General features: G+C 72.0%; 51 protein-coding genes (1 of these 51 cut by a window edge). 28 read left to right on the top strand and 23 right to left on the bottom strand.

What is annotated here, in order from left to right:
• Window positions 1–1,151 carry the 3' portion of an Ig-like domain-containing protein gene (locus GE115_RS07245; RefSeq protein WP_172979763.1) on the top strand. Its footprint begins 70 nt before the window's first position, so only the last 1,151 of its 1,221 coding nucleotides appear in the window; its start codon lies beyond the left edge, outside the window; its stop codon occupies window positions 1,149–1,151.
• Window positions 1,152–1,226: 75 nt separating this feature from the next.
• On the opposite strand, the gene GE115_RS07240 is transcribed toward GE115_RS07245, so the two are convergent.
• Window positions 1,227–2,009 (bottom strand): winged helix-turn-helix domain-containing protein, encoded by a 783-nt coding sequence (locus GE115_RS07240; protein WP_172979762.1) that lies wholly within the window; start codon window positions 2,007–2,009, stop codon window positions 1,227–1,229.
• Window positions 2,010–2,509: 500 nt separating this feature from the next.
• Complete coding sequence (gene upp, locus GE115_RS07235) at window positions 2,510–3,142, bottom strand: uracil phosphoribosyltransferase (RefSeq protein ID WP_153684114.1); 633 nt, start codon at window positions 3,140–3,142, stop codon at window positions 2,510–2,512.
• 42 nt (window positions 3,143–3,184) lie between these two features.
• Between upp and tadA the strand changes: the two genes are divergently transcribed.
• Entirely contained in the window at window positions 3,185–3,658 is a 474-nt protein-coding gene (gene tadA, locus GE115_RS07230) for a tRNA adenosine(34) deaminase TadA (RefSeq protein ID WP_216648782.1), read from the top strand.
• 15 nt (window positions 3,659–3,673) lie between these two features.
• On the opposite strand, the gene GE115_RS07225 is transcribed toward tadA, so the two are convergent.
• Window positions 3,674–4,636 (bottom strand): cation diffusion facilitator family transporter, encoded by a 963-nt coding sequence (locus GE115_RS07225; RefSeq protein WP_153684113.1) that lies wholly within the window; start codon window positions 4,634–4,636, stop codon window positions 3,674–3,676.
• Between the two features lie 23 nt (window positions 4,637–4,659).
• Between GE115_RS07225 and proC the strand changes: the two genes are divergently transcribed.
• The 4 genes from proC (at window position 4,660) to GE115_RS07205 (ending at window position 8,662) form a co-directional block, all read left to right on the top strand.
• Window positions 4,660–5,508: a pyrroline-5-carboxylate reductase gene (proC, locus tag GE115_RS07220; RefSeq protein ID WP_153684112.1), complete on the top strand. Its 849-nt coding sequence runs from the start codon at window positions 4,660–4,662 to the stop codon at window positions 5,506–5,508.
• Window positions 5,505–6,887 carry a beta-N-acetylhexosaminidase gene (locus tag GE115_RS07215; protein WP_153684111.1) on the top strand — a complete coding sequence of 461 codons (1,383 nt, stop codon included), beginning with the start codon at window positions 5,505–5,507 and terminating at the stop codon, window positions 6,885–6,887. Before proC ends, GE115_RS07215 begins: the two co-directional genes overlap by 4 nt.
• A gap of 108 nt (window positions 6,888–6,995) precedes the next feature.
• Window positions 6,996–7,382 (top strand): YciI family protein, encoded by a 387-nt coding sequence (locus tag GE115_RS07210; RefSeq protein WP_153684110.1) that lies wholly within the window; start codon window positions 6,996–6,998, stop codon window positions 7,380–7,382.
• Complete coding sequence (locus tag GE115_RS07205) at window positions 7,379–8,662, top strand: DUF6596 domain-containing protein (protein ID WP_312854989.1); 1,284 nt, start codon at window positions 7,379–7,381, stop codon at window positions 8,660–8,662. The genes GE115_RS07210 and GE115_RS07205 overlap by 4 nt, the downstream gene beginning before the upstream one ends.
• Window positions 8,663–8,672: 10 nt before the next feature.
• Here the strand turns inward: GE115_RS07205 and rlmC are convergent, their stop codons facing one another.
• Together rlmC and GE115_RS07195 are read right to left on the bottom strand one after the other, a co-directional pair.
• Window positions 8,673–9,836 (bottom strand): 23S rRNA (uracil(747)-C(5))-methyltransferase RlmC, encoded by a 1,164-nt coding sequence (rlmC, locus tag GE115_RS07200; protein WP_312854988.1) that lies wholly within the window; start codon window positions 9,834–9,836, stop codon window positions 8,673–8,675.
• A gap of 271 nt (window positions 9,837–10,107) precedes the next feature.
• Window positions 10,108–10,722 (bottom strand): TetR/AcrR family transcriptional regulator, encoded by a 615-nt coding sequence (locus tag GE115_RS07195; protein WP_172979760.1) that lies wholly within the window; start codon window positions 10,720–10,722, stop codon window positions 10,108–10,110.
• A gap of 70 nt (window positions 10,723–10,792) precedes the next feature.
• On the opposite strand from GE115_RS07195, the gene GE115_RS07190 reads away from it, so the two are divergent.
• On the top strand, window positions 10,793–11,764 hold the full coding sequence (locus tag GE115_RS07190) for a Rossmann-fold NAD(P)-binding domain-containing protein (RefSeq protein ID WP_153684108.1): 972 nt from the start codon (window positions 10,793–10,795) through the stop codon (window positions 11,762–11,764).
• A 60-nt stretch (window positions 11,765–11,824) separates the two neighbouring features.
• Here the strand turns inward: GE115_RS07190 and GE115_RS07185 are convergent, their stop codons facing one another.
• From GE115_RS07185 to GE115_RS07150, 8 genes are all read right to left on the bottom strand, one after another.
• Window positions 11,825–12,499: a flavin reductase family protein gene (locus GE115_RS07185; protein ID WP_153684359.1), complete on the bottom strand. Its 675-nt coding sequence runs from the start codon at window positions 12,497–12,499 to the stop codon at window positions 11,825–11,827.
• Window positions 12,500–12,617: 118 nt separating this feature from the next.
• Window positions 12,618–13,307 carry a response regulator transcription factor gene (locus tag GE115_RS07180; RefSeq protein ID WP_153684107.1) on the bottom strand — a complete coding sequence of 230 codons (690 nt, stop codon included), beginning with the start codon at window positions 13,305–13,307 and terminating at the stop codon, window positions 12,618–12,620.
• On the bottom strand, window positions 13,304–15,793 hold the full coding sequence (locus GE115_RS07175) for an ATP-binding protein (protein ID WP_153684106.1): 2,490 nt from the start codon (window positions 15,791–15,793) through the stop codon (window positions 13,304–13,306). Before GE115_RS07175 ends, GE115_RS07180 begins: the two co-directional genes overlap by 4 nt.
• 4 nt (window positions 15,794–15,797) lie before the next feature.
• Entirely contained in the window at window positions 15,798–16,424 is a 627-nt protein-coding gene (kdpC, locus tag GE115_RS07170) for a potassium-transporting ATPase subunit KdpC (protein ID WP_153684105.1), read from the bottom strand.
• Between the two features lie 23 nt (window positions 16,425–16,447).
• Window positions 16,448–18,718 (bottom strand): potassium-transporting ATPase subunit KdpB, encoded by a 2,271-nt coding sequence (kdpB, locus tag GE115_RS07165; protein ID WP_153684104.1) that lies wholly within the window; start codon window positions 18,716–18,718, stop codon window positions 16,448–16,450.
• 3 nt (window positions 18,719–18,721) lie between these two features.
• Window positions 18,722–20,395, bottom strand: coding sequence for a potassium-transporting ATPase subunit KdpA (gene kdpA / locus GE115_RS07160; RefSeq protein WP_153684103.1), 1,674 nt, complete (start codon window positions 20,393–20,395; stop codon window positions 18,722–18,724).
• Window positions 20,395–20,484, bottom strand: coding sequence for a K(+)-transporting ATPase subunit F (gene kdpF / locus GE115_RS07155; RefSeq protein ID WP_153684102.1), 90 nt, complete (start codon window positions 20,482–20,484; stop codon window positions 20,395–20,397). The genes kdpA and kdpF overlap by 1 nt, the downstream gene beginning before the upstream one ends.
• Window positions 20,481–20,621 carry a hypothetical protein gene (locus tag GE115_RS07150; RefSeq protein ID WP_153684101.1) on the bottom strand — a complete coding sequence of 47 codons (141 nt, stop codon included), beginning with the start codon at window positions 20,619–20,621 and terminating at the stop codon, window positions 20,481–20,483. The genes kdpF and GE115_RS07150 overlap by 4 nt, the downstream gene beginning before the upstream one ends.
• 204 nt (window positions 20,622–20,825) lie before the next feature.
• Between GE115_RS07150 and GE115_RS07145 the strand changes: the two genes are divergently transcribed.
• Window positions 20,826–21,215 (top strand): hypothetical protein, encoded by a 390-nt coding sequence (locus tag GE115_RS07145; protein ID WP_153684100.1) that lies wholly within the window; start codon window positions 20,826–20,828, stop codon window positions 21,213–21,215.
• Window positions 21,216–21,234: 19 nt separating this feature from the next.
• Here GE115_RS07145 and GE115_RS07140 read toward each other — a convergent pair whose 3' ends face one another.
• From GE115_RS07140 to GE115_RS07120, 5 genes are all read right to left on the bottom strand, one after another.
• A complete protein-coding gene (locus tag GE115_RS07140) occupies window positions 21,235–21,735 on the bottom strand; it encodes a GbsR/MarR family transcriptional regulator (RefSeq protein ID WP_153684099.1) in 501 nt (166 codons plus the stop codon).
• 12 nt (window positions 21,736–21,747) lie between these two features.
• The gene (locus GE115_RS07135; protein ID WP_153684098.1) at window positions 21,748–23,367 is read right to left on the bottom strand and encodes an ABC transporter permease; all 1,620 of its coding nucleotides are present in this window, start codon (window positions 23,365–23,367) and stop codon (window positions 21,748–21,750) included.
• Window positions 23,364–24,344: an ABC transporter ATP-binding protein gene (locus GE115_RS07130; RefSeq protein WP_153684097.1), complete on the bottom strand. Its 981-nt coding sequence runs from the start codon at window positions 24,342–24,344 to the stop codon at window positions 23,364–23,366. Before GE115_RS07130 ends, GE115_RS07135 begins: the two co-directional genes overlap by 4 nt.
• 65 nt (window positions 24,345–24,409) lie before the next feature.
• A complete protein-coding gene (locus tag GE115_RS07125; protein ID WP_153684096.1) occupies window positions 24,410–25,078 on the bottom strand; it encodes a potassium channel family protein in 669 nt (222 codons plus the stop codon).
• Window positions 25,071–26,516 (bottom strand): TrkH family potassium uptake protein, encoded by a 1,446-nt coding sequence (locus GE115_RS07120; protein ID WP_153684095.1) that lies wholly within the window; start codon window positions 26,514–26,516, stop codon window positions 25,071–25,073. Before GE115_RS07120 ends, GE115_RS07125 begins: the two co-directional genes overlap by 8 nt.
• 73 nt (window positions 26,517–26,589) lie before the next feature.
• On the opposite strand from GE115_RS07120, the gene GE115_RS07115 reads away from it, so the two are divergent.
• Entirely contained in the window at window positions 26,590–27,021 is a 432-nt protein-coding gene (locus tag GE115_RS07115) for an ArsR/SmtB family transcription factor (RefSeq protein WP_153684094.1), read from the top strand.
• Window positions 27,022–27,027: 6 nt separating this feature from the next.
• Here the strand turns inward: GE115_RS07115 and GE115_RS07110 are convergent, their stop codons facing one another.
• On the bottom strand, window positions 27,028–27,510 hold the full coding sequence (locus tag GE115_RS07110) for an anthrone oxygenase family protein (RefSeq protein WP_153684093.1): 483 nt from the start codon (window positions 27,508–27,510) through the stop codon (window positions 27,028–27,030).
• A gap of 27 nt (window positions 27,511–27,537) precedes the next feature.
• The gene (locus GE115_RS07105; protein WP_153684092.1) at window positions 27,538–28,047 is read right to left on the bottom strand and encodes a GNAT family N-acetyltransferase; all 510 of its coding nucleotides are present in this window, start codon (window positions 28,045–28,047) and stop codon (window positions 27,538–27,540) included.
• A 130-nt stretch (window positions 28,048–28,177) separates the two neighbouring features.
• Here GE115_RS07105 and GE115_RS07100 point away from each other — a divergent pair, with 130 nt between their 5' ends.
• From GE115_RS07100 to GE115_RS07080, 5 genes are all read left to right on the top strand, one after another.
• Window positions 28,178–28,276, top strand: coding sequence for a 30S ribosomal protein bS22 (locus GE115_RS07100; RefSeq protein WP_003792170.1), 99 nt, complete (start codon window positions 28,178–28,180; stop codon window positions 28,274–28,276).
• 129 nt (window positions 28,277–28,405) lie between these two features.
• Window positions 28,406–28,669, top strand: a complete 264-nt coding sequence (locus tag GE115_RS07095; RefSeq protein ID WP_312854987.1) for a glutaredoxin family protein — start codon at window positions 28,406–28,408, stop codon at window positions 28,667–28,669.
• An 85-nt stretch (window positions 28,670–28,754) separates the two neighbouring features.
• Window positions 28,755–31,091 (top strand): arylsulfatase, encoded by a 2,337-nt coding sequence (locus tag GE115_RS07090; protein WP_312854986.1) that lies wholly within the window; start codon window positions 28,755–28,757, stop codon window positions 31,089–31,091.
• Window positions 31,091–32,026: an HAD family hydrolase gene (locus GE115_RS07085; RefSeq protein WP_153684090.1), complete on the top strand. Its 936-nt coding sequence runs from the start codon at window positions 31,091–31,093 to the stop codon at window positions 32,024–32,026. The genes GE115_RS07090 and GE115_RS07085 overlap by 1 nt, the downstream gene beginning before the upstream one ends.
• Window positions 32,023–33,660, top strand: coding sequence for a SulP family inorganic anion transporter (locus GE115_RS07080; protein WP_153684089.1), 1,638 nt, complete (start codon window positions 32,023–32,025; stop codon window positions 33,658–33,660). The genes GE115_RS07085 and GE115_RS07080 overlap by 4 nt, the downstream gene beginning before the upstream one ends.
• Window positions 33,661–33,663: 3 nt before the next feature.
• Here GE115_RS07080 and aspS read toward each other — a convergent pair whose 3' ends face one another.
• Window positions 33,664–35,007: an aspartate--tRNA(Asn) ligase gene (gene aspS / locus GE115_RS07075; RefSeq protein ID WP_312854985.1), complete on the bottom strand. Its 1,344-nt coding sequence runs from the start codon at window positions 35,005–35,007 to the stop codon at window positions 33,664–33,666.
• A 96-nt stretch (window positions 35,008–35,103) separates the two neighbouring features.
• Between aspS and GE115_RS07070 the strand changes: the two genes are divergently transcribed.
• The 9 genes from GE115_RS07070 to GE115_RS07030 all read left to right on the top strand — a co-directional run bounded on the left by GE115_RS07070 (window position 35,104) and on the right by GE115_RS07030 (window position 49,722).
• Entirely contained in the window at window positions 35,104–35,766 is a 663-nt protein-coding gene (locus GE115_RS07070; RefSeq protein ID WP_312854984.1) for a histidine phosphatase family protein, read from the top strand.
• Window positions 35,767–35,774: 8 nt separating this feature from the next.
• Complete coding sequence (locus GE115_RS07065; RefSeq protein ID WP_246190618.1) at window positions 35,775–36,365, top strand: TlpA family protein disulfide reductase; 591 nt, start codon at window positions 35,775–35,777, stop codon at window positions 36,363–36,365.
• Between the two features lie 2 nt (window positions 36,366–36,367).
• Window positions 36,368–37,120 (top strand): cytochrome c biogenesis CcdA family protein, encoded by a 753-nt coding sequence (locus GE115_RS07060; RefSeq protein ID WP_312854983.1) that lies wholly within the window; start codon window positions 36,368–36,370, stop codon window positions 37,118–37,120.
• Between the two features lie 118 nt (window positions 37,121–37,238).
• The gene (resB, locus tag GE115_RS07055; RefSeq protein WP_312855033.1) at window positions 37,239–38,936 is read left to right on the top strand and encodes a cytochrome c biogenesis protein ResB; all 1,698 of its coding nucleotides are present in this window, start codon (window positions 37,239–37,241) and stop codon (window positions 38,934–38,936) included.
• A 9-nt stretch (window positions 38,937–38,945) separates the two neighbouring features.
• Window positions 38,946–40,040 carry a c-type cytochrome biogenesis protein CcsB gene (gene ccsB, locus GE115_RS07050; RefSeq protein ID WP_312854982.1) on the top strand — a complete coding sequence of 365 codons (1,095 nt, stop codon included), beginning with the start codon at window positions 38,946–38,948 and terminating at the stop codon, window positions 40,038–40,040.
• Window positions 40,041–40,097: 57 nt separating this feature from the next.
• On the top strand, window positions 40,098–42,734 hold the full coding sequence (locus GE115_RS19085; RefSeq protein WP_153684086.1) for an ATP-binding protein: 2,637 nt from the start codon (window positions 40,098–40,100) through the stop codon (window positions 42,732–42,734).
• Window positions 42,735–42,808: 74 nt separating this feature from the next.
• Window positions 42,809–43,039, top strand: coding sequence for a hypothetical protein (locus tag GE115_RS07040; RefSeq protein WP_153684085.1), 231 nt, complete (start codon window positions 42,809–42,811; stop codon window positions 43,037–43,039).
• Between the two features lie 195 nt (window positions 43,040–43,234).
• Window positions 43,235–49,294 (top strand): pullulanase-type alpha-1,6-glucosidase, encoded by a 6,060-nt coding sequence (pulA, locus tag GE115_RS07035; protein ID WP_153684084.1) that lies wholly within the window; start codon window positions 43,235–43,237, stop codon window positions 49,292–49,294.
• Between the two features lie 137 nt (window positions 49,295–49,431).
• Complete coding sequence (locus tag GE115_RS07030; RefSeq protein WP_153684083.1) at window positions 49,432–49,722, top strand: hypothetical protein; 291 nt, start codon at window positions 49,432–49,434, stop codon at window positions 49,720–49,722.
• Between the two features lie 142 nt (window positions 49,723–49,864).
• Here GE115_RS07030 and GE115_RS07025 read toward each other — a convergent pair whose 3' ends face one another.
• Window positions 49,865–50,878 carry an o-succinylbenzoate synthase gene (locus GE115_RS07025; RefSeq protein WP_172979756.1) on the bottom strand — a complete coding sequence of 338 codons (1,014 nt, stop codon included), beginning with the start codon at window positions 50,876–50,878 and terminating at the stop codon, window positions 49,865–49,867.
• Between the two features lie 150 nt (window positions 50,879–51,028).
• Here GE115_RS07025 and GE115_RS07020 point away from each other — a divergent pair, with 150 nt between their 5' ends.
• The 3 genes from GE115_RS07020 (at window position 51,029) to GE115_RS07010 (ending at window position 54,277) form a co-directional block, all read left to right on the top strand.
• Window positions 51,029–51,967, top strand: a complete 939-nt coding sequence (locus GE115_RS07020) for a 1,4-dihydroxy-2-naphthoyl-CoA synthase (protein WP_153684082.1) — start codon at window positions 51,029–51,031, stop codon at window positions 51,965–51,967.
• Between the two features lie 64 nt (window positions 51,968–52,031).
• The gene (locus GE115_RS07015) at window positions 52,032–53,222 is read left to right on the top strand and encodes an AMP-binding protein (RefSeq protein WP_312854981.1); all 1,191 of its coding nucleotides are present in this window, start codon (window positions 52,032–52,034) and stop codon (window positions 53,220–53,222) included.
• 77 nt (window positions 53,223–53,299) lie between these two features.
• Entirely contained in the window at window positions 53,300–54,277 is a 978-nt protein-coding gene (locus GE115_RS07010; RefSeq protein WP_153684354.1) for a 1,4-dihydroxy-2-naphthoate polyprenyltransferase, read from the top strand.
• Window positions 54,278–54,287: 10 nt separating this feature from the next.
• On the opposite strand, the gene GE115_RS07005 is transcribed toward GE115_RS07010, so the two are convergent.
• The gene (locus tag GE115_RS07005) at window positions 54,288–54,566 is read right to left on the bottom strand and encodes a DUF4229 domain-containing protein (RefSeq protein WP_312854979.1); all 279 of its coding nucleotides are present in this window, start codon (window positions 54,564–54,566) and stop codon (window positions 54,288–54,290) included.
• 75 nt (window positions 54,567–54,641) lie between these two features.
• On the opposite strand from GE115_RS07005, the gene GE115_RS07000 reads away from it, so the two are divergent.
• Window positions 54,642–55,082: a PLD nuclease N-terminal domain-containing protein gene (locus GE115_RS07000; protein ID WP_153684081.1), complete on the top strand. Its 441-nt coding sequence runs from the start codon at window positions 54,642–54,644 to the stop codon at window positions 55,080–55,082.
• Window positions 55,075–56,907, top strand: a complete 1,833-nt coding sequence (gene menD, locus GE115_RS06995; protein ID WP_153684080.1) for a 2-succinyl-5-enolpyruvyl-6-hydroxy-3-cyclohexene-1-carboxylic-acid synthase — start codon at window positions 55,075–55,077, stop codon at window positions 56,905–56,907. Before GE115_RS07000 ends, menD begins: the two co-directional genes overlap by 8 nt.
• Window positions 56,908–56,959 lie beyond the last annotated feature (52 nt).

Raw genomic sequence — 56,959 nt, 5'->3', positions numbered from 1 at the left:
CCCACGCCGACGATGCCGACACGACGAAGCCGGTCGTCGGCGACGCCGTGTTCGCGCCCGTGAAGGGCGTCGCCACGTTCGCGCTGTCGCAGGTCGAGGCGAGCCCGAAGAAGGCCTACGTCGAGATCCAGCAGAAGGACGACGCCGGCAAGTGGAAGAAGCAGGCCGGGCAGTGGTTCTTCGACACGAACGACTTCTCGTTCGTCGTAGACACCGACGCGCTCGCCGACGGACCGGCGACCCAGCTGAAGGTCTCGACGTGGGACCAGGCGGGCAACCAGTCGGGCAAGACGTTCCCCGTCGTGATCGACCGCACGAAGCCCGTCGCGACCCTCGTCGCGCCGATCTCGGGCGGGCCGGTGAGCGACGCGACCCTCGACCTCCAGGTGGATGCCACGGACGACGAGGGCCTGAACCGCATCACCGCGAACCTCTACCAGGCCGGCAAGCTCGTCAAGAGCACGTCATCGTCGGCCGGCAGCGCGCTCGCCGGGTCGCACGTCGCGTCGGTCGCGCTGCCCGACGGCGAGTACTCGATCAAGTTCAACGCATCCGACCTCGCCGGCAACATCGCCCAGACCGGCACGTTCGCGATCGAGATCGACACCACGGCGCCGACCGTGACCCTCAAGGACGCCGTGCCCGCGAAGGGCGTGTTCGCCACCGCCCCGAGCTTCAAGCTCAGCGACGCGGGCGTCGGGCAGGTTGACCACGTGCTGATCAACGGTGTCGAGCGCGACCTCACCGATGACAAGTGGTCGGACCTGAACACCGGCGCCTACACGCCCAAGCAGGGCGTGAACACGATCATCGCGGTCGACACGGCCGGCAACCAGAGCGCCCCGGTCGAGTTCGCGTTCGACAGCGTCGCACCCAAGGCCGTCGTGAAGTCGGGCGTCACGCCGGTCGACGGCGTCTACAACCAGACGCCGAGCTTCAAGCTGAGCGACTCGGGCGTCGGCAAGGTCGACTTCGTCGAGGTGAACGGCGTCGTTCGCGACCTCTCGGACAGCACCTGGTCCGACCTCAATGCCGGCGCGTACACCCCGAAGCAGGGCGTCAACACGATCGTCGTCGTCGACACCGCGGGCAACCGCTCGACGACGACCTTCACCTTCGCCGTCGTGGCCGAGGCGCCCGCCGCGCAGTAGTCCGCGCCGAACACGAAGGGGGTGGCGAGCCGATCGGCTCGCCACCCCCTTTCGTCGCAGGCCCGGAGGCCGACCTCAGAACACGTCGGGGCTCGGCGTCGACGCCTGCCGGATCGAGACGTCGGCGTGGCGGTCGAAACGGTAGCCCGAGCCGCGCACGGTACGCACGATGTCCTGGTAGTGGGCGAGCTTCGAGCGCAGGCGGCGAACGTGCACGTCGATGGTGCGCTCGCTCGGGATCTCATCGTCGGCGGCGGCCCAGAGGTTGTCGATGAGCTCGTGCCGGTCGATGGTGCGGCCCTCGCGGAGCACGAGGTACTGGAGCAGTTCGAACTCCTTGTACGTGAGGCCCGCGGGCTCGCCGTCGAGGAGCACGCGCTTGCGCGAGATGTCGATGATGACGCCGTTGGGGTGGCGGTCGGCGTCGTCGCCCGCGTGCTGCTGCTCGCGCTGCTTGGCGAGGGCCGCCGGGTCCTGGAGGGCCAGGCGCACCACGTCGACATCGCGGCCGCCGGCACCCTCGGGAGCGAGGGCCACGGCGGCGTAGGTCTCGGACGAGGGCGCGAGCTCGGCGGTCAGCCGGCGCAGGGCCTCGACGACGCGGTGCAGGCTCGTGCCGTCGGCGATGGCCTTGGCCTCGTCGATGCCGACGTAGAGCACGAAGCCGCGGGCCTCGGTGCCCTCGGGCACGGCGCGGACTCGCGGCGCGGTCGGCGCGGGAGCGGGAGCGGGAGCCGACGACATGACCTCGGACACGGGCCGCGAGGCGATGGGGTGCGAGGCGATCGACAGCGGCCGCGCCGGCTGGGCGACGGGGTGGGCGGCGGTCTGGCGGGTGGGAGCGAAGGCGAGAGACATGACGGAATCCTTGTGCGAGCGGTGCGTTGACGGACCCCGATGGCAGGGGTCGGCGACGAATGGCCGTTGGTGGCCGGGCGAACCCCCTGATGCGGCGGGTTCAGTGGAGCCGGGGCGACCGGGATCGGGTCGCGCACACGGGCTCGGCGGAGAGGGCGCGGGTCAGCGGCACATTCGACAACACATGGGCGCACGCACCGACATCATCATGTCGGCGGTCCTGAGAGCCTCGCGGGCGGTCAGGTTGCGAGCGGTGTCTGTCATGGGTGCGAGTAAAACGGATGCCTCGGCATGTGTCAATTCGTGACGCCCGTGTGACGGGTCGTGACGTCGCACCCGGTGCGCACGGGCTCGGGGCATCCGGAAGGATCGCGGCCCGGGGCATCCTTCACAGAATCTTCTGCGGAAAAATAGGTTCTCAAAAAATCTTCTGTGTTCACCAGCCGGAGCGGCCCGGCGAGCGCCGAAGATTCTTCGGAGCGAAGGTTGGGCCCGTGCGCTTATACCGTGCCGTACAGGCGGTCGCCCGCGTCGCCCAGGCCGGGGACGATGTATCCGTGCTCGTTCAGCCGCTCGTCGAGCGCGCCGAGCACGACGGTGACCTCGCGGCCGTGCAGCGCCTGTTCGACGGCCCGCAGGCCCTCGGGTGCGGCGAGGATGCAGATCGCCGTGACGTCGACCGCACCGCGTGCGAAGAGGAACTCGATGGCCGCGGTCAGCGACCCGCCGGTCGCGAGCATCGGGTCGAGCACGAAGCATTGCCGATCGGAGAGGTCCTCGGGCAGACGCTCGGCGTACGTCGTCGGTTGCAGCGTCTCCTCGTCGCGCGCCATGCCGAGGAAGCCGACCTCGGCGGTCGGCAGCAGCTTGACCATGCCGTCGAGCATGCCGAGTCCGGCGCGCAGGATCGGGACGATGAGCGGCTTCGGGTCGGCGATGCGCACGCCCCTGGCCGGTGAGACGGGGGTCACGATGTCGACCGGCTCGACGCGCACGCCGCGGGTGCCCTCATAGGCGAGCAGGGTCATCAGCTCTTCGACGAGCGCCCGGAACACGGGCGACGGCGTGTCCACATCGCGCAGGACCGTCAGCTTGTGGGTGATGAGCGGGTGGTCTGCCACATGGACTCGCATAGGCTCGAGTCTAGTTGCGGGGGGTATCGGAAAGAGGGCCGGATGCATCGGAGCGAGCATCTCGAATGGATGCGCCTCGCGCTCGCCGAGGCCGCCGCGGCCGCCGAGTCGGCCGACGTTCCCGTGGGCGCGATCGTGCTCGACGCCGACGGCACCGTGATCGGCCGCGGGCACAACGAGCGCGAGCTCCGTCACGACCCGACGGCCCACGCGGAGGTCCTCGCCATCCGGCAGGCCGCGGCCGCCCGGCGCGACTGGCAGCTCCCCGGATGCACCCTGGTCGTGACCCTCGAGCCGTGCGTGCTGTGCGCCGGGGCGATCCTCGCCGCCCGCATCCCCACGGTCGTGTTCGGCGCCTGGGACGAGAAGGCCGGCGCGGCCGGCAGCGTCTACGACGTGCTGCGCGACCGGCGGCTCAACCACCGGGCCGAGGTATTCGGGGGAGTCGAGGCCGAGGCATCCGCGGCCCTGCTGCTCGACTTCTTCCAGGCGCGCCGCGAGACGCCCGCCGAGTAGCCGGCGAGCGGCGCGCTACTCGAGGCCCTTGATGACGATCGCGTCGGTCGCGGGAGCCGTCGCCGACGGATCGACGTAGACGTCGGGCTCGATGTAGATGACGCGCGCCGCAGGCACCGCCTCGCGGATGCGCTGCTCGACGACGTTGGTGGCCGCCGAGATCTCGAGGAGCTTCAGGTCTTGGGCGAAGCCGAGCTTCGCGGCGACGAGCAGCTCGTCGGGGCCCAGGTAGAGCGTCTTCATGTGGATGATGCGCTCGACCTCGTCGCCCGCGACGATCGCCTGCTCGATCTTCTCGACGTCGGTGTCGTTGGCACCCTCGCCGACGAGCAGGCTCTTCGTCTCGATGCCGAGCACGACCGCGACCGCGATCAGCAGCGTGCCGATGAAGAGGGTGCCGATCGCGTCCCAGATGCCGTTGCCCGTGAGCACGGTGAGGCCGACGCCGATGAACGCGAACACGAGGCCGAGCAGCGCCGCGACGTCCTCCAGCAGGACGACGGGCAGCTCGGGCGCCTTCGCCCGGCGCACGAACTGGACCCAGCTCAGCTTGCCGCGGACGTGGTTGGACTCGTGCACCGCGGTGCGCAGCGAGAACGACTCGAGGACGATCGCGATGGTCAGCACGAGCATCGGCAGCCACCACACCTCGAGCGGGTGCGGGTGGGTGAGCTTCTCGATGCCCTCGTAGATCGAGAAGACGCCGCCGACCGAGAACAGGATGATCGAGACGACGAACGCGTACACGTACCGCTCGCGGCCGTAGCCGAACGGGTGCTCCTTGTCGGCGGCCCGCTTCGCGCGGCGGCCGCCGAGGATCAGGAGGAGCTGGTTGCCGGCGTCGGCGACCGAGTGGACCGATTCGGCGAGCATCGAGCTCGAGCCCGAGAACGCCCACGCGATGAACTTCGTGATCGCGATGCCGGTATTGGCGAGGAATGCCGCGATGATCGCTTTGGTTCCGCCCGATGCACTCATACCCGCAATCCTAGGATGGTCGCATGAGTGCCGACACCGCCGTGAAGCTCCCCGTGATCGCCTTCCTCGGGGCCGGTTCGATGTCGGGGGCGGTCCTCTCGGGCCTGCTGCGACCCGGCATCGAGGTCGAGGGCATCCGGGCCACGAACCGCTCCGTCGCGAAGGCCGAAGCGCTCGCGACGCTGCCGGGCGTCACCTCGTTCGCGACCGAGACGGATGCCTCCGCGAATCGCGCCGCGGTCGCCGGCGCGAAGGTCGTGGTCATCGGCGTGAAGCCCGCCATGGTGCCCGACCTGCTGCGCGAGATCGCCGACGCGCTCGAGCCCGGCACGCTCGTCGTCAGCGTCGCCGCAGGCGTCACCGTGCAGACGTTCGAGTCGCTGCTGCCCGGGCACGTGTCGGTGATCCGCACCATGCCGAACACGCCGGCGCTCGTCGGGCGCGCCGTGACCGGCGTGTCGGCGGGCACCCGGTCGAGCCAGGCCGACCTCGCGCTCGCGGTCGCCCTGTTCGAGACCGTCGGCCGCGTGCTCGTCGTGCCCGAGTCGCAGCTCGACGCGCTGTCGACGATCTCGGGTTCAGGGCCGGCCTATGTCTTCTACCTGGTCGAGCAGCTCACCGCGACCGCGGTCGACCTCGGCTTCACGCCCGAGGAGGCGGCCGCGATGGTGCAGGGCACGTTCCACGGGGCATCCGAGTTGCTGGCGCAGTCCGACGTCGGCCCGGCCGAGCTTCGCCGCCGCGTCACGAGCCCGAAGGGCACGACCGAGCGCGCGATCGCCGTGCTCGAGGAGGCCGGCCTCAAGCAGACGTTCGACTCCGCGACGCAGGCGGCGCTCGCCCGCGCGCGCGAGCTGGCCGCCGGCGCGTGAGCGCGCCCGGCCTCCGCCTCGACGGCGAGCCGCGGTTCGCGTGGCGCGGCGTCATGCTCGATGTCGCGCGCCGGTTCCGCCCGATGCCCGACCTGCTGCGGTTCGTCGACCTCCTCGCCGCGCACCGCCTCAACGTGCTGCAGCTGCACCTCACCGACGACCAGGGGTGGCGGTTCGAGGTGCGCGGGTATCCGCGCCTGACCGCGGTCGGCGGCCGGCGCAGCGGATCGCAGGTCGGCCACGGGCCGCGATCGTGGGTCGACGACGTGCCGCACGAGGGGCGGTACACCCAGGCCGAGCTGCGCGACCTCGTGCGGTACGCCGGCGAACGCGGCATCCGAATCGTGCCCGAGATCGACGTGCCGGGGCACGCGAGCGCGATCCTCGCCGCGTATCCCGAATACGGCGTCGGCGGCGCCGACGCGGTGCGCGAGCGCGTGCGCGAGCCGTGGACCCGATTCGGCATCTCCGACGAGGTGCTGAACGTCGAGGAGCCCACGCTGGCGTTCGTCTGCGACGTGCTCGACGAGGTGTGCGACGTGTTCGACGCCGACGTCGTCGGCATCGGCGGCGACGAGGCGCAGAAGCGCCGCTGGCGCGACGACCCCCGCACGCAGGAGCTCAGACGCGAGCGGGGCCTCGCCGACGAGGCGGAGCTGCAGGCCTGGTTCCTGGGACGCGTGGCCGCGCACCTCGCCGGGCGCGGACGGCGAGTCATCGGCTGGGACGAGATGCTCGAGGGCGGTGCGACGGGCGGTGCGCCGGCCGGTGCGACGGGCGGTGCGCCTGAGGGTGCGACGGGCGGTGCGCCCGGCATTCCGCGGGACGCGGTCGTCGCGTCGTGGCGCGGTCCCGTCGGCGCCGAGCTCGGCGCACGGCTCGGGCACGACGTCGTGCTGTGCCCCGACCTGTGGACCTACCTCGACTACCGCCAGTCGGATGACCCGGCCGAGCCGGTCCCCGTGGGCACGGTGCTCTCGCTCGAGGACGTCGCCTCCTTCGACCCCGTGCCGCAGGAAGCCCCCGGCTGGTTCGCCGAACGGGTCATCGGCGTGCAGGCCAACGTCTGGAGCGAGCACCTCGACACGCGCGAGCGGCTCGACTACGCCGTCTTCCCGCGGCTCGGCGCCTTCGCCGAGGTCGCGTGGAACGGCGGTCCGCTGGAGTGGAGCGACTTCCGCACGCGCCTGCCGGCCTACCTCGAGTGGCTCGGCGAGCAGGGTGTCGGCCACCGGCCGCTCGACGGCCCGCGCGCCGACCAGCAGCGCCCCGGCGTGCCCGGCGTGCCGCGCAGCCGCGAGGCGCGCCTCGCCGAACTCGCCCGGCTCACGGCCTCGCTGCGCGAGCGACGTGCCGGCGGGTACCCCTCCAGGGGATGAACGGCGAGCGAATCCGGCGGCGATGTCGATTTTCCGAGGCCGACATCGTCACCATGGTGTGACGAACGTCGTCACGGGCCCCGCGAGGGCCGAGTCACGGGAGACATCATGACCGATCAGTACGTCTATCTCATCCACGAGCCCGACTGGGACTCCGACGCCTTCCTTCCCGGGCGCGGCGTCCCGGATGGCGGAGCCGAGTCGAACTTCCCCGCGCACCAGGCGTTCCAAGAGGCGGTCGCGCGTCTCGGGGCCCGCCTCGTCGGCGGCTCGGCGCTGCAGAACGCGAGGTACGGCGGGCGCGTGCAGCCCGGGTCGGGCGACCGCGTCGAGCAGGACGCGGTCTACTCCGACGGGCCGTATCCCGACACGACCGAGGTGGTCTCGGGGTTCTACCTCGTCGAGACCGACGACGAGGAACTCGCCCGTCGTATCGCCGCGCTCGTACCGACTCGAGGACACGTCGAGTGGCGCAAGGTGTTCCCGACCGCGTGAACCAGGCCGTCACGGGCCTGGGCGACGATTTCGCCGACGCCTGGCCGCGGGTCGTGCGAGCGCTCGCCGGCTACACGGGCAGCATCGACGACGCGCAGGAGTACGCCGCCGAGGCGTTCGCCCGGGCCGTCGCCCACACCGGCGACGGCGGGGTGCTCGGCTCCCTGGCCGCGTGGTGCACCGCCGTCGGCAAGCGCGCCTGGATCGACGACCGCCGCCGGCTCGCCGCCGAGCAGCGGTACGCGCATCGGTTCGCGGCTGAGCTCGCGACCGTCGAGAGCGAGCCGGATGTCGCGGACGGGACATCCGGTCTCGACTCGCGGTACGGCGTGCTCGACGACCGCCTGGCGCTGCTGTTCGTCGCGTGCGACCCGGCGCTCACCGAGCAGGCGAGACTCGTCCTCGCCCTGCGGCTGGTCTGCGGGCTGGACATCGCCCGCATCGCGGCGCACCTCGGAATCCAGGCGACCGCTGCTGCGGCGCGGCTGACCCGCGCGAAGCGCGCGCTCGCGGAGGCGCGCGGACGGTTCCGGGTGCCCGACGCGCCTGAGCGGCTCGTGCGACTGCCGGTCGTGCTCGCGAGCGTGGCGGGCATGTTCACCGTCGCGCATCGCGACGTGCTAGATCCGCGCACGCCGCTGGACGATCTCGGCCGTCAGGCGTTGTCGATCGCCGACGCGCTCGTGGCCGAGTATCCCGACGACGCGGAGGTGCGGGGGTTGCGCGCCGTCATCCGGCTCGGCCTCGCCCGACGGCCGGGTCGGCTCGATGCGGGAGGTGCGGCAGTGCCGCTCGACGAGGTCGACCGCGGCCGATGGGACCGACCCCTGATCGAGGCCGGCCTGGCCGACGCGACCGCCGCTGCGGACCGCGGCGACGGACGGTTCGTCCTCGAGGCGGCGATCGCGGGCCTGCACAGCTCGGCGCCGACCTTCGCCGAAACGGACTGGGACCTGGTCGTCGCGTTCTACCGCGCCCTCGAACGCGCATGGGGCGCGCCGTCCGTGACGGTCGCACGACTCGTCGCCGAGACGCATCGGGCGCTGCAGGCTCCGCCGTCGGGTGAGCGGAGCGCATCACTGCGGTCGATCGAGCGGGAACTGCAGATGCTCGCCCACGAGTCCACTCCGTACGCCGCGCTCGATGCCCGGCTGGCGCTCGCCGACCTGGCCTGGAGGAACGGGCAGCGCGGCCGAGCGGCCGAGCAGTATGCGCGGCTCGCCGAGGACGTGCCGACCGAGCCGGTGCGCCGGTTCTGCCAGCAGCGCGCCGCGTGCTGACCGCGCAGGGCTATGCCGCGACGCGCTCCAGCAGCACCATGACCTCGAAGTGCGTCGTCTGCGGGAACATGTCGAACACGCGCGCCCGCACCGGGCGCAGCGACGGCATCGCGCGCAGGTCGCGCGCGAGCGAGGCGGCGTTGCAGCTCGAGTAGAGCACGTGTCCGATCCCGGATGCCTCGAGCCAGGCCGCGAGGTCGGCGCCGATGCCGCGGCGCGGCGGGTTCACGACGACGAGGTCGGGAGCCTCGGCCGGTGACGCGCCCAGGGCGAAGGCCGTTGCGTCGCCCGCGGCGAAGCGCACGCGTTCGAGCGCGGCATCCGTTCGACTGAGTTCGGCGCTCGCGACCGCCTCGAGGCTCGTCTCGATGCCGGTGACGAGCGGGCCGGTGACCTCGGTCGCGGCATCCGCACCCGACCCGGCGAGGTGCAGCGCGAAGCCGCCGACGCCGGAGTAGAGATCCCAGGCGGAATCCGGTGCGAGCTGGCGGATCCAGTCGCGGGCCTCGGCGTAGAGCGCCGCGGCGATCTCCGTGTTGGTCTGGAAGAAGCTCTGCGGCCGCAGGTGCATGGTCACGTCGTTGAGGCGCATCGGCAGCGTCTGCTGGGCGGTGAGCACGACCTCTTCGGCGCCTTCGAGCACGGCCTTGTGCTCGGGCAGGAGGTTCGCCGTGACGACCCTCGCGTTCGGCAGGTCGCCGAGCAGCGAGGGCAGGTGCTTGCGGAGGCGGGCGACGGGCTCGGTCGAGCGCAGCACGAACCGGATCATGAGCTCGCCGTCGGGCGACTCGGTGACGATGAGGTGCTTCAGCTCGCCGGTGCGGGATGCCACGTCGTACGGCGTGATCGCGGCGCGCGTGATGAATCGGGCGATGGTGGGGAACGCCGCGCGGTGGCCGGGTGAGCAGATGCCGCAGGCCTGCAGGTCGATGCCGTGCCCGTCGGCGTCGAGGATCCCGATCGTCGGCCGGTCGATCGTGCCGCCGACGACCATCTTCGCCTTGTTGCGGTACGACGACTCGGCACTCGCGACCGGCGCCAGCCACTCGCCGACACCGAAGGGCGCGAGCAGCGCCTCGGCGTGCGCCTGCTTGCCGGCGAGCTGCTGCGGGTACGGCTCGCCCATCAGCGAGCACGATCGGCATCGCCCGGCGTCGAAGTACGCACACTGCACCCCCCAAGGCTAGGCGCGATCACGCCGAGGCGAGGCGCGCCATCACGCCCTCCCTCGCGCGACGATGTTCCCCTCCGGAGGCCGGGAGAAAAGTATCCGCCGGATACTTTTCTCCCGGCTTCGGGGTGAGGCATCGTGTCTCGTCGGTTTCCCGGTGAGGGAGGGATCGTGTCTCGTCGGTTTCCCGGTGAGGGCGGGATCGTGTCTCGTCGGCTTCCCGGTGAGGGCGGGATCGTGTCTCGTCGGCTTCCCGGGCGGGAGCGATATCGGCTCAGCCCGGTGGCGTCGTCGGCGCGGCGAGCCCGCGAATGAGCACCGCGACGACGCCGGCGAGCACCCCGTCGTCGAGGTCGTCGCCGATGACCATCGTCGTGAAGAAGAGGGCTCCGCCGAGCAGGGCGTGCGCGGCGATCCGGTCGGCGTCCGGATCGAGCTCGGGCTCGAGTTCGCCGCGGGACGCGGCCCTCGCCAGGACGTCGCGGATCTGCTCGCGCTCGAAGGCGACGAATCGCTCGCGCAGCCGATCGGCGACGTCGGGCGCGCGCCCGATCTCGGCGATGAGGTGGGCCGCCACCTCGCGCGCGCCCGGCGAGGCCAGGTCGTCGCGGATTCGGCCGGCGAGGGCGAGGAGGTCGCCGTGCAGCGTGCCGGTGTCGGCGGGGGCCGACGGGCCCGGCGGATGCACGGCCGCGGCGAACAGCAGCTCGGCCTTCGAACGGTACCGGCGGTAGATCGCGGCCTTCGAGGTACCGGCCCGCACGGCCGTCTCGTCCATCGTCACCCCGTCGTACCCGGTCTCGGCGAGCAGCTCGCGTGCGGCGCGCAGCACCGCGTCGTCGATCTCGCGGTCGCGCGGTCGCCCCGGGCCTTGACGCGTGATGGTCACGGTGCGAATATACAACCAGAGTATCGAAACTCGGGTCTCGTATTGGAGGCGGATGATGCGGAACGTGATCATGACGGGCGGTTCCTCGGGCTTCGGCGAGATCTCCGCGCGCCGCATTTCCCGAACGCCCGGCACGCGACTGCTGGTCGGCGCGCGCGGCGCGGTGCCCGACGGCCTCGAGGCCAGGCCGCTCGACCTCGCGTCGCTCGCGAGCGTGCGCGCGTTCGCCGACGCGGTGCGCGAGTGGCTCGATGCTGGCGCCCCAGCGACCGGGCGCCACGGCGACGGCCGCATCGACTCGATGGTGCTCAACGCCGGCATCGTGCGACCCGACGCCGACGGGCGCACCGTCGACGGCTTCGAGACGACCTTCCAGGTCGATCACCTGGCGCACGCGCTCTTGCTGCGCCTCCTGCTCGATCGCCTGGCCGACGACGCGACCGTCGTGTTCACCACGAGCGGGACGCACGACCCGGCCGAGCACGCGCGCTTCCCGCTGCCGCGCCACGCCGACGCGCGCCGGCTCGCCCACCCCGAGCGCGACCACGAACTCGACGCGCGGCCGCGTGTCGCCGGTCGGAGGGCGTACACGACGGCGAAGCTGTGCGCCGTGCTGACCGCCCGCGCCGTCGACACGGGGATCGCCGCACCCGGACGGCACCTGACCGGCATCGCGTTCTGCCCCGGGGAGACGCCCGGCACCGGACTCGTGCGCGACCTGCCGCTGCCCGCGCGGATCGGGTGGCGGCTCCTCGCGGGTCCGCTGCGCCGGCTCTCGCCCGAGTCCAACCGGCCCGAGGCATCCGGTCGCGCGCTCGCCGACCTCGCCCTCGGGTTCGTGCGCCCGCCGGATCGTGGCGACGCCGGTCCGTGGTCGTACGCCGTACTGCGGTCGGGACGGTTGGGCTGGCGCCCGGTGCCGCCGCTCGCAGCCGACGACGAGGCGATGATCGCGCTCTGGCGCGACAGCGCCGAGCTGTGCGGACTGCCCGCGGCTCAGTCCGTGCCGGCCTCGGGCTCGGGCTGGGCCTCGAAGCGGTAGCCGAGACCCGGCTCGTTCAGGAAGTGCCGCGGCTCGGCCGGCACGGCGGCTCCGGCTCCGTCAGCCGCGGTACCACTCCTCGTCGATGCTCGCGAGGCGCGAGGGCATCGCCTCCGCGCCGGGCCCGAAGAAGCGCTGGAAGCTCAGCATGAGCGGGCGCCACCGCTCCGGGTCGATGCGGTTCGGATGCCCTGGCACCTGCAGCGACTCGACGACGTGCACTCGAGTGATGCCGAGCTCGACGGCGAGGGTGTCGGCCTCCTCGGGCGTCGCGGCACCGCCCATCGGATGGATCGCGACGACCCGGCCCTCGAGGTGCACCGGGAACTCGGCCACTCGAGGCGGCGAGACGGTCTCGGCGGGCAGCGGGCGGAGCCCGGCCGCCGCGAACTTGTCGCGCACGTGCCGGTACCCCGCGGCCGCCTTCCGTTCCGAGACCGGGTCGCGCCCGGTCGTGAGCGCGAGCCGGTCGACCGCGTCGACCCGGTCGACCGAGGGCAGGTTGATCACCGCCTCGCCGTTGGCGACGAGGTTCCGGCCGGTCTGGCTTCGGGCGGCGACGCCGAGCATCGCGGTCTGCCCCAGCCACCACACCGAGGAGTTCGGGGCGAGGTTCGGGTGGCCCTCGTCGTCGACGGTCGACAGCAACGACACCTGCGTGCCGAAGTAGAGGATCGCCGGCGAGACCGCCGTGTGCCGGGTGCTGTTCGCGTGCGCGTCGATCGCGGTCGCCATTGCCACGTCGGGCCGCCTTCCAGGAGTGGTGGTGTCGGGCTTCCCAGCCTCGCGGTGCGGCGGACCGGACTCCGGCGGCTTCCGGACATCGCGCTGGTGCGGCTGAGGGTGCCGATGGCTACGGCTCGAAGCGGTAGCCGAGGCCCGGCTCGTTCAGGAAGTGGCGCGGCTCGGCCGGCACCGGCTCGAGCTTGCGCCGCAGCTGCGAGACGTACAGGCGCAGGTAGCCGGCGTCGTTGCGGTGGTACGGGCCCCAGACGTCGGCGAGCAGCATCTCGCGCGTGAGCAGCCGGCCGGGGTTGCGCAGGAACAGCTCGAGCAGCCGCCACTCGGTCGGCGTCAGCCGAACGGATGCCCCACCCCTGGTCTCGCCGTCGCGACGGACCGTCTTCGCGGCGAGGTCGACGACGAGGTCGCCGATGCGCGTCGTCGCTGCGGGTTCGTCGCCCGTGGCCGATTGCCTGGCCCGCGCGCGGATGCGGGCGAGCAGCTCGTCCATCGCGAACGGCTTCGTCACGTAGTCGTCGGCGCCGGCGTCGAGGGCCTCGACCTTCTCGGCCGAGTCGGTGCGCCCCGAGAGCACGAGGATCGGCACGCCCGACCACGCCCGAACCGCGCGGATCACGTCGAGTCCGTCGATGCGCGGCATGCCGAGGTCGAGCAGCACGAGGTCGGGATGGCCGTTCGCGACGAGGTCGATCGCCTCGGCGCCGTCGCTCGCGGTGAGCACCTCGTAGCCGCGGGCCGCGAGCGTGATGCGCAGCGCCCGCAGCAGTTGCGCGTCGTCGTCGGCGACCAGGATCCTCATCGGGCGCCCTCCTCGGCGGTCGGCAGCGCGACGACCATGGTCAGCCCGCCCCCGGGGGTGTCGTCGGGTTCGAGGGTGCCGCCCATGCCCTCGACGAAGCCCTTCGCGAGCGCCAGCCCGAGCCCGAGGCCCGTCTCGTTGTCGGTGTCGCCGAGCCGCTGGAACGGCGTGAACACGTCGTCGCGCCGTTCGGGCGGGATGCCCGGCCCGCGGTCGACGACGCGCAGCTCGGTTCGGTCGCGGAAGCTGCTCGCCGCGATCCGCACCCGCTCGCCCGTGGGCGAGTGGCGCACCGCGTTCGCGAGCAGGTTCACCACCACGCGCTGGAGCAGCACCGCGTCGCCGAGCACCGGGCGGACGTCGTCGGCGAGGTCGAGCTCGACGTCGCCGGGCCCGAGCTCCAGCTCGTCGAGCGCGGGCAGCACGACATCCGCGAGGTCGACCGGCGCGAGCGTCACGCCGAGCGCCCCCGCCTGCACCCGGCTCACGTCGAGCAGGTTCGTGACGAGTGCCGCGAGCGCGTCGAGGCTCTCGGCCGCGGCATCCAGGAGCTCGCGACGCTCGCCGACGGCCAGGTCGAGGTCGGGCGAACGCAGTGCGCTCACGGCCGCCGTCGCGCTCGTGAGGGGCCGGCGGAGGTCGTGCCCGACGGCGGCGAGCAGCGCCGAACGCACGCGGTCGGCCGCCGCGAGCTCGCCCGCGGCGGCGGCCGCGTTCGTGAGCGCACCGTGTTCGATCGCGGCATCCAGTCGGGTCGCGATCACCTGCAGCAGGCGGCGTTCGGATGCCGCGAGGTCGGGGCCGTGCAGTTCGAGCGCACCGCGCGGGCCGGTTGGCACGGCGGTGACCCGGTCGTCGGGCGAGGGCTCGCCGTCGGCCGCGCGCACCTCGCCGTCGACCAGCAGTCGCACGCCGGTCAGTCCGAACGCCTCGCGGGTCTGCGTCACCATGGCCTGCATCGCGTCGTCGCCGCGCAGCACCGAGCCCGCGACCGTCGCGAGCAGCTGCGATTCGGCGGCGGCCCGCTGCGCGGCCCGAGTGCGGCGGGCGGCGCGGTCCACGAGGGTGCTCACGAGCACGGCGCTCACGACGTAGAGCACGAGCGCGACGAGGTTGCCGGGCTCTGCGATCGTGAGCGTGAGCGTCGGATCGACGAACAGGAAGTTCAGGGTCAGGCCCGAGAGCACGGCGGTCAGGAGCGCGGGCCAGACGCCGCCGACGAGCGCGACGACGATGACGAGGAGCTGGTAGCTCAGCACCTCGCTCGCCAGCGACTCCCCGGCGTGCAGGGCGACGAGCAGCCAGCTCAGCAGCGGACCGCCTACGAGCGCGATCACGAAGCCCGCGACGACCCGGCGGGCGGAGAGCGCACCGCCGAGCCTCGGCAGCGAGAACGTGCTGCCGGCGGCGGCGGCGTGGGTCACCATGTGCACGTCGATGTCGCCCGACTCGCGGATGACGGTCGCGCCGATGCCCGGGCCCGTGAACGCGGCCGCGAGTCGCGACCGGCGGCTGATGCCGAGCACGAGCTGCGTGGCATCCGATGCCCTGGCGAACGCGACGAGCGCACGCGGCACGTCTTCGCCGACCACCTGGTGGAACGTGCCGCCCAGCTGCTCGACCAGCGTGCGCTGATGGTCGAGGGCGTCGGGATGCCGCGCCCGCAGGCCGTCGGGATTGGTCACGTGCACGGCGATGAGCTCGCCGCCAGACGATCGCGCCGCGATCCTGGCGCCACGGCGCAGGAGGGTCTCGCCCTCCGGCCCGCCGGTGAGGGCCACGACCACGCGCTCGCGGGCCTCCCACCGGCCCGAGATGCCGTGCTCCGCGCGATAGGCCTTGAGCGCCTGGTCGACCTCGTCGGCCAGCCACAGCAGGGCGAGTTCGCGAAGCGCCGTCAGGTTGCCCAGCCGGAAGTAGTTCGAGAGGGCGGCGTCGATGCGCTCGGCCGGGTAGACGAGGCCGTTCGCGAGCCGGTCGCGCAGCGCCTGCGGGTCGAGGTCGACGACCTCGACCTGGTCGGCGGCCCGCAGTATCGCGTCGGGCACGGTCTCGCGCTGGCGCGCGCCCGTGATCTCGAGCACCACGTCGGCGAGCGACTCGATGTGCTGCGTGTTCACGGTCGAGATGACGTCGATGCCCGCGGCCAGCAGGTCCTCGACGTCCTGCCAGCGCTTCGGATGCCTCGAACCGGGCGCGTTCGTATGGGCGAGTTCGTCGACGAGCGCGACCTCGGGGCGCCGCTCGAGCACGGCGTCGAGGTCGAGCTCCTCGAGCGCGAGCCCGCGGTGGTCGGCGGTGCGCCGGGGCACCACCTCGAGGCCCTCGACCATCGCCGCGGTGGCCGCACGCCCGTGCGTCTCGACGAAGGCCACGACGACGTCGCGGCCCTCGCCGAGCAGCCGCCGGCCCTCCTCGAGCATGGTGTACGTCTTGCCGACGCCCGGCGCGGCACCGAGGAGCACCCGCAACCGCCCGCGTCTCATGTCGTCAGTCTCCCACCCCGGCGCCGTCGAGCGTCGCGAGCGCGAGGTTCAGCTCGAGCACGTTCACCGTCGGCTCGCCGAGGAAGCCGAGGTCGCGCGGCGCGACGTGCTCCTCGACGAGCGCCAGCACGTCGGCGACGGGCAGCCCACGGGCCTCGGCGACGCGGTCGACCTGCACCCGGGCGTAGTCGGGACTGATGTGGGGGTCGAGGCCCGACCCGGAAGCGGTCACCGCGTCGGCCGGGACATCCGCCTCGTCGACGCCGTCGGACTCGGCGACCTGCGCCTTCCGCTCCGCGATCGCCGCGACGAGGTCGGCGTTCTCGGGGCCGAGGTTGCTGCCGCTGGACGCTCCGGCGTCGTAGCCGTCGCCGGCGGCCGAGGGGCGTGACTGGAACCACTCGGGCAGCGGCGCGCCGTCGGCGTCGGTGAACGACTGGCCGATGAGCGTCGAGCCGATCACGTCGCCGTCGGTGTCGCGCACGAGCGAGCCGTTGGCCTGTGCCGGCAGGGCGACCTGACCGGCCAGCGTGATGACGAGCGGGTAGGCGAGGCCGAGCACGGCCGTGAGGACGAGCAGGGCGCGGAGCGCGACCCAGTGGGTGCGGACCGTGGTGCGCGTGGTGCTCATGGGATTGGTTTCCTTTCGAGGGTTCAGAAGCCGGGCAGCAGGCCGACGACGAGGTCGATCAGCTTGATCCCGATGAACGGGGTGATGATGCCGCCGAGGCCGTACACGAGGAGATTGCGGCCCAGCACGGCGGAGGCGCCGAGCGGCCGGTACTTCACGCCCCGCAGGGCGAGCGGGATCAGCACCACGATGACGATCGCGTTGAAGATGATCGCCGAGAGCACCGCCGAGGCGGGCGAGCTCAGCTGCATCACGTTCAGCACCGCGAGGCCCGGGAAGACGCCCGCGAACATCGCCGGGATGATCGCGAAGTACTTCGCGACGTCGTTGGCGATCGAGAAGGTCGTGAGCGCGCCGCGCGTGATGAGCAGCTGCTTGCCGATGCGCACGATGTCGATGAGCTTGGTCGGGTCGCTGTCGAGGTCGACCATGTTGCCGGCCTCCTTCGCGGCCGACGTGCCCGTGTTCATGGCCACGCCCACGTCGGCCTGCGCGAGGGCGGGCGCGTCGTTCGTGCCGTCGCCGGTCATCGCGACGAGGTTGCCGCCCTCCTGCTCTCGCTTGATCAGCGCGAGCTTGTCCTCTGGCGTGGCCTCGGCCAGGTAGTCGTCGACGCCCGCCTCTGCGGCGATCGCCTTCGCGGTGCGGGGATTGTCGCCCGTGATCATGACGGCGCGGATGCCCATCGAGCGAAGCTCGGCGAACCGGTCGGACAGGCCGTCCTTGACGACATCCTTCAGGTGGACGACGCCGAGCACGCGCGCGTCGCCCGCTGCGTCGCGCACCGCGACCACGAGCGGCGTGCCGCCTCCGTCGGAGATCGTGTCGACGCGCTCCTGCAGCTCGTCGAAGACGCTCGACGGGATGCGGCCCGACTCCTCGACCCACGCCGTGACCGCCGAACCGGCGCCCTTGCGGACGACCGTGCCGTCGGCCAGGTCGAGGCCCGACATGCGCGTCTGCGCGGTGAACGGCACGGCCACGCCCGCGGGCGCGGGCTCGGCACCGGCCGCATCGGCCGCACCGGCCGCACCGGCACCGTCGGCTGCGCCGAACGCCATGCCCCGCGCCGCGGCAAGCTCGACGATCGAGGCGCCCTCGGGCGTCGGATCGGCGAGCGAGGCGAGCGCGGCCGCCCGGACGAGCTCGCGCTCCTCGACGCCGGGCAGCGGCACGAACGCGCTCGCGCGGCGGTTGCCGTAGGTGATGGTGCCGGTCTTGTCGAGCAGCAGGGTCGTCACGTCGCCCGCGGCCTCGACCGCGCGGCCCGACATCGCGAGCACGTTCTGCTGCACGAGCCGGTCCATGCCGGCGATGCCGATCGCCGAGAGCAGGCCGCCGATGGTCGTCGGGATGAGGCACACGAGCAGGGCGATGAGCACCGGGATGCTCGCCGGCGACGCCGCGTACGACGCGATGGGGTTCAGCGTCAGGACGACCACGACGAACACGATCGACAGGCTCGCGAGCAGGATGTTCAGCGCGATCTCGTTCGGCGTCTTCTGCCGGGCCGCGCCCTCGACGAGCGCGATCATGCGGTCGACGAAGGTCTCGCCGGGCTTCGAGGTGATGCGCACCACGATGCGGTCGCTCAGTACGCGCGTGCCGCCGGTCACCGCGCTGCGGTCGCCGCCCGACTCGCGCACGACCGGGGCCGACTCGCCGGTGATGGCCGACTCGTCGACCGAGGCGATGCCGTGCACGATGTCGCCGTCGCCCGGGATCAGCTCGCCGGCCGACACGACGACCACGTCGCCGAGCAGCAGGTCGGCCGAGGAGGCATCCGTCGTCGCCGCGTGCGCCGCACCGGGATCGGCTGCGCCGTCGTAGTTGCGCACCACGTGCGCGACCGTCGACGTGCGCGTCTGCCGCAGCGTGTCGGCCTGCGCCTTGCCGCGGCCCTCGGCGACCGACTCGGCGAGGTTCGCGAAGATCACCGTGAGGCAGAGCCAGCCGGCGATCGCCCACGTGAAGCCGAACGGCACGGCCGACCCGCCCGACGACGCCGGGCCGCCGAGGAAGGGCTCGGCGATCGCGATCACCGTCGTGAGCGCGGCGCCGACCTCGACGATGAACATGACGGGGTTGCGCCACATCTGGCGCGGGTCGAGCTTGCGCAGCGCCCCGGGCAGCGCCGCGACCAGCTGGCGCGGGCCGAATGGGGCCCTCGGCTTCGGATGCCGGTGCGGCCGGCGCTCGTGCTCGTCAGGCGGCGAGTCCGGCGCGCCCGAAGCGCGGGATGAGCCGGAGGCGCCGGGCGCGCCCGCATGAGTCGTGGGAGTGATGGTGGACATGGATCAGCTCAACCCTTCCGCCAGGGGACCCAGCGTGAGAACGGGGAAATAGGTGAGGGCGGTGACGAGGACCGTCACGCCGACGAGGAGGCCGACGAACTGGGGGCGGTGCGTCGGCAGGGTGCCGGCCGTCGCGGGCACCTTGTCCTGCGCGGCGAGGCTCCCGGCGAGCGCGAGCACGAGCACGATCGGGATGAACCGGCCGAGCAGCATCGCCACGCCGAGCGCGGTATTGAACCATGGCGTGTTCGCCGTGAGGCCCGCGAACGCCGAGCCGTTGTTGTTCGACGCGCTCGTGAAGGCGTAGAGCACCTCGCTCATGCCGTGGACGCCCGGATTCCAGATCGACGTGGACTCGACGTCCTCGCGCACGCCCGGGATCGCGAAGCTGAGCGCCGTGCCGGCGAGCACGAGCACCGGGGTCACCAGGATGTACAGGCTCGCGAGCTTGATCTCACGCGGGCCGATGCGCTTGCCGAGGTACTCGGGCGTGCGGCCGACGAGCAGGCCCGCGATGAACACGGCGATGACCGCGAGCACGAGCATGCCGTAGAGGCCCGAGCCGACGCCGCCCGGGGCGACCTCGCCGAGCATCATGTTGAGCATCGGCAGCATGCCGCCGAGCGCCGTGTACGAGTCGTGCATCGAGTTGACGGCGCCCGTCGAGGTGAGCGTCGACGTCGAGCCGAACAGCGTCGAGGCGAAGATGCCGAAGCGCTGCTCCTTGCCCTCCATCGCGCCGCCCGCGAGTTCGGGCGCGGTGCCGCTGCCGGACGCCTCGAGCGCGGTGAGCGCCGTGAGCGAGACGACGAAGAGCGTCGCCATGACCGCCAGGATCGCAGTGCCCTGCCGGTTCGAGCCGACCATCGTGCCGAACGTGCGGGGCAGGGCGAAGGGGATCGCGAGCATCAGCACGTTCTGGAACAGGCTCGTCCATGCCGTCGGGTTCTCGAAGGGGTGCGCGGAGTTCACGTTGAAGAAGCCGCCGCCGTTCGTGCCGAGCAGCTTGACGACCTCCTGCGAGGCGACCGGGCCGCCGGGCAGGTGCTGCGTGCCGCCCGCGAGCGTCGTGACCTCGGTGAAGCCGTTGAAATTCTGGATGACGCCGCCGACGACCAGCACGATCGCCCCGATCACCGACAGCGGCAGCAGCAGACGGAACGAGCCCCGGAACAGGTCGACCCAGAAGTTGCCGATCGTTCCCGACCCGCGGCGCGCGAATCCGCGGACGAGGGCGATCGTCACGGCGATGCCGACGGCGGCGGAGACGAAGTTCTGCACGGCGAGGCCCGCGAGCTGCACGGTGTAGCCCATCGTGAGCTCGGGGGAGTACGACTGCCAGTTCGTGTTCGTCACGAACGACACGGCCGTGTTGAACGAGAGGCCCTCGGGCACCGGCGGAAGGCCCAGCGAGTAGGGCAGCACCGTCTGGGCGCGCTGGAGCACGTAGACGAGGAGGACCCCGACCGCCGAGAACGCGAGCACCCCGCGCAGGTACGCGGGCCACGACTGCTCGGTGCGCGGGTCCACGCCGATCAGGCGGTAGAGCCCGCGCTCGACCTTCCAGTCGCGGTCCGTGGAGTACACGCGGGCCAGGTAGTCGCCGAGCGGGCGGTAGAGGAGCGCGAGGATCAGGGCGAGGGTGGCCGCCTGCACGACGGCGAAGAGCACGTCCATCAGAACCGCTCGGGCTTGAGGAGGGCGACCACGAGGTACACCACGGCGGCGACACCCAGGGCGGCGGCGATCAGTTCGAACACCATCATCGCCGCTCCACTCCAGCCGCCGCGTCGCGGTGAGCGGAGGCGCGGGCCTGCGGGCCCATCTGCTCCACCCCCTTGGCGATGAGATGGATGAGGAAGAACACGGCGAAGATGCCGAGGAGGTAGACGACGTCGAGCACGAAGACTCCAGGTTCACAGGGGCGCGAGCCGCGAGCGCGGCAGGCGGGCAGCGATTCGCTGCACCCTGCGATGCAACACCCGGGCGGACGCCCCGGCGCCGGTCCTCACGGATCCCTAACGCCCGCTCGCCGCATCCCGACGCTCCGCTGACGGGGCCGGGGCCGCGGTCGGCGGAGGGCCTGCGGTGCGGATACGCTCAGCACGTGCCGGCATCCGAGATCCTCTCCCTCGCCGTGGAGGTGCTGAGCTGGGTGGGCCTGGGCCTGGGCGTGCCGCTGGCCGTCGCCGCCCTGATCGCCCGCCTCGTCGACGCCGGGCGCGAGGAGGTCGAGGTCGTCGTCGTCCATCCTCAGCACGGCGAACCCATCCTGCGCTGGTTCGCGGGCGACGAGCTCCACGAACGCGCGGTCGAGCCGGGCGAGCTCGACGAGGTCGCCGACCACGAGGACGCGATCGGCTACGCGAGTGGTGACGACCTCAGGTTCCATCGCCGCGGGCCCGCGACGCGCGTGCTCACGACGGTCGCGATCGTGCTGCTCGCGGTCGGCACGGCGTCGCTCGTGGCATCCGTCGTCTTGATGTTCACCGCGTGACCGGCGTGGCGACCGTCCTTCAGTCGCCCGCTCGGCCGTCGCGATTCGCGAGGCGCTCGGCGCGCAGCGCCTCCCAATCGGCGAGCAGTTCGGGCATCTTGCCTTCGATGTAGCGGAAGAAGTCGACCATCTCCCGCGTGCGTCGCGCTCCGGCGGATGCGGGGTCGCCGATCGCGTCGAGCGCCTGCGCCGCCGTGTCGGCGAACGAGCCGTAGACGGAGTTCTTGCCGGCGAGCGCGGTGTACCAGGCGTCGTCGAAGATCTCCCACCGTTCGCGCCGGCTGCCGGGCTGGGGCATGCGGTGGATGATCCCGAGCGAGCGGAGGTAGCGCACGCCGCCGGAGATCGCGGCGGCGCTCACCCCGAGGGATTCGGCGAGTTCGGAGGCCGTGAGCCCGCCCTCGTCGGCCACCAGGAGCGCCATGAGCACGCGGGCCGGCATCCTCGGGAAGCCGGCGGCGGTGAGCACGGCGGCCGATTGCTCGACCGCCGCGCGCAGGTTCTGCTCGTCGCGTGCCATCCGTCCAGTCTCTCAGCCGCCCGGGGCCAGCTCCCTGCGGCGCATCGACCACACCGCCACGACCGAGCCGGCCGCGGCGAGGCCGAGCATCCAGAATCCGCCCGTCCAGTCGATGTCGTCGCCGATGGGGATGGGGGAGTGGGTGAACGGCGAGAGATCCGCCATCCACTCCGGTGGTGCGAGCAGGTCGCCGAACACGCCGAGCACCGCGAGCGCCCCGAGCGCGGCCCACGAGAGGGCGATCGTCAGGCGAGGCAGGTACACGAACAACACCAGCCCGATCGCGAGGAACAGCAGCGCGGCGGGGAACTGGGCGAGCGCCGCCTCGATCGCGTCGCCGGCGGCCTGCGCCGGGTCGTCGGCCCGCTGCGCGCCGATCACGGCGCCGAGGGCGGCCGTGACGAGGATCGCGGCGATCGCGAGCGCACCGATCACGAGGTAGCCCACCAGCCAGCGCGTGCGCGACAGCGGCACGGCGAGCAGCAGTTCGGCAGTGCCGTGCGCCTCCTCCTGCCGCGCCCGGATCACGACCTGCAGGGCCGCGGCCGCGGCGAGGATGCCGACGATGCTGAAGAACGTCGCGGTGAGGGCCTGCCCGAGCGAGCCGCCGGGATTCATCTGCTCGAGCGTCTGCGCGACGGCCGGCACCTCGGTGCCGATCTGGTCGATGAGCGGCGTCAGCGAGGTCGCGAGGAGGCCCGTCGCGAGCGCACCCACCGCCCACGCGATGATCGCCCCGCGGCTGAGCTCCCAGGCGAGCCCCGTGCCGCTCGAGAGCACCGGCCCGGCGGTCGCGCGACCGCGACCCCCGGCCAGCACGCTCGCGCCCTGGTCGCGCACCGACTGGAAGGCGAAGACGAGCCCGACCAGCAGCACCGCGAAGCCCAGCGGCAGCAGCAGGGGCACGAGGTCGTCCTCGGCGAAGGCCTCGGTGCGCTGGGCCCAGCCGATAGGCGACAGCCAGCTCACCCACGACGGCGTCACGTGCTGCCCGTCGTCGGAGTAGGTGCCCGTCGCGTCGCCGATGCCGCGAACGACGTACGCGCCCAGCACGAACGCGACCGAGCACGTGTTGGCGGCGCGCGAGGTGCGGAAGAGCTGGGCCGCGAACAACCCGAACGCGAGGAAGGCGACGCCGGTCGCCGCGGTCGCGGCGCCCGTCGTCAGCGAGCCGGCGACCTCGAAGCCGCCCGCGATGAAGGCCCCGGCGACCGCGAGCCCGACGACGGCGTTCGCGAGCACGCCGTGCACCACCGTGGCGACGGTCGGCAGCACCCGCCCGGCGGGGGTCGCCCCGACCAGCTCTGCGCGGCCCTGCTCCTCTTCCGCGCGCGTGTGCCGCACGGCGAGGAACGTGCTCATCAGTCCCGCCATGAGCGCGAGGAACGCGAAGATGAGGAAGAACGCGAACGGCCCGGCATCCGCCCCGTTCGGCGTGCCGCGGAAGATCAGGATCGCCGGCGCCGTCGCCGTCAGCGCGAGCACGCCCGCGCGCTCGGTCTCGTCGCCGAAGGTGGTGGTCACCGCGGATGCCGCGACCCCGCCGAGGGCGGCGATGCCCGCGATCCACAGCACGAGCTGGAGCCAGTCACGGCGCAGCCGCTGCCCGAGGAGGGCCGGAAGGGTGCTCATGCTCGCGCCTCGACGGAGTCGGTGCCCGCGCGGTCGGCGCTCGAGCCGTCGCCACCCGAACGGTCGACCTCGGCGACGTCGTCGCCGTAGTGTCGCAGGAACAGCTCCTCGAGCGACGGCGGCGTGATCGTGAGGCCCTGCACGCCGAGCGCGCCGAGCGCTGGCAACACGCCGGCGACGCGGTCGCTGTCGACCGCGAACCGGATGCGGCCGCTGTCGATGCGCACGTCGTGCGCGCCGTCGAGCGCCGCGACCTCGTGCTCACGCCCCGGCTCGTGCACGAACGCGACCTCGGTGCGCGTGAGGTGGCGGAGCTCGGCGAGCGTGCCCGACTCGACGAGGCGCCCGGCCCGGATGATGCTGACCCGGTCGCAGAGCTCCTCGACCTCGGAGAGGATGTGGCTCGACAGCAGCACGGTCGACCCCTCGGCGGCGACGCGCGCGATCTCGCGGTTGAAGACCTGCTCCATGAGCGGGTCGAGCCCGCTCGTCGGCTCGTCGAGGAGGTACAGGTCGGCGGGCGTGGCGAACGCGGCCACCAGGGCGACCTTCTGGCGGTTGCCCTTCGAGTAGGCGCGGCCCTTCTTGCGCGGGTCGAGCTGGAAGGCGTCGAGCAGTCGCTGCTTGCGCGTCGCGTAGGCGGCGCGATCGGTCGTGCCGCCGCGCAGCCGGGAGAGCAGGTCGATCGCCTCGCCGCCGGTGAGGTTCGGCCACAGGCTCACGTCGCCGGGAACGTATGCGACGCGCCGGTGGAGGTCCGCGGCGTGACGCCACGGGTCGCGGTCGAAGAGCAGCGCCTCGCCGGCGGTCGCGCGCGCGAGGCCGAGCAGGATGCGGATCGTGGTCGACTTGCCGGCGCCGTTCGGGCCGAGGAAGCCGTGCACCTCGCCCCGCGTCACCTCGAGATCGAGCTCGTCGAGTGCGGTGACGCGGCCGAAGCGCTTGACGAGACCATGGGTGGAGACGACGGTTTCCATGCCTGCGAGCCTACGCTCGTTTCACAAATTTGTGAATACTGTGAATCAGGTCGCCGGGCTGCGTCCTATTCGAGCGCGGCGAACTTCTCGATATCGCCCTCGGTGCCCGACACGATGATGAGGTCGTGGTTCGAGACCACGGTCTGCTCGGTCGCGTAGGTGAACGGCTTGCCGGGACTCTTCACGCCGACGACCGTCACGCGGTGGCGGCTGCGCACGCCCGACTCGGTGAGGTTCTTGCCGCGGATCGGCTTCGGCGGGTACATCTTCACGAGCGCGAAGTCGTCGTCGAACTCGATGAAGTCGAGCATGCGGCCGCTCACGAGGTGCGCGGTTCGCTCGCCGGCCTCGCGCTCGGGGTAGATCACGTGGTTCGCGCCGATGCGCTCGAGGATCTTGCCGTGCGAGGCCGAGATCGCCTTCGCCCAGATCTGCGGGATCTTCAGGTCGACGAGATTGGCGGTGATGAGCACGGATGCCTCGACCGACGAGCCGACCGCGCACACGGCGATCGAGAAGTCCTGGGCGCCGATCTGGCGCAACGCGTCGATCGACTTCGCGTCGGCGACCACGGCGTGCGTCACGCGTTCCGACCACTTCTGCACCAGCAACTCGTCGGTGTCGACGGCGAGCACCTCGCGTCCGAGGCGATCGAGCTGGCCCGCGGTGGCCGCGCCGAACCGGCCGAGGCCGATGACGAGTACTGGGGCGTCGTGCTTGATGCGATCAACCAACGATGGGCCTCTCTTCCGGTCGTTTGAACAGCTGTCGCCGCTGGCTCGCGGCGAGCGCGGCGGCGAGCGTCACGGTGCCGACCCGGCCCATGAACATCGTCGCGGCCATGACGTAGGTGCCCGACGGCGGCAGGTCGGCGGTCAGTCCCGTCGAGAGGCCGCAGGTCGCGAACGCCGAGATCACGTCGAAGAGCACGTTCTCGAACGGCGCCTTCGTGATCTGCAGGATCACGATCGAGGAGACCGCCACGATCGTGGCGCCCCAGAGCACGACGCTCACCGACAGGCGGAGCATGTCGCGCGGGATGCGCCGGCCGAACGCCTCCATCGAGGGCGCGCCGCGCGCCTCGGCGAACGCGGCCAGGAACAGCACGGCGAGCGTGGTCACCTTGATGCCGCCCGCCGTCGACGCCGAGCCGCCGCCGACGAACATCAGCATGCTGCTCACGAGCTGGCTCGAGCCGTACAGGTCGTGCATGTTGATCGTGGCGAAGCCGCCCGACCTCGTCATCATCGACATGAAGAACGACTGGTAGATCGTCGGCCCGGCGTCGAGGTGCCCGTAGGTCTTCGGGTTCGCGTACTCGAGCAGGAGGAAGGCGGCGGCGCCCGCGACGAAGAGGATGGTCGTCGTCGTCAGCGTGATCTTCACGTGCACGCTCCAGCGGTGGGGCGTGCGCCAGCTGCGTGCGAGCGCGAAGATCACCGGGAAGCCCAGGCTGCCGAGGAAGACGCCCAGCATGAGCAGCGATTGGAACCAGTAGTCGTCGACGAACTCCACCGGCCCGGCGGGATTGGGATTGAAGCCCGTGTTGGTGAACGCACTCACCGAGTAGTAGGCCGAGTACCAGAGGCTCGTCGCGAAGTCGTAGCCCTTGGCGAGCACACTCGGGATCATGCCCGCCACGATCACCGCCTCGATGGTGAGCGTGCTCACGGCGACGGTGGCGAGCAGCCCGCCGACCTCGCCGAGCCGGACGGCCTGTCGTTCGGCGACGGGGCCGGCGTGCACGCGGGAGGGGTTGCTGTCACTCGCCGCCATGAGCTTCGCCCGCAACCCGAGCCGGCGCGAGATCACCAGGCCGAGGATGGAGGCGAGCGTGAGCACTCCGATGCCGCCGATGTTCATCCCGATGAAGATCACGGCGTTGCCGAACGGCGACCAGTGCGTGGCCATGTCGACCGTCGCCAGCCCGGTCACGCAGATGGTCGAGACCGCGGTGAACAGGGCGTCGTGCAATGGCGTTCCCCGGCCCTCGCCGGCGCGAGAGATCGGCAGGGTGAGCAACAACGTGGTCACGAGGATCAGGCTGGCGAACACGAGGATCGCGAAGCGCGACGGTGAACTCCGTACGACGCCCCCGGCGGCACCGCGGAGACGGCCGAACCAGGATCGCCGGTCGAAGCGACCGCGGGGCTGCAGAGCCCGAACTGCCATCCGCGCCCCCTCCGATGCCTCCGCCGACGCGTGTGTCATGGTACTCCCCGCCGCGAGTGGCTAGCCTTGTGCCATGGCGGACATCTTCGACGTGGTCGCGGACCGGACTCGGCGCGACATCCTCGGCGTCCTCCTCGATCGCGAGACCTCCGAGCCCCAGTCGGGCGGCGAGATCAGCGTCTCCGAGATCGTCACGGCCCTCGGCACCAGCCAGCCGACCGTGTCGAAGCATCTGAAGGTGCTCCGCGAGGCCGGTCTCGTCGTCGTTCGCGAGGAGGGCCAGCACCGCTTCTACAAGCTCGACCGTGCGCCGCTCGAGTTCCTCGAGGACTGGCTCATCCCGTTCCTCTCCGACGGAGCGGCGGCCGACGCCGCGACGCTCGCGTCGGCCGAGTCCGCGGCCGCCGAGTCGCTCAGCGACGAGCAGCGCGCCTTCGCGTCGGCGATCGGCAAGGCGTTCGCCGCGACCGCGCAGAAGGTCACCTCGGTCGTCGGCCGCAAGTAGCGGTCGTCACCACGCGATCGCGAGGGCGATCGCGAACAGCGCGCAGGCGACGGATGCCCCCGCTGCGCGCACGTGGTTCCAGCCCATCCACCCCGGCCGGAAGGAACGCCAGGCCGCGGCCAGCGCGGGCCCGTCCGTCGCGGCCGCGGCGAGCGCGTTGTTGCGCGGGACGTTCGCGCCGCCCGTGACCACCACGACGCTCAGCACGTACACCGCGGCCGCCGCGACGATCCACCAGGTCTCCGGCCCGGGCGCGACGAGGGCGAGCACCGCGACCACGGCGGCGACGAGGGCGGTGCCGAACAGCTCGAGCATGAGCGGCGCACGCACGGCGGTCACGTTGACGGCGCGCATGGCCCGGGCGGCGTCGGCCGCCTCGAGCCGGTCGAGTCCCTGCACGACGAACGCCGAGAAGGCGTAGAAGACGCCGCCCGCGACCCCGGAACCGACGACCGAGAGCACCAGCAGCACCACGAGGAAGACATCCATGCGGACCAGTCTGGCGTGAAGCCGCGGTCAGACGAGACGCTTGATCATCTCCAGCTCGAGCCCGCCCGGCTCGAGCTCGTACTCGCGGCTGCGGCCGGTGAGGCTGAACCCGAGCTTCTCGTAGAACCGGCGTGCGCGCGGATTGTCCTCGTGCACCTCGAGCCGCAGGGTCGAGCCGAACTGCGCGGCCCAGCGCTCGACCGCCTCGAGCAGTGCCCGCGAGACCCCGGCGTCGTCGCCCCGGCGATCGGGCGCGACGTAGACGCCGACGAGCAGGGGGCCGGTCGCGGCATCCGGCAGGTACCCGCCCATGTGCCCGACCCAGCGCTCGCCCTCGATGGCGACCACCGACGTCTGCCCCGGCGTCTCGCCGCGGCGAGCGCGCAGCCGCCAGCCGGATTCGTCGACCCCGAGCGCGTGCTCGAGCGTCTCGCCGTAGGCGAGCGGATAGTCGCGCAGCATCTCGAGGCGGAGGGCGCGGACGGCCTGCCAGTCGTCCTCACGAGTGGTGCGGATGAGGAGGTTCGAGACGGCCATCCCTCGACGCTAACGCACGTTCCCGGCACCCTGATCGGGGCATGAGGGGGAATCAGCTAGACTATCCCGAGGCTTTCCTGCCCCCGGCAGCGGCACGCGCCGCCGGCTCGACTTTCTCAGTGAGGTTCTGATGGGTTCCGTCATCAAGAAGCGTCGCAAGCGCATGGCGAAGAAGAAGCACCGCAAGCTGCTTCGCAAGACTCGCCACCAGCGTCGCAACAAGAAGTAGTCGTTCGTCGACTCCGACCGAAGCGCCGGCCCCTCGGGCCCGGCGCTTCTCGTCGTTCCCGGTGAGCTCGGCGGTCGAGTCGCGCGCGACGGAGAGCACGCGTATCGAGACCCCGCGTACCCTGAGACCGTGACCCAGCATCGTCTCACGCTCATCGGCAAGCCCGGATGCCACCTCTGCGACGACGCCCGCGACGTCGTGTTCGCCGTGCTCGAGGAGATCGCCGCGATGCCCGGTGCAGCCGGCGTGGTATTCGACGAGCGGTCGATCCTCGACGACCCCGCGCTCGCCGAGCGCTACGCCGAGGAGATCCCCGTCGTGCTCATCGACGGCGAGCAGCACGCGTTCTGGCGCGTCGACCCGGTGCGGCTGAAGACGGCGCTCGCCGGCTGACACGGTCCTTGCCGCGGCGCCCCTCCGCATGCCAACGTTGTGCCTGAGCCGCCGGGCGAATCCGACGGCAGTTCGGGGGAACAGCGTGGCACGGGAATTCCGGGGGAAGATCGAACTCGACGTCAGGGACTCGGAGGCGGACTGGGAGGCATTCCTTCCGGACAAGGCTCCGAAGGGTGCCCCGAACGTGCTCGTGGTCCTCTACGACGACACCGGGCAGGCGGCCTGGTCGCCCTACGGCGGGCGTATCAACATGCCGACGATGGACCGGCTCGCGGCCGGCGGCCTGACGTATGCGCAGTGGCACACGACGGCGCTCTGCTCGCCGACGCGCTCGACGTTCCTGACCGGGCGCAACCACCACCAGAACGGCTTCGCCACGATCTCCGAGTCCTCGACCGGATTCCCGGGCTACAACTCGCACATCCCGCCGACGAACGCGACGATGGCGAACATCCTGCGCGACGCCGGGTGGTCGACGTTCTGGGTGGGCAAGAACCACAACGTGCCCATCGACGAATGGACGGCCGGCGCCTCGAAGAAGAACTGGCCGCTGGCGCAGGGCTACGACCGCTTCTACGGGTTCATCGGCGGTGAGACGAACAACTGGTATCCGTCACTCGCGGAGGACAACCGCTACATCGACCAGCCGTACCTCCCCGAAGACGGGTACCACCTGTCGAAGGACCTCGCCGACCAGGCGCTGAAGATGATCCGCGACGTGAAGCAGACCGAGCCCGACAAGCCGTGGTACCTGTGGTTCTGCCCGGGCGCGAACCACGCTCCGCACCATGCGCCCGAGGAGTACATCGCCAAGTACAAGGGCGCGTTCGACGACGGGTACGAGGCCTACCGCGAGTGGGTGCTGCCCCGCATGATCGAGCGCGGCATCCTGCCCGCCGACACCGACCTCACCGAGATCAACCCGATGCCCGACGGCACGTACACGCAGACCGACCACGTGCGGCCCTGGGCGGAGTTGAACGATGAGGAGAAGGCGATGTTCTGCCGCATGGCAGAGGTCTTCGCCGGATTCTCGGAATACACCGACGCCCAGGTCGGCCGCATCGTCGACTACCTCGAGGAATCGGGTCAACTCGAGAACACGCTCATCCTCTACTGCGCCGACAACGGCGCCTCGGGTGAGGGCAGCCCGAACGGCTCGGTCAATGAGGGCAAGATCTTCGGCGGCTACCCCGACTCCCTCGAGGACAATCTCAGGCTCGTCGACAAGCTCGGCAGCCCCGACACCTACAACCACTACCCGACGGGGTGGGCGATGGCGTTCTCGACGCCGTACCGCATGTTCAAGCGCTACTCGTACCAGGGTGGCGTCTGCGACCCGCTGGTGATCCACTGGCCCGCGGGCATCGCCGCGAAGGGCGAGGTGCGCTCGCAGTACCACCACTGCACCGACATCGTGCCGACGATCCTCGACGTCTGCGGGGTGCAGATGCCCGAGGTCTACGCGGGGGTCGAGCAAACGCCGCTGCCCGGCGTCTCGATGCGGTACTCGTTCGACGCGGACGGCCCGACGACCAAGCAGACGCAGTACTACGAGATGCTCGGCAGCCGCGGCATCTGGCACGAGGGCTGGAAGGCCGTCGCGGAGCACGGACCGATGGGTGGGTTCAGCGGCTTCGACGAGGATCGGTGGCAGCTCTTCCACACCGACGTCGACCGCGCCGAAGCGCACGACCTCGCCGCCGAGCACCCCGAGAAGCTCGAGGAGCTGAAGGCGCTGTGGCTCGAGGACGCCAAGGCCAACGACGTGCTGCCACTGAACGACCTGCAGATCATCGGCAACCCGAAGGACTTCGAGACCTTCGTCGCCATGGAGTTCCACCAGCCGGCACCGCCGAGCGGACGGTTCGTGTACTACCCCGGTACGTCGGAGGTGCCGGAGCGCTCGGCCGCGAACGTGCACAACGTCTCGTACAAGATCCTCGCCGAGGTCGAGCTGACTTCCGAGTCCGAAGGGGTCGTCTTCGCGCACGGGTCGCGCTTCGGCGGCCACGCGCTCTTCGTCAAGGACGGCACGATCACCTACGCGTACAACTTCCTCGGCATCCCGCCCGAGGACCGCATCCAGGCGCCCGCCCCGGTGTCCGGCAGGCACATCATCGGGGTCGAGTTCACGAAGGAGCGACTCGGCGAATACCGCGAGGGCATCGGGCCGCTCAAGCTCTACGTCGACGAAACCCTCGTCGCCGAGCAGGAGATCCGCACGGTCATGGGGCACTTCTCCCTCTGCGGCGAGGGGCTGACGATCGGTCGAGACAGCGCCGACCCCGTCTCGGCCCTCTACGGCCCGGGCTTCGACTGGAAGGGTGGCGCGATCGAGAAGGTCGTCTTCGACATCGCCGACGACGCCTACATCGACCTCGAGGCGCACCTCGCCGCGGCGATGGCACGCGACTGATGACCGACGAACTGCGCTCCTGGGCCGATGGCCCGACCCGCGACGCGATCGTCTCGTTCGTCGAGCGCGTCGCGGGCGACGGCGCGGACGCTGTGCCCGAGGCCGAGCGGATCGCGGTCTTCGACAACGACGGCACACTGTGGACCGAGAAGCCGATGCCGACCCAGCTCGCGTACATCGTCGAGCAGTGGAAGGCGCAGGTCGAGGCCGATCCGTCGCTGGCCGACCGGCAGCCGTACCGCGCCGCAGCCACCGGCGACTACGGCTGGCTCGGCGGCGCCGTCGACAAGCACTACGAGGGCGACGACAGCGACCTGAAGGTGCTCATCGGCGCGCTCGTGGGCGTGACGGCCGGCATGAGCGTCGATGACTACGCGGCCTCGGTCGCCGAGTTCTACGAGCGCGCGAAGCACCTCACGCTCGGCACGCCGTACGCCGACGCCGTGTACCGCCCGATGGTCGAACTGCTGCGCTACCTCGAGGCGCACGGGTTCACCGTGTACATCGTCTCGGGCGGCGAGCGCGACTTCATGCGCCCGATGACCCAGGAGTACTACGGCATCCCGCCTGAACGCGTCGTCGGATCGGCGCTCGGGCTCGCGTACGACGAGGACACGCACGAGGTGCGCTACGCGGCGGGCCTCGACTTCTTCGACGACGGCCCCGAGAAGCCGGTGCGCATCTGGAGCCGTATCGGCCGCCGTCCGCTCATCGCGGGCGGCAACTCGAACGGTGACATGGCGATGCTCGACTTCACCCGCAAGGGCGATGGGCTCGCGCTGCTCGTGCACCACGACGACGAGAGCGGGCGCGGCGACGCTCCCTACGACAAGGGTGCCGAGAAGGCGCTCGCCGAGGCATCCGATCGCGGGTACACGGTCGTCAGCGTCGGGCGCGACTGGTCGACGGTGTTCGTGGACTCGGCGGCCGGATGAGCGCACCGGCGGCGCGGGCGCGACGTCGATGGCTGCTGCCCACGCTCACCGGCTACCGGCGCAGCTGGCTCGGCGCCGACGTGCTCGCAGGCCTGTCGGCGGGTGCCGTCGTCATCCCGCAGGCCATGGCGTACGCCACGATCGCCGAGCTGCCGGTGCAGGCGGGCCTCTACACCTGCATGGTGCCCATGCTCGTCTACGCCATGCTCGGCGGCTCGCGGGCGATGAGCGTGTCGACCACCTCGACGATCGCGACGCTCACGGCGACGACGCTGGTCTCGGCGGGGGTCGCGGCGTCGAGCGACGACATCCCGCGAGACCTCATCACGCTGACGCTCCTCGTCGGCGTCATCCTCCTGCTCGCGAGGGTGCTGCGGCTCGGCGGGCTCGTGGAGATCATCAACCGACCCACCATCGTCGGCATCCAGATCGGCGTCGGCGCCACCGTCGCGGTCGGCCAGCTGCCGAAGCTGCTCGGTGAGCGCGACGACCCGACGGGCCACGGCTTCGTCCATTCCTTCAACGCCGTGCTGGCCGCCCTGGGCAGCGCGAACGTGGCCACGGTCGTGCTCTCCGCGGCATCGGTCGCGACGCTGTTCCTCTTCAAGCGGTTCCTGCCGCGCGTGCCGGCGCCGCTCATCGTGGTCGGCGCCGGCATCGCGCTGGCGGCGTTCGGCGTACTCCAGCCGGCCGGCGTCGAGCTCATCGCACCCGTGCCGCAGGGATTCCCGGTGCCGGGCCTGCCGAGCTTCGAGCACGTCGCCGCCCTCGTACCCGGTGCGCTCGCCATCGCGGTGATGGCCTTCCTCGAGTCCGCGGCCGTGGCGCGAGGCATCCGGAAGCCGGGCGAGCCGCCCGTCGACAGCAATCAGGAGCTCTTCGCGACCTCGGCGGCCAACGTCGTCGGCTCCTTCTTCTCGACCCTGCCGGCCGCCGGCGGGTTCTCGCAGAGCGCGGTGAACCAGAACGCCGGCGCCAGGTCGCAGGTCGCCTCGCTCGTGACCGTGGTGCTGGCGGTGCTGGTCGGCCTCTTCCTCGGGCCCGTGCTCTCGTTGCTGCCGCAGGCGTCGCTCGCGGCGCTCGTGTTCGTCGCGGTCTTCGGCCTCATCGACGTGCGAGCCATCGTCCTCATGTGGCGGATCTCGCGCCGGGACTTCTGGATCGCGCTCGTGACCGCGCTCATCGGCCTCTCTGCCGGACTGCTCGTCGCGGTCGCCGCGGGTGTGGGCATCACCCTCGTGCTCGTGCTCATGGCGCTCGCGAAGGTGCGGGTGCGCGTCGAGCGGGTCTCGGCCGACGCGATCCTGGTGACCCTGCTCGGCCCGCTCTACAGCGCGAACGCGCAGACGACCGAGCAGGCGATCCTCGCCGCGGTGGCGAAGGAACGGGGCGCCCGGATCGTGGTGCTCGACGGGTCGCGCATCGACGACATCTCGGTGACGGTGATCGACGCGTTCGAGGACCTGGGGCGCGAACTCGCGGCAGCGGGCCTCGAGCTGCGGTTCGCCCGGGTCGCGCCCGAGGTCCAGGAGATCGCCGAGCGCACCGACGTGTTCCGGCGTGCACGCGCCGAGGGTCGCGTGTTCGCGACCGTCGACGACGCGCGCGCGGGGCCGATCGATCGCGACGCCTGAGCGCTAGGGCAGCAGGTGCGTCGGGCCGCGGAAGAGGTAGGTGGTCTCGCGGATCGAGTGCTCGTGCAGCATGAGCATCAGCACGCGCGCGAGGCCCATGCCGAAGCCGCCGTGCGGCGGCACGCCGTAGCGGAAGAAGTCGAGGTAGAACTCGAGCTCCTCGGGGTCCATGCCCTTGTCGCGCGCCTGCTCGACGAGCACGTCGACGCGGTGCTCGCGCTGCGCGCCGGTCGAGATCTCGACGCCGTTGAAGATGAGGTCGTACGAGTTGGTGAGGCTCGGGTCGCCCTCGTGGCGCATGTGGTAGAACGGCCGGATGCTCGACGCGTAGTCGGTCAGGAACACGAACTCGTGCCCGTACGTCTCCTTGACGTACTCCGAGATGCGCCGCTCGCCCTCGGGGTCCATGTCGGCGTCGGCGCGGGGCACGACGTAGCCGTGGTCGGCGACGATCTGCTTCGCCTCGGCGAGCGGGATGCGCGGGAACGGCCGGCTCGGCACGGTGACCTCGACGCCGAACAGCTCGCGGATCTCGTCGCCGTGCTTGTCGGCGACGGCCTGGAAGCCCGCCACGAGCAGCTCCTCGTGCAGGGCCATGACGTCTTCGTGCGAGTCGATCCAGCTGATCTCGGTGTCGATCGACGTGAACTCGGTCGCGTGGCGGCTCGTGAACGACGGGTCGGCGCGGAACGCGGGGCCGACCTCGAAGACGCCGCCGAAGCCCGCCGACTGGGCCATCTGCTTGAAGAACTGGGGGCTCTGCGCGAGGTACGCCTTGCCCTCGAAGTAGTCGACCTCGAACAGCTCGGCGCGAGACTCCGACGCCGAGGCCATGAGCTTCGGGGTCTGGATCTCGATGAGGCCCTTCTCGATCCAGACGCCGCGCAGGGCGTGCAGGAACGTCGTCTGCACGCGGAAGATCAGGTTCTGCTTGGGCTGGCGCAGGTCGAGGAAGCGCCAGTCGAGGCGCTTGTCGAGGCTCGAGTCGGCCGCGATCGGCGTCTCGAGCGCCCCGCTCACGACCTCGAGGGTGCCGACCTTGACCTCGAGCCCGCCGAGCTTCACGCGCTCGTCGTGCTTGAGTTGCCCGGTCACCTTGACGAACGAGCCGTGCGTGAGCGCCGAGATCGACTCGGTGAGGGCGAGCGCTTCGGCCGCGCCGACGCTCACGCCCTCGGGGTCGAGCTCGCGGGTCGCGGGGTTCACGAGCTGCGCGGCGCCCGATTCGTCGCGGAGGATGACGAACTGCACCTTCTTCTGGTCGCGGACGGTCTCGACCCATCCGGCGACGGTCACGGGGCCGTCGGGCTGTGCGGCGATGTCCTTGATGAGGGTGCGTGAAGTCACCGGAGCATCCTACCCGGGCGGGCTGCCGCGCGGCGGCGCTCGAGCATGTCGCACCCTCGGCGAATTCGAAGGAAGGCCCTCCGTAGACTGGAAGCCGTGCCGGCCGAGCAGATCCATCTCGTGCGCCATGGCGAGGTGTTCAACCCCCAGGGCGTGCTCTACGGACGGCTCGAGGGCTACGGCCTCTCCGACCTCGGCCGCCGCATGGCGCAGGCCGCCGCAGACGACCTCATCGCGCGCGACCGGCGGGTCTCGGCGCTCGTCAGCTCGCCGCTGCAGCGCACCCGGCAGTCGGCCGAGCCCATCGCCGCGGCGTTCGGCCTCGAGCCGGTGCTCGAGGAGCGGATCATCGAGCCCGAGAACCGGTTCGAGGGCAAGCGCATGACCGGCCCCGACGGTGCGCTGCGGAGCATCCGCAACTGGGGCCTGCTCGTGAACCCGTGGGAGCCGAGCTGGGGCGAGCCGTTCCGCTCGATCGCCGCTCGCATGGTCGCCGCGATCGAAGACGCCTGGCAGGCGGCCGACGGCGGCGACCTCGTGCTGGTCAGCCACCAGCTGCCGATCTGGATGGTGCACCGCCAGGTCGCCCGCAAGTCGCTCGCGCACGATCCGCGCCGGCGCCGGTGCGCGCTCTCGAGCATCACGACCTTCGAGCGCCGGCCCGTCGGCGAGTTCGGCGCGGGCCGGCTCGTCGAGGTCGGCTACCGCGATCCGGCGGCAGGGCTCGCCGCGCACGCGACCGACGTGGGGGCGGTGTGATGCGCCGGATGCCCCGTGCCGCAACCGTGCTCGCCGTCGGCGTGGCATCCGTCGTCGCGCTCGCCGGCTGCACCGCCGACCCGCTCGCCGAGCAGTACCGCGAGGGCAGCGGCAAGAACTACATCGCGGGCGACGGCACGGTCGCCGAGTTCGCGCCCGACCAGCGCGGCGAGCCCGTCGAGTTCGACGGCACGACCGTCGACGGCGGCACCTTCGATTCGGCCGACGCGCTGGGCGAGGTCACGGTCGTGAACTTCTGGTACGCCGCCTGCGCCCCGTGCCGCGCCGAGGCGCCGATCCTGGAATCGGTGCACGAGGAGTACGGCGACGACGTGACCTTCGTCGGCGTGAACGTCCGCGACCAGGCCGGCACCGCACGGCCGTTCGAGGAGGACTACGGCATCACCTATCCGTCGATCCTCGACGTCGACGAGGGCCGGGTGCAGTACGCGTTCGCGGGCCAGGTGCCAGCGGCCGCGGTGCCGACCACGCTCGTACTCGATCGCGAGGGCCGCGTCGCCGCGCGCATCCTCGGCCAGATCCAGGACGAGTCGATCCTCGACTCGATCGTGGGCGACCTCGTCGCCGAGGACGCCTGACCGTGGGACCGGGTGAACTCGTCTTCAGCGGGCAGCTCATCGTCGCGATCCCGATCGCGCTCGCGGCCGGCCTGATCTCCTTCCTCTCGCCGTGCGTGCTGCCCCTCGTGCCCGGGTACCTCGGCTACCTCGGCGGGTTCACGGATGCCTCCGCCGACGCCGCGGCCGAGCGGCGCAACCGCCGCCGGCTGCTGTTGGGCGTCGCGCTCTTCGTCGCCGGGTTCACCGCGGTCTTCCTCGTGTACACGGCGCTCGCCGGTGCCGCGGGTGGGTGGCTGCGCACCTGGCAGGACCCGATCACGCGCGTGCTGGGCGTCGTGCTCATCGTGATGGGGCTCGTGTTCGTCGGGCAGTTCACGTTCCTGCAGCGCCAGTTCAAGCCGAGCTGGCGACCCGCGACCGGGCTCGGCGGGGCGCCGCTGCTCGGCATCGTCTTCGGCCTCGGCTGGACGCCCTGCATCGGGCCCGCGCTCGCCGCGGTGCTGAGCCTCAGCCTGAACGCCGAATCGGCCTGGCGCGGCGCGCTGCTCGGGCTCGCGTACTGCGTCGGGCTCGGCATCCCGTTCCTGCTCGTCGCGCTCGGCTTCGGCTGGGTGACGGGGTCAATGGCGTTCCTGCGCCGGCACATCCGCACCATCAACCTCATCGGCGGGGGCCTGCTCATCGTCATCGGCATCGTCATGGTGTCGGGGCTGTGGACCGCCTGGATGAACGAACTCCAGGGGGTGATGAGTGGCATCGACCTCGTCCTCTGAGCGCGGCGGCCGCGCCGCCGACGGCCGCGCCGCCGACGGCCGCGCCGCCGACGGCCGCGCCGCCGATGAGCGTGCCGCCGACGACCGCGCGCACGACCCGCTCCGGCCGGCCGACCACATCGATTCGGCGGAACCCGACGCCGGCGACATCGGCGGTGGCGGCGACGGCGTGAACCGTCCGAAGCTCGGCTTCGTCGGCTGGCTCCGCTTCGGCTGGCGCCAGCTCACGAGCATGCGCACCGCGCTGCTGCTCCTGCTGCTGCTGGCCATCGCGGCCGTGCCGGGCTCCCTCGTGCCGCAGCGATCGAGCGACCCGAACGGCGTCACGCAGTACTTCCAGGACAATCCCGACCTGGCGCCCGTGCTCGACTCGTTCCAGATGTTCGACGTCTACACGTCGGCGTGGTTCTCGGCGGTGTACCTGCTGTTGTTCGTGTCGCTGATCGGATGCATCATCCCGCGCACGAAGCACCACCTCGAGGCGCTGCGCGCGCGGCCGCCGCGCACGCCGGTGCGCCTGTCGCGCCTGGCCGGCTACACCGAGCGCGACCTCGCGATCGCCGACGGCCAGACGACGGATGCCGCGGCCGAGGCCGCGATCGACGACGCCGCGAAGCGGCTCAAGGGCCTCGGCTACCGCGTCGAGCGGTACGAGTTGCGCGGCGAGGCATCCGTCTCGGCGGAACGCGGCTACCTGCGCGAGACCGGCAACCTCGTCTTCCACACCGCGCTGCTCGGCGTGCTCGTCACCGTGGGCATCGGCGGCGGGTTCGGCTTCGCGGGCCAGCGCGTCGTGGTCGAGGGCCAGTCGTTCGTGAACACGCTCGCGTCGTTCGACTCGTTCAACCCCGGCCGCTTCTTCGACGACGCCGAGCTCGACCCGTACCGGCTGACCCTCGAGGGGCTCGACGCCGTCTACGAGACGCAGAACGCCGAGGCGATCGGCCAGCCGACCGACTTCACGGCCCGCGTGACCGTCGAGAGCGAGGGCGGCCCGGTCGAGGGCACCGTGAAGGTCAACGAGCCGCTGCGTACGCACGGCACCGACGTCTACCTCCTCGGCAACGGCTACGCGCCGACCATCACGGTGCGCGACGCCGAGGGCGAGGTCGTCTTCACCGACTCGGTGCCCTTCCTCCCGCAGGACGCGAACCTCACCTCGATCGGCGTCGTCAAGGTGACCGACGGCCTCGACGACCAGTTGGGCATGATCGGGTTCTTCTACCCGACGCAAGACGTCCTGGAGACCGGCGCGTACACGTCGACGTTCCCCGACCTGATCTATCCGGTGCTCACGCTCAACGTCTACGAGGGCGACCTGGGCATCGACGACGGCACGCCGACCTCGGTCTACTCGCTCGATCCGACCGGCATGGAGCAGTTGACGGGCGGCGAGACGGGCGTGGACTCGCTCGAGCTCATGCCCGGCCAGACCGCCGAACTGCCCGGCGGCCGCGGCACCGTCACCCTCGAGGATGCCTCGCCGGGCGGTGACGCGGCCGACGCCGGCGACTACTCGCACAGCGTGAAGCGGTTCGCGTCGTTCGACATCCACCACGACCCGACGCAGATCTGGGTGCTCGTCTTCGCGATCCTGATCCTCGCGGGCCTGCTCACCTCGCTGTTCGTGCCCCGGCGGCGCGTGTGGGTCAAGGCCGCGAAGCGGCCCGGCGGGCGGATCGTGCTCGAGTACGCGGGCCTCGCGCGGGGCGAGGATCCCGGCCTCGACGACGCGGTCGCCGCGCTGGCCGACGCCCACGGTGGCCCGGCCCGCACGACGGAGCCCGCTGAAGAATCCTCGAAACCCTCGACGTAAGGTAGTCCCGTGACGTTCACGCTCGACGAGATCTCGGTCCTCTGCGTCTACTCGGCACTCGCCGTGTACGCGATCGCGTTCATCGCCTATTCCATCGACCTCGCCCGGCGCGGCGCGGTCGCGGCGCGCGCGGCCGACCAGGCGGCCGTCGAGGCCGAGGCCGGCCCCGCCGCCGAGCGTGAGCCCGCGACCATCGGGGCGGCCGTCGCAGCCGAGCGCGCCGCCGCTGACGCCCGCGCCGCTGCGCCGACGTCGGTGTCCGCAGCGGATGCCGCTCCTCCGGCCCGCACCTCGCGGTGGGCCAGCGCGACGAGCGCCGGGGCATCCGTCGACTACGGACGCTCGCCCTCGCTGCGGGTCGCCGTCGCGATGACCGTCGTGGCCTGGGCGCTGCACCTCGCGGCCGTGCTGCTGCGCGGCTTCGCCGCGGGCCGCGTGCCGTGGGCCAACATGTACGAGTTCGCGCTGACGGGCACGCTCGTGGTCACGACCGTCTTCCTCGTCGTGATCGTCGTCGCGCGGCACGACCTGCGCTTCCTCGGGACGTTCGTGACCGGTCTCGTGCTGGTCCTGCTCGGCGTCGCGACCGTGAACTTCCGCGTCGACGTCGTGCCGCTGCCGCCCGCGCTCCAGTCGGCGTGGCTGGTCATCCACGTGTTCGTCGCGACCGCGTCGGTCGGGTTCTTCGCCCTCGGGTTCGCGCTCTCGCTGGTGCAGTTGCTGCAGGCCCGTCGCGAGTCCCTCGTCGCGAGCGCGCAGGCCGTCAAGCAGTCCTTCCTCGCGACGCTGCCCGACTCGAAGGCCCTCGAGAACCTCGCCTACCGGGTGAACATCATCGGCTTCATCCTCTGGACGTTCACGCTCATGGCCGGCGCCATCTGGGCCGAGCGCGCGTGGGGCCGCTACTGGGGCTGGGACACCAAGGAGGTGTGGACCTTCATCATCTGGGTGGTCTACGCCGGCTACATCCACGCTCGCGCCACGCGTGGCTGGCGCGGCTCGCGCTCGGCCTGGCTCGCGATCATCGGCTTCTCGGCGGTGCTGTTCAACTTCACCGTGGTGAACCTGTTCTTCAAGGGCCTGCACGCGTACTCGGGGCTGTAGGCCGGGCTCAGGGGCGCCACGGTTGCGGCGGCGCCCCGGCGCGAGCACGATCGGCCCATGGGCAGGGTGCTGCTCGAGCGTGATCGGGAACTCGACGGGTTGCGCGCCGCGGCGCGCGAGGCCGCGCTCGGCCGCGGCCGGGTCGTGCTGCTGCACGGCGAGGCGGGCATCGGCAAGACGAGCCTTGTCGAGGCGCTCCGGGCCCGACCGCCGGGCGGGGTCCGAGTGCTCCTCGGCGCCTGCGACGCGATGTCGACGCCCCGCCCGCTCGGTCCGCTGCGCGACCTGACGGCGTCGGTCGGGCCCCGTCTGCGCGACGCGCTCCACGGCAGCGACCGCGAGGAGGTGTACGCCGCGCTCCGCGACGAGCTGTCGGGTGCCCCCGGCACGGTCCTCGTCGTCGAGGACGTGCACTGGGCCGACGAGGCCACGCTCGATGTCCTGCGCTACCTCGCTCGCCGGATGGACGGCCTGCCGGCCGCCCTCGTGCTCACCTATCGCGACGAGCTCGAGCGCGGCCATCCGCTCGGCCGGCTGCTCGGCGACCTGGGGCACGGCGACCAGGTCGACCGGATGGCCGTGCGCCGGCTCTCCGCGGAGGCGGTGGGCGCGCTGACGGAGGGCAGCGGCCTGGATGCCGACCGCGTCTACGCCATGACGGAGGGGAACCCGTACTTCGTGAGCGAGCTCGTCGCGTCGGCCGACGAGGTCCGCGTGCCCCCGACCGTGGTGGATGCCGTGACCGGCAGGCTGCATCGGCTCGATGCGGCGACGCGGGACCAGGTCGAGCAGTTGGCGGTGGTTCCGTCCGTCGTCGACCACGACCTGCTCGCGCGGCTGGTGCCGGGGGCTGCCGGTGCGCTGCGCGCGGCCGAGGAGGGCGGCTTGCTCGTCGGGGGTCCGGACGGAATGCGGTTCCGCCACGAGCTCACGCGGCGGGCGGTGGTCGATGCGCTCCCGGCGTCGCGCCGCATCGAGCTCGAGAGCCGGGTGCTGCTCGCGCTGATCGAAGCCGGAGTGGACGATCCGGCTCGGCTGGCCCACCACGCGAGCGCCGCGGGCGACGCGGAAGCGGTGGCGGAGTGGGCACCGCTCGCGGCACGCGATGCTGCGGCGTCCGGGGCGCACCGCCAGGCGGCCGCCCACTACCGCGCCGCGCTGGACCACGCCGATCGCGCGGCGCCGGAGGAGTTCGCCGAGCTCGCGGAGGGGTACGCCGTCGAGTCGTACACCATCGGCGCGGCCCACGAGGCGGCGCACGTCCAGACGGAGGTCGTCGCGCTGCGCCGTCGCCTCGGCGATCCGGTCCGCCTGGGCGCGAGCCTGCGCTGGCTGTCGCGATTCGACTGGTTCGCGGGGCTTCGTTCGGATGCCGAGGCGGCGGCCGCGGAGGCCTCCACGGTGCTCGCTGGGACCGACGATCTCGGCGTGTACGCCTTCGCACTCAGCAACGAGGCCCAGCTCGCGATGCTCGGCAGCGACTTCCGGCGCGCGCGCGAGCTCTCCGCGAGGGCGATCGGACTCGCGCGAGACGCCGGAGCGCCAAGCGTGCTCTCGCACGCCCTCAACAACCACGGCACCGCGCTCATGCTCGAGGGCGTCCTCGACGACGGCATCCGCGAGCTCATCGAGGCCGCCGACGTCGCGCTCGCGATCGACGACGTGGAGAACGCCGCGCGGGCACAGGTCAACCTCGTGTGGACCCTCCTCGACACGTTCCTCCTCGATCGCGCGGAACACCACCTCGCGAGCGCGCTCGAGCTGGCCGAGCGGGCTGAGTTCATCGGGTTCAGCACGTACCAGCGGATGGAGCAGGCCAGGCTCGACCTGTCCCGTGCCCGATGGGACGACGCCCTGGACGCGGTGGAGCGACCGATCGAGGCACCGCATGCCCGCTGTCTCGCCCTGACCGTCGCGGGCACGGTGCGCCTGCGACGAGGCGACGACGGGGCGGACGAGATCCTCGAGCAGGCCCGTCGGGTCGCCGAGGAGCTCCGGGAACTGCAGCGGACGGGGCCGGTCGCCGCCGCACGCGCAGAGTCCGCGCTCCTGCGCGGCGACCCCGCCGAGGCCAGGGCGATCGCCCGCCCGGTGTTCGACGAGGCCGATCGCTGCCGGGCGTACTCGATCCGCGCCGAACTCGGCTGCCTGCTCCGCCGCGCGGGCGACGAGGTCGAGGTCTCGCCCGATGACGGGCATCCGTTCGCGGTGCAGGCGCGCGGGGAGTGGCGGAAGGCCGCCGACCTCTGGCACGCCGCCGGTGCGCCGTACCACGAGGCGGCAGCGCTGGCGGAGAGTCCTCACGACGAGGACCTGCTCGCGGCGCTCGCGATCGCGGACCGCCTGGGCGCCGCTCCGCTCGCGCGCCGGATTCGCGCCGACCTGCGCGACCGCGGGGTCCGCGGCATCCCCCGAGGCCCGTCGACACCGACCCGGAGCAATCCCGAGGGCCTCACCGACCGGCAGGTCGAGGTGCTTCGGCTGCTCGCCGACGGCCTCACGAACGCGGAGATCGCCGACCGGCTCGTCGTGTCGGTGCGCACGGTCGACAGCCATGTCGCGGCCGTGCTCGCCAAGCTCGGCGTTTCGTCGCGGCAGGAGGCCGCCCGGGCCGCGGCACGACTCGGGGCGACCGCATCGGCGGCGCCGATCTCGGTAGGCCGCCGTGCGGATCTCGGTACCGACCGCCGATGACGCCGAGCGGGTGCTCGGCTGGGATGGTGGCACGGTTCGCGGGGGAGCGGACCGACGAGGCCAGGAGGACCACCATGAACACCGCAGTCATCGCACCCGGAGCCGCGACGCCGAGATCGCGCGCGCGGTCCACCGTGACGGCGCGCATGCTCCGTCGGCTGGGCCTCGCGATCGTCGCGTGGGGTCGCGCCGCCGAGCGCAGGCGGGCGGCACCCGAGCCGGCCGAACTGCACGAACTGCGCCGCGAGGCCGAACGACTCCGCGAGGAGCGATTCCGCGAGGTGGCGCTCACTCGCATGCTGTAGATGCCCGAAGCGCCATTCTGAGAGCGTTTCCACCGATTCGCCGGTACGCGTGAGCTGGAAACCCGGTGCTGACGAGTGATCGCGCAGATCCTGGTCAAGCCGTCTTGCAAACGCTTGCACTCACCCCGACCGCGCTGGTAGCGTCGCCAGCGAATGTCGGTGGCACGTCGTCGTGCCGGGAATCGGGAGTCAAGGATGACGCAGCGCTCGAGCACGCGCAGGTGGTTCGCAACGGTCCTGGCGGGGGCGCTCGCGGCATCCGCCGTGGTGGTGCTGCCGGCGGTGCCGGCCGCCGCGGAGGAGCGCACGTTCGCGCTTGTCGGCAGCCTGCAGGACGAACTCGGCTGCCCTGCCGACTGGGCGCCCGACTGCGCCGAGACCGAGTTGGCCGCGACCGACACCCCGAACGTGTACGCCGCCGAGTTCACGGTGCCGGCCGGCTCCTACGAGTACAAGGTCGCCGTGAACGACGCGTGGGACGAGTCGTACGGACTGAACGGCGGCGACGACAACATCCCGCTGACGGTGGCGGGCGACACCCGCGTGCGCGTCCTGTTCGACGACACGACCCACCGCGTGGGCCTCGAGCTCCTCGACGTGCGCGGCTCGTACGACGAGGCAACTGACGCGGCGCTCGTCGCCGACCCGGTGCGCCAGCCCGGCAGCGACGAGCAGTTCTACTTCGTGATGACCGACCGGTTCGCCAACGGCGATCCGTCGAACGACACGGGCGGCCTGGCCGGCGACGCGCTCACGACCGGTTTCGACCCGACCCACAAGGGCTTCTACCAGGGCGGCGACCTCGCGGGCCTGCACTCGCAGCTCGACTACATCGAGGGCCTCGGCACGACCGCGATCTGGCTCACGCCGAGCTTCATGAACCGCCCCGTGCAGGGCGAGGGCGCGAACGCGAGCGCCGGTTACCACGGCTACTGGGTCACCGACTTCACGCAGATCGACCCGCACCTCGGCACGAACGCCGAACTGAAGGCCCTCATCGAGGACGCGCACGAGCGCGGCATCAAGGTGTACTTCGACATCATCACGAACCACACCGCCGACGTCATCGACTACGCCGAGGGGGAGTACGCCTACATCGACCAGGCGACCGAGCCGTACCGCGACGCGAGCGGCACGGCGTTCGACCCGGCCGACTACGCCGACGCCGACACGGGCGCCGACTTCCCGGCGCTCGACCGGGCGACCAGCTTCCCGTACACGCCGGTGCTCGGCGCCGACGAGGCCGACCTCAAGGTGCCGGCCTGGCTCAACGACCCCACGCTGTACCACAACCGCGGCGACTCGACGTGGGAGGGCGAGTCCGTCACCCACGGCGACTTCGTCGGCCTCGACGACCTCATGACCGAGCACCCGACCGTCGTCAACGGCTTCGTGGAGGTCTACCAGGACTGGATCGACCTCGGCATCGACGGCTTCCGCATCGACACCGCCAAGCACGTGAACTTCGAGTTCTGGGAGCAGTGGTCGGCCGATGTGCTCGACTACGCGCGCACCGTCGCCGGCAAGCCCGACTTCTTCATGTTCGGCGAGGTGTACGACGCCGACCCCGTGAAGCTCTCACCGTACGTGCGCAAGACCGACATGAACTCGGTGCTCGACTTCACGTTCCAGTCGCAGGCCGTGAGCTTCGCGGCCGGCAACTCGGCCAAGAACCTGCAGGCGCTGTTCGCGGGTGACGACTACTACACGACCCCCGACTCGTCGGCGTCGGCGCTGCCGACCTTCCTCGGCAACCACGACATGGGCCGCGTCGGGTACTTCCTGAACTCGACCGCCCAGCCGCTCGAGCGCGACGAGCTCGCGCACGAGCTGCTCTTCCTCACGCGCGGGCAGCCGGTCGTCTACTACGGCGACGAGCAGGGCTTCGCGGGCATCGGCGGCGACCAGAGCGCGCGGCAGACGCTGTTCCCGACGCAGGTCGCCGAGTACCGCGACCAGACGCTCGTCACCGGCGAGCCCTTCGGCACCGGTGAGCACACGTCGACGGATGCCCCGCTCTACGAGCACATCGCCGACCTCGCGGCGCTGCGCGCCGCCCACCCGGCCCTCGAGACCGGAGCGCAGATCGAGCGGTACGTCGACAACGGCGCGGGCGTCTACGCGTTCAGCCGCGTCGACCGCACCGAGAAGGTCGAGTACCTCGTCGCCGCGAACAACGCGGCCGAGGCGAAGACGGTCTCGGTGCCGACGCTGACGGACGACGGCGTCTTCGCACCGCTGCACGGCGGCGACGGCGCGCCGATGACCGCCGACGCCGAGGGCGTGGCATCCGTCACGGTGCCGCCCCTCAGCACCGTCGTCTACAGCGCCGACCGCGCGGTCACCGCGCCCGACGCGGCATCCGCGATCTCGGTCGCCGTGCCGACGGCGGGCGCCGGCGTGACCGGCGTGACCCCGGTCGCGGCCGACGTCGACGACGCGACCTGGCAGGAGACGAGCTTCGCCTGGCGCGTCGCGGGCGCGGCCGACGACGCGTGGCAGCCGCTCGGCACCGCCGAGGACACGTCGCCGCGCGTCTTCCACGACACCGAGGGCCTCGCGAACGGCACGCTCCTCGAGTACCGCGCGATCTCGACCGACGCCGCGGGCAACCGCGCCGCGGCCTCGACGTACGCGTCGGTCGGCAACGCCGTGAGCCTCGTCGTCGAGGAGGAGCCCGAGCAGCCGATCGACCTCGTGACGGTTCCGGGCAGCCACAACTCCGAGATGGGCTGCGCCGGAGACTGGACGCCCGGCTGCGAGCAGGCGAAGCTGACCCTGCGCGCCGACGGCGTGTACGGCGGCACCTTCGACCTGCCTGCGGGCGACTACGAGTTCAAGGTCGCGATCAACGGCAGCTGGGACCTCAACTACGGCGCGAACGGCGAGCCGAACGGGGCCAACCTCGCGTACAGCCACGCCGGGGGCCCGGTCTCGTTCTACTGGGACCCGCGCACGCACCAGGTCGCGACCACGGCCCTCGGCCCGATCGTCACGCTGCCCGGTTCGTACCAGCCGGCCGTCGGATGCCCCGGCGACTGGGCTCCCGACTGCCTCGCCTCGCTGATGTTCGACGGCGACGGCGACGGCGTCTACACGTTCTCGACGGATGAGATCTCCGACGGCGCCTACGAGGCGAAGGTCGCGCACGGTCTCTCGTGGGATGAGAACTACGGCGTCGGCGGCGTGCCCGGCGGCCCGAACTACACGTTCACCGCGACCGAGGGCAAGCTCGTCGAGTTCCGCTACACGCTCGCGACGCACGTGCTGGAGATCGTCGTGACCGATCCGCCGCTGGCCGGCACGGGCGAGCTGCGCGCGCACTGGATCGACGCCGACACCATCGCGTGGCCGCCGTCGCTGCTGGGCGACGCTGCGGCGACGGATGCCTCGTGGACCCTCGAGCACGCTGCCGACGCCGGTCTCGGCGTGGTCGACGGCGCCGTCGCGGGCGGCGGCGAGCCGGTCGAGCTCGAACTCGACCCAGCCGGGCTCAGCGACGAGCAGAAGGCCGCGTTCCCCGCGCTCGCCGGATTCGTCGCGCTGAAGCCCGTCGGCCTCGACCGGGCGGCGGCGCAGTCGCTGCTCACCGAGGAGATCGCGGTCGCGCAGCGGGAAGGCGCCGAGCTGACCGCCTTCACGGGCGTGCAGATCCCAGGCGTGCTCGACGACCTCTACGCCGAGGCCGTCGCCGACGTCGAGCTCGGCGTGAGCTGGTCGGGCGACGAGGCCACCGCGACGATCTGGGCGCCGACCGCACAGGCGGTCGGGCTCGAGCGCTGGGATGCCGGCGCCACGGGCGACCACGAGCTCGTCGAGGCGACCTTCGACGACGCGTCGGGCACGTGGGCCGTGCCCGCGGCATCCGTCTCGGCGGGCGACGAGTACCGCTGGAACGTGACGGTCTACGCGCCGACCACCGACGCGATCGAGCAGAACTCGGTGACCGACCCGTATTCGGCCGCGCTCACCGTGAACTCGGCGCGCACCGTCGTCGTCGACCTCGACGACCCGGCTCTCGCACCCTCGGAGTGGGCCGAGACGCCCGCGCCGACCGTCGAGCGCAGCGTCGACCGCGCGATCTACGAACTGCACGTGCGCGACTTCTCGATCACCGACGAGACCGTGCCCGAGGACGAGCGCGGCACGTACCGCGCCTTCACGCGCGACTCGGCCGGCACGGCGCAGCTCGCCGAGCTGGCGGAGGCCGGCATCACGACCGTGCACCTGCTGCCGACGTTCGACCTCGCGACCATCGAGGAGCGCCGCGAGGCGCAGGCGCAGCCCCCATGCGACCTCGCATCGTTCGGTCCGGCGTCGAGCGAGCAGCAGGCGTGCATCGCCGCGATCCGCGACGCCGACGGCTTCAACTGGGGCTACGACCCGTTCCACTTCCAGGCGCCCGAGGGCTCGTACGCGGTCGACCCGAACGGCGGCGCGCGCGTCGCCGAGTTCCGCGAGATGGTCGGGGCACTGCACGGGCTCGGACTCGAGGTCGTGCTCGACGAGGTGTACAACCACACCGCCGAGGCGGGCCAGGGCGGCAAGAGCGTGCTCGACCGTGTCGTGCCCGGCTACTACCAGCGGCTGAACCTCGCGGGCGGCGTCGAGACCTCGACCTGCTGCCAGAACGTCGCGACCGAGCACGCGGTCGCCGAGCAGCTCATGGTCGACTCGGTCGTGCTGTGGGCCCGGCAGTACAAGGTCGACGGCTTCCGGTTCGACCTGATGGGCCACCACTCGAAGCAGAACATGCTCGCGGTGCGGGCCGCCCTCGACGAGCTCACGCTCGAGGAGGACGGTGTCGACGGATCGAAGATCTTCCTCTACGGCGAGGGCTGGAACTTCGGCGAGGTCGCGAACAACGCCCTGTTCGAGCAGGCCACGCAGGGCCAGCTCGGCGGCACCGGCATCGCCACGTTCAGCGACCGGCTGCGCGACGCCGTGCACGGCGGCAGCCCCGTCGCCGCCGACACGAAGTTCCAGCAGGGCTTCGGCACCGGACTCGGCACCGACCCCAACGGACGGCCCGGAACCCCGTCGCAGGAGGAGCAGCTCGTCGACCTCGCGCACCAGACCGACCTCGTGAAGCTCGGCCTCGCGGGCAACCTGCGCGCATACGAGCTCGAGGCCTCAGACGGCACCGTGAAACGCGGCGACGAGCTCGACTACCGCGGCTCGCCGGCCGGCTACGCCGACCAGCCCGACGAGATCATCACGTACGTCGACGCGCACGACAACGAGACGCTGTACGACCACGGTGTGCTGAAGCTGCCGGCCGACACGACCATGGGCGACCGCGTGCGCATGAACACGCTGTCGCTCGCGACCACCGCGTTCGCGCAGACGCCCTCGTTCTGGCACGCCGGCACCGAGTTGCTGCGGTCGAAGTCGCTCGATCGCAACAGCTACAACTCGGGCGACTGGTTCAACCGCATCGACTGGACCGGCCAGGAGTCGACGTTTGGCTCGGGCCTGCCGATGGAGGCCGACAACGGCGACTTCTGGGACGAGATGGCGCCGCTGCTCGCCGACCCGGCCCTGAAGCCGCAACCGGCGGACATCGCCGCGGCCGAGGCATCCGCCCTCGACCTGCTGCGCGTGCGCTCGAGCGTCGACCTGCTGCAGCTCGGCAGCGCCGAGCTCATCGACGAGAAGGTCACCTTCCCGAACAGCGGGCCGGATGCCGCGCCCGGGCTCATCACGATGCTGATCGACGACACCGTGGGCGACGACGTCGACCCGGCCCTCGACGGCGCGCTCGTGGTGTTCAACGCGTCGCCCGAGCCGGTGACCGCGCCGGTCGAGGGGCTCGCCGGTCGCGACTTCGCGCTGAACGACGTGCAGGCGGAAGGTGCCGACGAGGTCGTCAAGGCGACCGCGTGGGATGCCGCGACCGGCACGGTCACGATCCCGGCGCGCAGCGCCGCCGTGCTCGTCGACGAGCAGCCGCCGCCGGCCGTCGCGACGTTCCTGCTCGCGGCACCGACGAAGCTCGTCGCCAAGGCAGGCAGCACGGTGCGCGAGGTCGGACAGGTGTTCGCGGTCGACGGCTCGCGCCCGACCGGCACGGTGAGCGTGACCGTCGACGGCGAGCCCGTGGCGACCGAGCGAATCGACGCGAAGGACCGCGGCCGGTTCGACGTGAAGCTGCCGAAGCTCGGCCGTGGCCTGCACTGGGTGCGCGTGTCGTTCGACGGCGACGAGGGGTACGCCGACGCGGGCTACCCGCCGGTGCCGTTCCTCCTCTGGTGAGGTGCCGCCTGCCCGCGGTGCGAGTTGCTCGCCGCCGTGCGACGTCCTCGTCGCACCGGCGCGCGCAACCCGCACCGCGGCGGGGCGAAGTGTCGGCAGCGTGCGGTAGCTTCGCGAGCGGATCGAGGGGAGATCGCATGATCGTCGAACTGACCAGGTTCAGGGCCGCAGACGCCGAGGCGCTGCTGGCCGCGCGGCCGGCCATGGTGGCCGAGTTCGCGGAGGATCGAAGCGGGTTCCTCGGCGCGAGGCTCGTGCGACTCGTCGGCGACGAGTGGCTCGACATCGTCGACTGGGAGTCGGCCGACGACCTCACGGCGTCGCGCGCCAAGGGGGCGAACCTGTCCGGCATCGCGGCGTTCTTCGCCGCCATCGACAGCCTCGTCGCCTCCGAGGACGGCGAAGACGTGAGCTCGTCGGGCCGGTAGCGTCGGCGCGCACCCGTCGGTCGAGGATCGCGCGCACCCGACCGTCGACGAGCGCGCGGCGGAGGAGCACGCGTATCGAGACCACCCACGGGGTCTCGATACGGTCGCTGCGCTCCCTTACTCGACCACCGACAGGCGTCGCCTACTCGACCGCCGGCTCCCCGTCGCGCTCGGCGAGCAGCGCATGGCACCGCTCGAGCCGGGCGAGCCACCACGCGGTGCGGTCGGCATCGGCGGCGTACCGGTCGAGCAGCGCGGGGTCGGCGTCGACGCGGCGCACGGCGACCGAGCCGGCTTCGGGCAGCAGGGCATCGCGCGTGACATCCGCGGCCAGCAGCGATGCGGTGCCGAGCCCGCAGTCGTAGTCGAGCTCGGGCACCGCCGCGGCGAGGTGCGCACCCATCGCGAGCCCGATGCTCGTGTCGAGCGCGCTCGACACCACGACCGGCAGCCCCGTCGCCGCGACGATCGCGAGGGCGCGCCGGATGCCGCCCAGCGGCTGCGCCTTGATCACGAGCAGGTCGGCGGCGCCCGCCTCGGCCACGGCCAGCGGGTCATCCGCCCGTCGCACGCTCTCGTCGGCGGCGATCGGGATGCCCATGTACTCGGTGCGCCGCCGGATCTCGGCGAGCTCGTCGACGGTCGCGCACGGCTGCTCGACGTACTCGAGGTCGAACTCGGCCAGCGCGTGGATCGCGTGCTCGGCCTCGTCGACGTTCCAGCCGCCGTTCGCGTCGAGACGGATGCGCCCCTCGGGCCCGAGCGTGTCGCGCACGGCGCGCACGCGTGAGACATCCTGCGCGAGGGTCTGATCCGACCCCGCGACCTTCACCTTCGCGGTGCGGCAGCCCGGGAACCGGGCGAGCACCGCGGCGACGCTGTCGGGGTCGACCGAGGGCACGGTCGCGTTCACCGGGATGCGATCGCGCAGCCCCGGCGGTGCCTGTCGCCAGCCGAAGTCGACGGATGCCGCGAGCCAGGCGGAAGCCTCGTCGTCGTCGTACTCGGCGAAGGGTGAGAACTCCGTCCATCCCTCGGGCCCCTCGAACACGAGCGCTTCGCGCACGTCGATGCCGCGGAACCGGGTGACGAGCGGGAGCGCCACGACGCGTGCCGTCGCCAGCAGGTCGGCGAGCGGGGGCAGGGGCAGGGGCATGGGCCAAGTCTGCCCCCCGCCGAGTGATGACGGAAGTGCCTCGCGGGCACACCGGATCGTCATCACTCGGGACATTTCGTCGTCACTCGGCGGAGGACGGGGAGGGGGAAGCGGAGGGGGGCGGGGGGAGGGGGAAACTAGGCTGGAGGCATGGCAGCCGAGGTCTCCGAACTGTTCGATCCGGCCGAGTGGGAGCCCGCACCGGCCGGGGCATCCTTCACCGACCTCACCTACCACCTCTCGCGAGACGGCCGCATCGCACGCGTCGCGTTCGACCGGCCCGAGGTGCGCAACGCGTTCCGCCCGCACACCGTCGACGAGCTGTACCGGGCGCTCGAGGACGCGCGCACGAACCCGCGCATCGGCGTCGTGCTGCTGACCGGCAACGGGCCGAGCGCGAAGGACGGCGGCTGGGCGTTCTGCTCGGGCGGCGACCAGCGCATCCGCGGACGCGACGGGTACAAGTACTCCGACGCCGAGACCGCGATCGTCGACGGCGCCGGCGGCACCGCCGACCCGCACGGGCACGCCGCGGTCGGGCGCCTGCACATCCTGGAGGTGCAGCGGCTCATCCGCTTCATGCCGAAGGTCGTCATCGCGGTCGTGCCCGGGTGGGCCGCGGGTGGCGGGCACTCGCTGCACGTCGTCTGCGACCTGACGATCGCGAGCCGCGAGCACGGGCGGTTCAAGCAGACCGACGCCGATGTCGGCTCGTTCGACGCCGGCTACGGCTCGGCGTACTTCGCCCGCCAGATCGGGCAGAAGTTCGCGCGCGAGGTGTTCTTCCTCGCCGAGGAGTACTCGGCCGATCGAGCCCACGAGATGGGCGCCGTGAACCGGGTCGTGCCGCACGCCGACCTCGAGCGCGAGGCGATCGCGATGGCGCGCACGATCCTCACGAAGTCGCCCACGGCGATCCGCATGCTGAAGTTCGCGTTCAACGCGGTCGACGACGGCATGGTCGGCCAGCAGGTGTTCGCGGGCGAGGCGACGCGCCTGGCCTACGGCACCGACGAGGCCGTCGAGGGACGCGACGCGTTCCTCGAGAAGCGCGACCCCGACTGGGGCCCGTACCCGTGGCACTACTGATGCCGGTTACCGCACGCCGGTCGAGCCGCCCGAGCCGGTTACGGGAGACCGCGTGAAACCGCTCGTGAAGGTTTCCGCGGCGGAGGTCCCGGCGCTGACTGCCGAACTGCGTGCCGCGCTCGACGGCGGTCCGGCCGTCTGGCCGGTGCCGGGGCCCGAAGGTCTCGATCCGCTTCACTTCTCGACCGACCCGACAGTCGACGACGCGATCGCGCTCGTCGTCGAGACGAGCGGGTCGACGGATGCCCCGAAGCGCGTGCTGCTCCCCGCCGAGGCCCTCACGGCGAGCGCCGACGCCACCCACGACGCGCTCGGCAGCACGGGGCAGTGGCTGCTGGCGCTGCCCGGCCACTACATCGCCGGCGCGCAGGTGATCGTGCGCGGCATTCTCGCCGGAACCGAGACCGTCGCCGTGCCGCCGGGCCACTTCGAGCCGACGGCGTTCGCCGAGGCATCCGCCCGTCTCGCTCCCCGCGTGCCGCACTACACGTCGCTCGTCCCGGTGCAGCTGACCCGACTGCTCGACGCGGCCGAGCGCGACGCGTTCGTGGCGGCGGCCGTGCGCTCGTTCGACGCGGTGCTCGTGGGCGGGCAGGCGCTCGCGCCGGCGCTCGCTGAACGTGCGGCCGACGCGGGCGTCCACGTCGTGCGGACGTACGGTTCCAGCGAGACGGCCGGCGGCTGCGTCTACGACGGCAGGCCGCTCGACGCGGTGCGGGTGCGCACCGCCGCCGACGGCGTCGTGGAGCTCAGCGGCCCGATGCTCGCGGCCGGATACCTCGGCGACGCCGACCGCACGGCCGCCGCGTTCCCGACCGATGCCGACGGCACGCGGTGGTACCGCACGGGCGACCTCGGCGAACTCGACCGCGACGGTCGACTGCGGATCCGCGGACGAGCCGACGACCTGATCGTCTCGGGCGGCGTGAAGGTGGCGCTCGGCGAGGTCGAACGCGCGATCCGGGGCATCCGCGCCGTGCCGAGCCTCGCGGGGGCCGTCGTCGTCGGCGCACCCGACGCCGAGTGGGGCGAACGCCCGGTGGTCGTGACGACCGGGGCATCCGTTTCGTCGCGAGACCTCGCCGCCGCGACGGATGCCGCCGGGCTGCCGCCCGCCGCGCGCCCGGTGCGCGTCATCGTGCTCGACGAGCTGCCGCTGCTCGCGAGCGGCAAGCCCGATCGACGGGCGATCCGCGCGCTCGCCGCGGCGGCCGGTGGCGTGGCCGGCGACGCGGCCGGCGATGCGCGCGCCTGATCGCCGACGGTCGCGCGCAGCTGCGGCGAAGCCGCGATCGTTACGATGACGGGGTGGCACGCCCGAACGACAAGCGGATGACTCCCGCAGAAGCCCCCTCCAAGCCGAAGTCGCGCACCCATGGCCGGTCCGGCAACCCCGGGAAGGCCGTGACCGCGCCGACCACCGCGCGCGGCCGGGCAACGGCCGGCGACTGGATCGCGGGCGCGCGCCTGCGCACGCTGCCGCTGGCGATCTCGCCCGTCGCGCTCGGCACGGGCGCCGGCGTGGTGCTCATCGCCGACGGGCCGTGGCATCCGGCTCGCGCGCTGCTCGCCCTCGTCGTCGCGCTGGCGCTGCAGATCGGCGTCAACTACGCCAACGACTACTCCGACGGCGTGCGCGGCACCGACACCCACCGCGTCGGCCCCGCCCGGCTGACCGGATCGGGCGCGGCGAAGCCGAAGCAGGTGCTCGCGGTCGCGCTCGCGTTCTTCGCCGTCGCGGCGCTCGCGGGCCTCGCCCTGACCGTCATCACGCAGCAGTGGTGGTTCCTCGCGGTGGGCGCCGCGGCCATCATCGCGGGCTGGTTCTACACCGGCGGCAAGCGCCCCTACGGCTATGCGGGGCTGGGCGAGGCGTTCGTGTTCGTGTTCTTCGGGCTCGTCGCGACGCTCGGCTCGACCTGGGTGCAGGCGACCGCCCTGAACCTCGAGTCGATCCTCGGCGGCGTCGGCGTCGGCCTGATCGCGTGCGCGGTGCTGATGGCCAACAACCTCCGCGACGTCGAGCAGGACCGGGTGGCCGGCAAGCGCACGCTCGCGGTGCTCGTCGGCCCGATGGCCGGACGCATCCTGTTCGCGATCTTCCTGCTCGTGCCGTTCGGGCTCGTCGGTTTCCTCGCGTTCCTGTACCCGGCGGCGATCCTCGTGCTGTTCGCGCTGCTCGTCGCGATCCCGGCGTGCGTGATCGTCATCTGGGCGCGCACGCCGCGCGAGCTGATCCTCGCGCTGCAGTTGGCGAGCGTCACGTCACTCGCGTACGGCATCGGCCTCGGGCTGGTGTTCGCGCTGTAGCGCCGCCCGGCTACTCGGCGTTGCGCTCGCGGGCGTCGAGCACCGCGTCTTCGGCGTCGTCGTCGGCCGACGTCGGCTCCTCGGTGCGGTGGCGCACGGTGTAGAGGTCGCGCGACATCGCATCGCGCGCCTTGCGCAGGAACACCGCCGAGGCCGCGAGTCCGAACAGGGCGGCGACCACGGCGGAGATCCACCACGTCACCCCGGCGAGCATGAGCACCGCGAACGGCACGGCGAACAGCAGCACGCGCAGCACGGAGTACCAGATCCAGACGGGGACGGATTTCACCCTGACAGTGTAGGCGCGCGATCCTGTGCGGTCGCTCCCAGCCGAACGTGATGCTGGCGTGCCTATACTCAGGGCATGCTCGTCAGGCTCGTCCCCATCGCGGTGGTCGTGGTCGTAGGTGTCATGGTCTACGCCATCGTCGACTGCGCGCTGATCGACCGGATGCGCATTCGCGGTCTGGCCCGCGGCTGGTGGATCGCCATCATCCTGATCCCCGTGCTCGGACCGGTGCTGTGGTTCACCATCGGCCGCGGCCCGGCCGACCGCGCCACGCGCGGTCGTTCGCGCGGGCCGATCGCACCCGACGACGACACCGAGTTCCTGCGCGGCCTCGAGCGCGACGCCCAGCAGGAGGACCGCATCCGCCGCCTCGAGCAGGAACTCGCCGACCTCGACGAGCCGACCGACGACGCCGACACCGGCCCCGCCGACGGCGACGGCGCGACCCACGACCACCGGCGCCCCGACGCGCCCGACAACGGCGACTCCGGATCCTCCGGCCGGCCGAATGGCTGAGGCCGCCGCCCCCGACCCGCACCGCGAATCGCCAGCCAGCGCCTTCGCGCTCGCGCTGCTCACCGAGTTCGTCGCGCTCGGGGTGACCGATGTCGTCGTGGCGCCCGGGTCGCGGTCGCAGGCGCTCGCACTCGCCGCCGCGGAGTTCGAACGGGCCGACCTGCTGCGCCTGCACGTGCGCATCGACGAGCGCGGCGCCGGATTCCTCGCGCTCGGGCTCGGCGTCGAGACGGGCCGTCCGGCCGTCGTCATCACGACCTCAGGCACGGCGGTCGCGAACCTCCATCCCGCGGTCCTCGAGGCGCACCACTCGGGCGTGCCGCTCATCGCGCTCACCGCCGATCGGCCGGCGGAGTTGCGCGGCATCCGCTCCAACCAGACCACCATGCAGCCCGGCATCTTCGCGGGTGCGGTGCGCCTCGAGCGCGACGTCGCGCCTCCCGAGACGGTCGATGCGAACGCGGATGCCCCGCGCCTGGCCCGCCGGGCCGTCGAGGCGGCGCTCGGCATCGACGATCGAGGGGTGCCGATCGCGCATCCCGGCGCGGGCCCGGTGCACCTCAACGTGCAGTTGCGCGAGCCGCTCTCGGCGCCGGTCGAGATCGATCGGGCCGCGGTCGCCGCGCGCCGCGCGCACCTCGCGGAGCTGCACGCGCCGGAGGCGAGCGGTGCCGGTTCCGCCGCCGCGGCATCCGGCAGTGCATCGGATGCCTCGCCGGCCGGCAATCTCGTCGCCGCCGGGCCGCGCACCCTCGTCGTCGCCGGCGCGGGCGCCGGGCCCGAGGCCGAGGCGTTCGCCCGGGCGGGCGGTTGGCCGCTCGCGGCCGAGATCACGAGCGGGGCGCACTTCGGGCCGAACCTCGTCGTCGCCTACCGCGAGCTCCTCGCCGAGCCGGGCTTCGGCAACCGGGTCGAGCGGGTCGTGGTGTTCGGGCATCCGACCCTCTCGCGCGAGGTGCCCGCGCTCGTGCAGCGCGACGGCGTCGAGTCGATCGTCGTGGCGCCCTCGGGCATCGAATGGTTCAACCCCGGGCGTCGCGTGCGCCGGTTCGAGCGGGCCGTGCACGCCGAATCGCACGTCCCGACCGCCGAGGAGCGAGCGTGGACCGGCCGGTGGGTGCATGCGAGCCGGGCCCTGCTGGCCGAGGGGGAGTCCGACGGGTCCGACTCGTCCGGCGCGTCCGCGCGGAGCGGCGTCGACGAGACCGGGCACGTCAGCGATTACGCGGCGCAGCGGGCGTTCCTCAAGGCGCAGCTCGCGGCGGTGCGCGAGCCCGTCTCGCGACGCATGCTCGTCGAGTCGGTCTGGTCGGCGACCTGGCCGCACGACCGACTCGTGCTCGGGGCATCCCGGCTCATCCGCGACGCCGACCGCGTGGTGCCGGGTCGTCGTATCTCGGCCCATGCCAACCGGGGACTCGCGGGCATCGACGGCACCGTCGCGACCGCTGTCGGCATCGCCATCGCGAGCCAGCGCGCGCCCGAAGCGAAGCCCGGCACGACGCGCGTGCTGCTCGGCGACCTGACCCTGCTGCACGACGTCGGATCCCTCCTGCTCGGCGCGGGCGAGGCGCCGCCGCGTGTGCAGGTCATCGTCGGCAACGACGGCGGCGGCGCGATCTTCGACGCGCTCGAGGTCGCGGCATCCGCCCCGGCCGACGCGTTCGACCGAGTGCAGTTCACCCCGCAGCACGTCGACCTGGCCGCACTCGCCACGGCCTACGGATGGACGTATCAGCGTGCTGCCACGCGCGGCGAACTCGAGGAGGCGCTCGGCACCGCGGTCACGGGCCCGACCCTCGTCGAGGTGCCGCTCGAGCGCTGAGGGGCCTCGGGGGATCGATCCCTGTCGATGGGTCGACAAGTCGACCGCGCAG

Source organism: Agromyces agglutinans (assembly GCF_009647605.1).
GTDB lineage: Bacteria > Actinomycetota > Actinomycetes > Actinomycetales > Microbacteriaceae > Agromyces > Agromyces agglutinans.
This window is presented reverse-complemented; position numbering and strand designations above follow the sequence as displayed.

Excerpts from the sequence above, each read along its gene's own strand:
- GE115_RS07180 (WP_153684107.1), bottom strand. The coding sequence starts at position 13,307 with ATGAGGATCCTGGTCGCCGACGACGACGCGCAACTGCTGCGGGCGCTG.
- GE115_RS07025 (WP_172979756.1), bottom strand. The coding sequence starts at position 50,878 with ATGCCCCTGCCCCTGCCCCCGCTCGCCGACCTGCTGGCGACGGCACGC.
- GE115_RS07190 (WP_153684108.1), top strand. The coding sequence starts at position 10,793 with ATGACGGGCGGTTCCTCGGGCTTCGGCGAGATCTCCGCGCGCCGCATT.
- GE115_RS07210 (WP_153684110.1), top strand. The coding sequence starts at position 6,996 with ATGACCGATCAGTACGTCTATCTCATCCACGAGCCCGACTGGGACTCC.
- GE115_RS07105 (WP_153684092.1), bottom strand. The coding sequence starts at position 28,047 with ATGGCCGTCTCGAACCTCCTCATCCGCACCACTCGTGAGGACGACTGG.
- menD (WP_153684080.1), top strand. The coding sequence starts at position 55,075 with ATGGCTGAGGCCGCCGCCCCCGACCCGCACCGCGAATCGCCAGCCAGC.
- GE115_RS07135 (WP_153684098.1), bottom strand. The coding sequence starts at position 23,367 with ATGAGCACCCTTCCGGCCCTCCTCGGGCAGCGGCTGCGCCGTGACTGG.
- GE115_RS07065 (WP_246190618.1), top strand. The coding sequence starts at position 35,775 with ATGCCCCGTGCCGCAACCGTGCTCGCCGTCGGCGTGGCATCCGTCGTC.
- GE115_RS07030 (WP_153684083.1), top strand. The coding sequence starts at position 49,432 with ATGATCGTCGAACTGACCAGGTTCAGGGCCGCAGACGCCGAGGCGCTG.
- GE115_RS07225 (WP_153684113.1), bottom strand. The coding sequence starts at position 4,636 with ATGAGTGCATCGGGCGGAACCAAAGCGATCATCGCGGCATTCCTCGCC.
- GE115_RS07080 (WP_153684089.1), top strand. The coding sequence starts at position 32,023 with ATGAGCGCACCGGCGGCGCGGGCGCGACGTCGATGGCTGCTGCCCACG.
- GE115_RS07130 (WP_153684097.1), bottom strand. The coding sequence starts at position 24,344 with ATGGAAACCGTCGTCTCCACCCATGGTCTCGTCAAGCGCTTCGGCCGC.
- kdpF (WP_153684102.1), bottom strand. The coding sequence starts at position 20,484 with ATGATGGTGTTCGAACTGATCGCCGCCGCCCTGGGTGTCGCCGCCGTG.
- GE115_RS07115 (WP_153684094.1), top strand. The coding sequence starts at position 26,590 with ATGGCGGACATCTTCGACGTGGTCGCGGACCGGACTCGGCGCGACATC.
- GE115_RS07175 (WP_153684106.1), bottom strand. The coding sequence starts at position 15,793 with ATGAGACGCGGGCGGTTGCGGGTGCTCCTCGGTGCCGCGCCGGGCGTC.
- GE115_RS07100 (WP_003792170.1), top strand. The coding sequence starts at position 28,178 with ATGGGTTCCGTCATCAAGAAGCGTCGCAAGCGCATGGCGAAGAAGAAG.
- GE115_RS07240 (WP_172979762.1), bottom strand. The coding sequence starts at position 2,009 with ATGTCTCTCGCCTTCGCTCCCACCCGCCAGACCGCCGCCCACCCCGTC.
- kdpB (WP_153684104.1), bottom strand. The coding sequence starts at position 18,718 with ATGTCCACCATCACTCCCACGACTCATGCGGGCGCGCCCGGCGCCTCC.
- GE115_RS07010 (WP_153684354.1), top strand. The coding sequence starts at position 53,300 with ATGACTCCCGCAGAAGCCCCCTCCAAGCCGAAGTCGCGCACCCATGGC.
- tadA (WP_216648782.1), top strand. The coding sequence starts at position 3,185 with ATGCATCGGAGCGAGCATCTCGAATGGATGCGCCTCGCGCTCGCCGAG.
- GE115_RS07020 (WP_153684082.1), top strand. The coding sequence starts at position 51,029 with ATGGCAGCCGAGGTCTCCGAACTGTTCGATCCGGCCGAGTGGGAGCCC.
- GE115_RS07085 (WP_153684090.1), top strand. The coding sequence starts at position 31,091 with ATGACCGACGAACTGCGCTCCTGGGCCGATGGCCCGACCCGCGACGCG.
- pulA (WP_153684084.1), top strand. The coding sequence starts at position 43,235 with ATGACGCAGCGCTCGAGCACGCGCAGGTGGTTCGCAACGGTCCTGGCG.
- GE115_RS07040 (WP_153684085.1), top strand. The coding sequence starts at position 42,809 with ATGAACACCGCAGTCATCGCACCCGGAGCCGCGACGCCGAGATCGCGC.
- GE115_RS07185 (WP_153684359.1), bottom strand. The coding sequence starts at position 12,499 with ATGGCGACCGCGATCGACGCGCACGCGAACAGCACCCGGCACACGGCG.
- upp (WP_153684114.1), bottom strand. The coding sequence starts at position 3,142 with ATGCGAGTCCATGTGGCAGACCACCCGCTCATCACCCACAAGCTGACG.
- GE115_RS07110 (WP_153684093.1), bottom strand. The coding sequence starts at position 27,510 with ATGGATGTCTTCCTCGTGGTGCTGCTGGTGCTCTCGGTCGTCGGTTCC.
- kdpA (WP_153684103.1), bottom strand. The coding sequence starts at position 20,395 with ATGGACGTGCTCTTCGCCGTCGTGCAGGCGGCCACCCTCGCCCTGATC.
- GE115_RS07140 (WP_153684099.1), bottom strand. The coding sequence starts at position 21,735 with ATGGCACGCGACGAGCAGAACCTGCGCGCGGCGGTCGAGCAATCGGCC.
- kdpC (WP_153684105.1), bottom strand. The coding sequence starts at position 16,424 with ATGAGCACCACGCGCACCACGGTCCGCACCCACTGGGTCGCGCTCCGC.
- GE115_RS07120 (WP_153684095.1), bottom strand. The coding sequence starts at position 26,516 with ATGGCAGTTCGGGCTCTGCAGCCCCGCGGTCGCTTCGACCGGCGATCC.
- GE115_RS07000 (WP_153684081.1), top strand. The coding sequence starts at position 54,642 with ATGCTCGTCAGGCTCGTCCCCATCGCGGTGGTCGTGGTCGTAGGTGTC.
- GE115_RS19085 (WP_153684086.1), top strand. The coding sequence starts at position 40,098 with ATGGGCAGGGTGCTGCTCGAGCGTGATCGGGAACTCGACGGGTTGCGC.
- proC (WP_153684112.1), top strand. The coding sequence starts at position 4,660 with ATGAGTGCCGACACCGCCGTGAAGCTCCCCGTGATCGCCTTCCTCGGG.